Origin of the sequence: Candidatus Pantoea rara, assembly GCF_051136265.1 — a bacterium.
GTDB lineage: Bacteria > Pseudomonadota > Gammaproteobacteria > Enterobacterales > Enterobacteriaceae > Pantoea > Pantoea rara.
Map to the genome: position 1 here is coordinate 1,317,922 of NZ_CP194942.1, position 57,671 is coordinate 1,375,592.

The following is a 57,671-nucleotide window of genomic DNA, read 5'->3' on the forward strand; positions in this document are numbered from 1 at the left end:
TCCATACAGGTCACCACATCATATTTTCCGGCGTTCTGATCGGCATGCTCTTCAACGGTCTGCTGCACATAGTCCAGCGTTACGCCGCTCTCCATGGCATGCAGGCGCGCCACGGCCAGGGGTTCCGCTCCCATATCCAGACCGGTCACTACCGCGCCTTCACGCGCCATGCTTTCGGATAAAATACCGCCACCGCATCCGACGTCGAGCACGGTTTTACCGAACAGGCCATTACTGTGCTGCGCGATGTAGCCCAGGCGCAGCGGGTTAATACGGTGCAACGGTTTAAATTCACCCTCCAGATCCCACCAGCGCGAGGCAACGGCCTCAAACTTGGCAATTTCCTGCGCATCGACGTTATGCTGATGATTCTGCGGTTGTGCATTCATTGAATCGTAACTCCTGACAAAATGTGCCCATAGTATAAACGCTTAACCGCAGTTGGCACACCTTTCAGGGGCAATGAAAAGCGGGGGAAATCGGTGGTTAACGTTCACCAGAGCATTGCAGTGTGATATACTTTCGCACCTTTAAAATCCGGGATTAAGTAGAGGGATAGCGGCTCCATGAGCGACCTTGCGAGAGAAATTACACCGGTCAATATCGAAGAAGAATTAAAAAATTCTTACCTCGGTTACGCCATGTCGGTCATCGTTGGCCGAGCTTTACCCGATGTGCGTGATGGCCTGAAGCCGGTTCACCGTCGCGTTCTTTTTGCGATGAGTGTACTGGGTAACGACTGGAACAAACCCTATAAAAAATCTGCCCGCGTCGTCGGTGACGTTATCGGTAAATATCACCCGCATGGTGATTCTGCCGTTTACGACACCATTGTACGTATGGCCCAGCCTTTCTCCCTGCGTTACATGCTGGTGGACGGACAAGGCAACTTCGGTTCCATCGACGGCGACTCCGCCGCGGCGATGCGTTACACCGAAATTCGCATGTCGAAAATCGCCCACGACCTGTTAGCTGACCTGGAAAAAGAGACCGTCGATTTCGTCCCGAACTACGACGGCACTGAGCAGATCCCTGAAGTTCTGCCGACCAAAATTCCTAACCTGCTGGTGAACGGTTCTTCCGGTATCGCCGTAGGTATGGCAACCAATATTCCACCGCATAACCTGCGTGAAGTGATCAACGGCTGCCTGGCATACATCGAAAATGAAGACATCAGCATTGAAGAGCTGATGGAGCACATTCCGGGGCCTGATTTCCCGACCGCCGCCATCATCAATGGTCGCCGTGGCATTGAAGAAGCGTACCGCACCGGTCGCGGCAAGATTTATATTCGTGCACGTGGCGAAGTCGAAGCCGATGCGAAAACGGGCCGCGAGACCATCATTATTCATGAGCTTCCGTATCAGGTTAACAAAGCACGCCTGATTGAGAAGATTGCGGAGCTGGTGAAAGAGAAACGCGTCGAAGGCATCAGCGCACTGCGCGATGAGTCTGATAAAGACGGCATGCGTATCGTGATTGAGATAAAGCGCGATGCAGTCGGCGAAGTGGTCCTGAATAATCTCTATTCACTGACCCAGTTGCAGACTTCATTTGGTATCAACATGGTCGCGCTGCATCAGGGCCAGCCAAAGATTATGGCACTGAAGGAGATTCTGGACGCCTTCGTTCGCCATCGTCGTGAAGTCGTGACGCGTCGTACTATTTTCGAACTGCGTAAAGCCCGTGACCGTGCGCATATCCTGGAAGGTCTGGCGATTGCGCTGGCGAATATCGATCCGATTATTGAGCTGATTCGTCGTGCACCCAACCCGGCAGAAGCGAAAGCGGGTCTGATTGCGCAGGCGTGGGATCTGGGTAATGTGTCAGCGATGCTGGAACGTGCAGGCGATGACGCCGCCCGTCCGGAGTGGCTGGATCCGCAGTACGGCATCCGTGAAGGTCAGTACTATCTGACCGAGCAGCAGGCTCAGGCGATTCTGGATCTGCGTCTGCAGAAACTGACTGGCCTTGAGCACGAGAAACTGCTGGATGAGTATAAAGGTCTGCTGGAGCAGATCGCAGAGCTGTTACGCATTCTGTCTGACGCCGAGCGTCTGATGGAAGTGATCCGCGAAGAGCTGGAGCTGATGCGTGATCAGTTCGGCGATGAGCGTCGCACAGAGATTACTGCCAACACCGCTGATATTAATATCGAAGACCTGATCAATCAGGAAGATGTGGTGGTGACATTGTCGCATCAGGGCTATGTGAAGTATCAGCCACTGACCGACTATGAAGCGCAGCGTCGTGGTGGTAAAGGCAAGTCAGCCGCACGTATCAAAGAAGAGGACTTCATTGATCGTCTGCTGGTGGCCAATACCCATGACACGATTCTTTGCTTCTCAAGCCGCGGCCGTCTGTACTGGATGAAGGTTTATCAGTTACCGGAAGCGAGTCGTGGTGCGCGTGGACGTCCAATCGTCAACCTGCTGCCGCTGGAAGCCAACGAGCGTATTACCGCGATTCTGCCGGTACGTGAGTATACCGAAGGCTTCAATATCTTTATGGCGACCGCGTTGGGAACCGTGAAGAAGACCGCGCTGAAAGAGTTCAGCCGTCCGCGTAGCGCCGGCATTATTGCCGTGAATCTGCGTGACGACGATGAGCTGATCGGTGTGGCGCTGACCAACGGCAATGACGAAGCGATGCTGTTCTCAGCGGCCGGTAAAGTGGTCCGCTTCGCAGAAACCGCAGTCCGTGCGATGGGTCGTACCGCCTCTGGCGTTCGAGGCATCAGGCTGGCTGAAGGCGATCGCGTTGTCTCTCTGATTGTGCCGCGTGAAGAGGGTGCAATCATGACCGTGACGCAGAATGGTTACGGTAAGCGTACTGCCAACAGTGAATACCCGACCAAGTCGCGTGCGACGCAGGGTGTGATTTCAATTAAAGTGACCGAACGTAATGGTCCGGTGATTGGCGCTGTTCAGGTTGTCGATGGCGATCAGATTATGATGATCACCGATGCCGGTACGCTGGTGCGTACCCGCGTGTCAGAAGTCAGCATTGTGGGCCGTAATACCCAGGGTGTGATTCTGATTCGTACCGCAGAGGATGAGAACGTAGTCGGTCTGCAGCGTGTTGCCGAGCCGGTTGAAGAAGAAGAGCTGGATTCAATCGACGGTAGCGTGGCGGAAGGCGAGGATGATATCGCGCCAGAGGCAGAGATCGACGATGAAGAGAGTGCACCGGAAGCGGACGCAGAAGACGAAGACGACGCCGCTGAAGACGAAGAGTAATTTGTCTGACGTAAGCTGAGGTTCGTTGCAGAAACGGCAGGTCAGGGGAAACCCGGCCTGCCGTTTTTTTGTGCGCGAGGGGAGCCAGGAACGCGTTGCTGTGAGTCGGGAGCCGCCGACAGGCCCGTAATACCCGATCGCAAAGGATTCCCGCATCCCTGGCGTGGAGGCTTTGCTCTTCGGGCATTACGGGTCTTTCTGATTCTGAATGTTGTCTCGCTGTGCAGGAATGCAGGCGTGTATTTGTTTGAAGGACAGATGCGGCCACTTGATGTTGGGGTAAAGATGTCGCTTTCACTATCCTAAAAGATTCCCAAACCTTCCGCTAAGCCTGCGGCTGGCTGGCTTTTTTCGCCCGATAAAGCTAGTGTATGGGCATTAAAAATCGATGATGCGACTAACCTTGCCAACTGCGAGTTACCTTTGAAATATCCTGTCTCTTTCCGCACTACGCTTCGCATCTCGCGCTACCTTTTCCGCGCGCTGGCGCTGCTAATCTGGACGCTGGGCGCTGTTCTGACGGCGTTTTACATTATCAGCGTGCTGCACAATAAAGAGACGCAGGTTCGGCAGGAGTTTGCCAGCAACTACGGCACCATTCAGTGGTATGTGCGCCATTCGGCGGACATGATGCGTGAGCTGAAATATATCACCGAGAACCGCTTAACCAATGCCAGCAGTGGCCTGGATGTGCTGACTGGCGTGATGCCGGGTAAAGCCACCCAGCCGCAGTTTACGCCACTCTTTTCAGATGGCGACTGCACCTCAATGAGTAACACCTGGCGCAACTCGCTCGATTCACTCAGCTACTACATCAATTACTGGAAAAGTAACTTCGCCTCCTCGTATGAACTGAATCGGGTGTTCTTTATCGGGGGCGAGAGCCAGTGTCTGGCTGACTTCACTATTGGCAGCAACAATGCTGACCGTGACCGCAGCCTGAAATCGTTGCGCGAAAATGTGCTTCGCTATCGCAACAGCAGCGAAGAAGAGCGCCGCAATCCGATGTATTGGATCAACAGTAGTGCTCAGCCCGGCGTCGGAACCTTCTACATGGTGGTGCCGGTTTACGTAGCTAACAAATTACAGGCGCTGCTGGGTGTTGAGCAGAATATCCGCCTGGATGAGTTTATCCAGCCGGGCAGCCTGCCGATCGTCGCGTCCATTACCGATGAAAATTATCGTCCACTGCTTAACTCGCGGCGTGGTGGGCTGGGCTTCTCGCTCGACAATCTGCCGGATGATAAAACCTGGTTTGGTTATCTGAATGGTTATCGTCAGCTGGTCCTGAAAAAGCCGCTGCCACCTTCCGATCTTAACGTGGTGTGGTCGATACCCACCGACGTGATGATGGATCAGCTTAAGCTAATGATCATTAATGCGCTGCTGCTCAATATTTTTAGCGCCGTGATCCTGTTTACGCTCGCCTGGGTATTTGAACGGCGGATGTTCCTGCCGGCGGAGGAGAATGCGCACCGGCTGGAAGAGCATGAGCAGTTTAACCGTAAGATTGTCGCCTCTGCGCCGGTCGGAATCTGTATTTTACGCACCAGTGACGGCACCAATATTCTGAGTAACGAGCTGGCGCACAATTATCTGACGTTGCTGACGCAGGAAGATCGCCTGCGGCTGAATGAAATTATCGGCGGCCAGCAGGTTAACTTTGTCGATGTGCTGACCGGCAGCAACACTAACCTGCAAATCAGCTTTGTGCATTCGCGCTATCGTAATGAGAACGTGGCGATTTGCGTGCTGGTCGATGTCTCGGCACGTGTCCGGATGGAGCAGTCTCTGCAGGAAATGGCCCATGCGGCAGAGCAGGCGAGCCAGTCAAAATCGATGTTCCTCGCAACCGTCAGTCACGAACTGCGCACGCCGCTTTATGGGATTATCGGTAACCTCGATCTGCTACAGACTAAAGAGCTGCCCAGCGGTATCGACTCGCTGGTCACGGCGATGAACAACTCCTCCAGCCTGCTGCTGAAAATCATCAGCGATATTCTCGATTTCTCGAAAATTGAGTCCGAGCAGCTGAAAATTGAGCCGCGTCCGTTTGCCCCTCGTGAAATTGTGACGCACATCGTCGGCAACTATCTGTCGCTGGTGGTGAAAAAGCGACTCACGCTCTACTGCTTTATCGAAAACGACGTTCCGCAGGTGCTGGACGGCGATCCGCTGCGCCTGCAGCAGGTGATTTCGAACCTGCTGAATAACGCGATTAAATTTACCCATACCGGCTGTATTATCCTTCATGCCTATGTTGCTGAGGGGTATCTGGCCTTCCGCGTCCGGGATACCGGCGTCGGCATTCCGGCGAAAGAGCTGCCGCGCCTGTTCGATCCCTTCTTCCAGGTGGGAAATGGCGTTCAGCGTAATTTCCAGGGCACGGGGCTGGGACTGGCGATCTGTGAAAAGCTGATCAATATGATGGACGGTGACATCGAGGTGGACTCAGAGCCAGGCATGGGCAGTCAGTTCATTGTGCGAATCCCGATCTACAAAGGGCAGAAGCCGTCACTGATGCTGCTGGAGGATCTGCAGGATAAGAAAATCTGGCTGGCGATGCGCAACGCGTATCTTGCAGAGTTTATTACGCGCCAGATTCAGCAGCAGGGCATTCAGGTCGCGGAGTATAACGGTAAGCCAGGGCACGACGATGTGGTAATGACCGACTACGATCTGGAGACCGATTTACCGTTGCGCGCGCTGGTCACGTTTGACGGATCGCATGTGGATATGCCGCGTGAACGTCAGCCGGGACGCTGGATCCACTCCACCGCCACGCTGCACGAGGTGCCGGCGCTGCTGGCGCGCATCTATCGGATCGCGCTGGGCCATGACGCGGCAGATGCGCTGTTACTGACTGCACCGGTCGAAGAGAAAGTGCATAACGATGACATCATGGTGCTGATTGTTGATGACCATCCGATTAACCGCATGCTGCTGTCAGAACAGCTCGGCACGCTGGGCTATCAGGTGAAAACCGCGCAGGATGGCGTTGATGCGCTCAATGTCCTGAGCCGTAATGAGATCGATATTGTGCTTACCGATGTGAACATGCCGAACATGGATGGTTATCGCCTGACGCAGCGTTTACGTCAGCTGGGTCATCTCTTCCCGGTTGTCGGCGTGACGGCGAATGCGCTGGCGGAAGAGAAACAGCGTTGTATGGATGCGGGTATGGATAACTGCCTGTCGAAACCGGTGACGTTAGATGTACTGAAAGTGACGCTGGCGATCTATGCTGAGCGGGTGCGTAAAACGCGGAGAGGATAGGGCAGAGGTGAGGTGGTGCAGGCTGCACCACCTCAGAGGTCACTTAGTCTCTTTCGACCTGGCTCTGGCTGACAGAGGACAGGTAGTTCAGCAGTGCGATATCGTTATCCACGCCCAGTTTCATCATTGCTGATTTCTTCTGGCTACTGATGGTTTTGATGCTGCGGTTCAGCTTCTTGGCAATCTCAGTGACCAGGAAACCTTCTGCAAACAGACGCAGCACTTCGCTCTCTTTCGGTGACAGGCGTTTGTCGCCATAACCACCTGCACTGATCTTCTCCAGCAGTTTCGCAACGCTTTCCGGCGTGTACTTCTTGCCTTTCTGCAGTGCAGCCAGTGCTTTTGGTAAATCGGTAGGCGCGCCCTGTTTCAGGACAATCCCTTCGATGTCGAGATCAAGCACGGAACTCAGAATCGCGGGGTTATTGTTCATGGTCAGAACAATAATCGAGAGATCCGGATAGTGGCGTTTAATGTATTTAATCAGCGTAATACCATCGCCATACTTCTCACCTGGCATAGAGAGGTCGGTGATCAGGACGTTGGCGTCAAGCTTGGACAGATTATTGATCAGTGCTGTTGAGTCTTCGAACTCACCTACAACGTTGACCCATTCAATTTGTTCCAGAGACTTTCGGATACCGAAAAGGACAATTGGATGGTCATCGGCAATAATTACGTTTAAGTTATTCATCTTATTGGTTACCTTGCTGCAGCAGTTGATTGACGTAAGCGTCAATATCACTGGTGGTATTTGTAATGTTTGAATCGTCACACGCTTTAATGTGGTGTTCTAACTCTTCACAAAGCTGTTTGCCGGGAGTCAGATTGAGCATGGCAAACACGCCCTTAAGGCGATGCGCTGTCTGAGCAAGCGAAGCGTAGTCCTTTTCCGCTGACTCAGTATACAGTCTCTTCACATCAACCGGAACTGTCTCCGTAAACAGCTGGAAATAGCCGCCGCTCATCAATGGCGTGGCCGCGTCGTCTTCCATGTCGTTATCCATCACATCATGCGACAGTTGTTTCTCAATCAGGGCCAGCAATGCATCCAGCATTGCATTACTGAGATTGAAATTGACCCGATACTGCTGGTCGTTCAGTGCATGATGACCCAGTTCATCTTCAGCCAGCAGCAGTGCCCAGCCGCTGAGCTTTGATGGATCGTCGGTCACCATAACATCGTGATCCTGGCCGGAGATGCGCTCATCAGGCGTCAGACAACGCGCTCCCCAGTTTTCCAGATGGCGGCAGACGATTTTACGCACGTCCTCCACAGTGACCTCCACCAGCGCGGTCACACCATCCAGAATTTTTTCCTCTTCTTCTTCGCGCTTCTCTTCCAGCACCAGCGGCAGCTGCATGTTGTAGCGTGTGCCGATATCCACTTTTGCAACGATATCGAGGCTGCCACCCATCTGCTTGCAGAGCTGTTTACACAGGAAGAATGCCATGCCCGAAGCCTGTCCGTAGCGATCCTGACTGGTATCGCCCAGGAACGGGAAGTCGACATTGGCCAGTTCATCCACCGTCAGGCCCGCACCGGTATCCACCAGTTCGATGAACACTCTATCGGCCTGCTTTTCGGCAGCCTTAACTTCCAGGGTGATTTTGCCCCAGCGGGTGGTGGTCAGGGCATAATGCATCAGCGTGGTCAGCACTTTGCGCAGGGCACGACGGTCGCCGAAGCGCGTCTCGTCATTCGGCAGGTGATTATTCACCACCAGCGACAGCCCTTTGCGGCGCATCAGCGGCAGGCTTTCCAGTGCGATCTCATCCAGCAGTTCCTGCAGGTTAAAGACGACTGCATCCGGTGACCAGTCGTGCGCCTCAAGTCGGTTCAGCAGGACGATATCATCCACCAGTCGTGCCAGGCCCTGACTCTCATCAAGCAGGTCCAGCACGGTTTCATCGGCATCACGCTGGCTGAGCTGCACCAGCTGCGTCACCATCTTCTCCAGTGGCTGATTCAGCGCATGGCCCAGATTATGCAGCAACTGCTGACGCATCTGATGGTTACGATCCAGCACCTGCTGCGCTTTCTGCAGTTTTTTGTTCACCAGCAGCTCACGATCCTGGTCACGCATCATAAACAGCTGCGTATGCGGCGACAGCACGCTGCGGGCGTGGCGGATTTCATACACTTCGTTATTAATGGTGGCCTGCAATACGCCCTGATGCTGGTCGGACATATTAATGATCTTCTGCAGATTGAGGTGAGGCAAAAGGTGTTCAGCAATCTTATTGCTCAGCAGAGTACGGTTGCTGGCAAAGTCATACACCAGCAGGCCGACAGGCAGGCTGGCAACAATCTCTTCATTTAATACCCGAAGTGAATCGAGTTCAGCGCTCTGGTTTTCGCTGGGACGCAGTGACTGCTGGCGCAGCAGCACGATACCCGCCAGCGACAGCAGGAACAGCAGCAGGTTGATCAGCAGCGGCCAGAGCAGATTGTGCAGGGTGTCGATAATCAGGCGAGTAATCGGCACCTGATAGACCAGCTGCAGCGACGTACTGGGCAGCGTGGCCGCAATCTCGATATTGGGATTAACCAGTGAAACATGGGTGTTTTCGACCTCCTGCTGTTCACTGCTGCTGGCAGGCATCGAACTGTCCTGACGCAGCTGGAAGTTTTCCAGCGGCATATTCTGCGGAACGAGATCGTTAACCGGCAGATCAAAGGCCACGACCGTGGCCAGATGGCCCGGCTGGTTAAAGGTGGTGCGCAGCGTGAAATAGTGATCGTTCTGGAAGGCCAGGTGGCGCAGCGGCGAGAAGCTCTCGCGCTCATCCAGCGCATTGGCCTGCTGCAGCATCTCAGCACGGCGGCCATCCACCATCGAACTGATGGCACTCTCTTTATAGCGTGTCGCCATATCTTTCAGCGGCAGGGTCGAGATCATAATCAGGCTATTGTCCTGACCATTCAAAAAGTACATCGACCAGGTTGGATTTTCCGCGCCCCACAGCGTGTCGAGATAGTTTGACATTCGCATGGTCATGTCCAGCGTGCTGCTGTCATGGGAGCCGAAAATCAGCGCTTCGGTTTTACGGCGGGTTTTTTCCAGATAATAGACGTCAGGACGCAGCCGCGTCTCCTGCAGGTTACTGCCAGGCGTCGCACCGGCTGCGCTGGTAGAGAGGTTTTCATAGATCTGCCAGGTGGCAAACCGATAGGCGTCGATGCGCTTCTGCACGTCGCGCGCCAGATCGTCCATGGCATAGCGTTTCCCGGTCAGCCAGGCGTTGACCGAGTTGTGCACCATAAAGCCCAGCGCCAGCAGGAGCACCAGATTGAAAACCACAAAAAAGCGGGTGACATTGCCGGAGGTCAGTGGAAACTTATACAACATAGCGTGTCGGGTACCTGAATTATCGCGCAACTTTTCGCGCACTGACGGCTACCGCTAACAGCAGCAGGGCGATCACTAAAAATGCGCCGCTGAGGCTGATCCATTGCGAAATGAATCCGATTAAAGCCGGACCTGAGAGAATACCCGCATATCCCAGCGTTGTCATGGCAGAAATCGCCAGGTTCGCAGGCATATCCCGTTGATTCCCGGCAGCATTGAACAACATCGGCACCGTGTTGGATAAACCAAAGCCGACCAGCAGGAAAGCGAGCAGGGCGATCTCCGGCCACGGCAGCAAAACGGCCAGACTCATGCCCGCCGCAGCGGTCAGCGCGCCGGTGAGCATTACCGGGTAGCGGCCAAAACGCTGGATGATCTTATCGCCGCTAAAACGACCCAGCGTCATCGCCACGGAAAAGACCGCATAGCCGAGTCCGGCCCAGGCGGGTGTCATTTCCGGATTCTGCAACAGCAGCAGCGCGCCCCAGTCCAGCACGGCTCCTTCCGCCAGAAACAGGATAAAGCAGAGCAGGCCAAGAAACGCGACCCAGCCGCGTGGGATCACAAGCCAGGGCTGATCGGGCTGGTGCAGACGTTCATTCATCAACACCGGAAGTCGCCACAGCAACAATAAAAGCATCACCGCCATCACCACCAGCGTGGCCGTCAGCGGCGTCAATGACTGGCTCAGCAACAGGCTCACCGTCCCCGCGCCCATAATCCCGCCCAGGCTGAAGAACCCATGGAAGCCGGACATCATGGGTTTATCCGCAGCCTGCTCAACCTGAACTGCCTGATAATTCATCGCCACATCCAGCATGCCCAGCCCGGCACCAAAAATCATCAGTGCCGCCGCCATCACCAGGTGTGAGTCAGCCGTCGCCAGCAGCGGCATCATCATCAGAACTAACAGCGTAGAGAAGCACATTACCCGACGGCAGCCAAACTTCGCCACCAGCGTGCCGGTCACCGGCATCGCAGCCAGTGAACCGATACCCAGACAGAGCAGTAACGCGCCCAGTGATGCGCCGCTGAGCTGCAGACGATCGCGGGCAAAGGGCACCAGCGGTGCCCAGGCTGACATCCCTAATCCGTTGATTAAGAAAATGGTGCGCGTGCCCCAGTTCAGGCGGCTCTGATGTTTATGTTGTTGTGCAGCATCCAGTGCGGTCATAGGTCAGATTCATCAATGGTAAAGCGGAAAAGTGTAGCACTGGCCGCGAATCAGTGGCCGTTATGCCTCTTATCAGAAGGGTGCAGCAACATCATATAAATGACAAAACCGGGAGTTTACCGACTTTTATTGCGCCGCGAATTTTTTCCAGAACTTTCCTGGTATGACCACCGAAGGCGTGAAGTCACTTAACCCAAACATCACTGCCGCCTTTCAGCAGCGTGCTGCTGAAAAACAGGATCATGACTCCGTATAAATGCTGGCTGAGTCGCATAATGAATAAATTTTTTCTGCAGCCCTGAAGTTTATAAAATGGCGTTTTTTTAACCTGTCCGCATCATTTCTGGAAACAGTCAGCAATAAATTGACATGAAAAAACAAAGGCAAAGTGCATTTTCTAAAAACTTTGTTTCGTACATGGCTAATGTAATTAAAATAAAATCATAACTAAATCTGTTGATTGAAATTGATTTTTAACATGGTTACGCTAAAAATTAGTTCGTCAGAATCGTTACATTTTGCGTAATTCCGTACACGTTAAACTAACAATAATACCGTCATATCCCGCTTTTTTTGGGTTCGTGACGCGGCTTTGCTTTGCCGTTTCTGCCTGCACCAGGTTAAGACACCTTCTGAATGTCAGAAGGTGAAACTATGAATGAAGATCGTAATCATAAAATAAATTTATGTTTATGGATTCAGTGTATTAGCTAATCTGGTGGAATAGAGGTTGCAAATGGCAGAACTCACGCAAGGCCGTGTAGACATCATCTCGCGCGAAAACGGCACTCTCATCTCGCAGTCCGTTGGTAGTTCGTCACAAACCATTAACCTCACCGAGCCCAGCGTTGTCCGCATCAGCGGCACTCGCGATATGGTGACGCAGTATGAGCGTCAGGGTAACGATCTGGTGCTGCAGATGCGTGACGGTCAAACTGTCCGCTATCAAAAATTCTTCCTTGACGACGCCGAGGGTCAGCACAGCGAACTGGTGTTCGATGATGGCGTCAATCCACCGGAACATGCGCTCTTTCCCCAGACTGCAGAAGGGGCTGAACTCGCTTCCAGCTCGGTTACGCCAACCTATGAATCACTCGACAGTGTAGAGCCACTGCTGCTGGCGGATAACGCCAACACCTCAATGGGCGTCATCACCGCAGGCGGCCTGGGTGTGCTCGGCTTAGCCGGACTGGCGGTTGGCATTGGTGGCGGCGGCAGCGGCGGAGGAGGTAACGGCGGCGGCAACGCCGGTGGCACCGATCCGGGAACACCGGTCACTCCGGGGACGCCTGCCATTACCCTGAATGCTTTCGCTGGCGATAATGTACTGGATAATGCGGAAAAAACCACCGAACAGGTGCTGAGCGGCACGACCAGCAATGTCGAAGCCGGTCAGATTGTCACGGTTACGCTGGGCGGCCAGAGCTACAGCGGCAGCGTTGCCGGTGATGGCAGCTGGAGCATCACCGTGCCTGCGGATGCCTTGATAGCACTGGCTTCCGGCACCACCACGGCCACCGCAACCGTCACTAACCAGGCAGGCACCGCCGCCAGCGGCAACCTGACCTTTAACGTCGAGCCGCCCCTGACCGAGCCGGGTACGCCCGTTATCACCATCAATCAGTTTGCCGGTGATGATGTCCTCAGCAATGCGGAAAAAAGCAGCGACCAGCTGCTGAGCGGTTCCACCAGCAACGTGGAACCGGGTCAGGTTGTCACCATCACGCTGGGCGATCAGACCATCAGCGCAGTCGTGGATGCGCAGGGCAACTGGAGTGTCACGCTCTCGCCTGCGGCGCTGAATGCGCTCAATGCCGGTTCGCTTGCGATTTCTGCGGTCGTTACTAATCAGGCTGGCATCGAAGCCAGTGAAAACCGCGCGATCAGCGTCGATACGCCCGCTATTCCGGGCCCACCTGCGGTCACAGTGGATGCGTTTACCGGTGACAACCAGCTAAGTAACGCGGAGAAAACCACCGATCAGACAGTGACCGGCAGCACCAGCAGTATCGAGCCGGGTCAGGTAGTGACGGTCACGCTGGGCGGTCAGACGTACAGCGGCAGCGTAGACGCGCAGGGCAACTGGAGCGTGACGCTGCCCTTAGCGGCCCTGAGCGTCCTGGCGTCAGGTGAAACGACACTGACGGTTTCGGTCAGCAATGCGGCCGGTAACACCGTGACCGGCAGCCTGCCCATCAGCGTGGAAGCGCCGGTGACGCAACCCGGCGAACCGACCATCACCATCAATGAATTTGCCGGGGATGACATCCTCAGCAATGACGAAAAAGGCACTGCTCAGACGCTTTCTGGTACCACCACCAACGTCGAAGCGGGCCAGACGGTTACGATCACCTTCGGTGGCCAGACTTACGCTGGCATCGTGGATGGCAGTGGTAACTGGAGCGTGACTGTTCCGGCTGGTGCGCTGGGCAACCTGCCTGCGGGATCCAGCGCCATCAGTGCCACCGTCAGCAACGTCGATGGTGTGAGCGCAGGCGAAACACGGGATATCTCAGTTGAGACGCCGGTGACTGAGCCGGGCGTGCCAGCCCTGACCCTGAATGAATTTGCCAGCGATAACGACCTGAGCAACACCGAGAAAGCGTCCGATCAGCCTGTCAGCGGCACGACCACCAACGTTGAAGCCGGACAGATCGTCACCGTGACCCTCGGTGGTCAGACCTACAGCGCCAGCGTGCAGGGTGACGGCAGCTGGAGCGTCACCGTGCCATCCGCCGCGCTGAACGCACTGGCAGCTGGCACGACCACCCTGACCGCCTCGCTCAGCAATGCGGCGGGGGACACCGCGACAACCTCGCAGTCGATCACCGTCGAAGCCCCGGCGACGCAGCCGGGTGAAGCCACCGTAACCCTCAACGCCTTTGCCGGGGATGATATCCTCAGCAACAGCGAGAAAGCCAGCGACCAGCTACTGAGCGGCACCACCACCAATATCGCTGAGGGCCAGCAGGTCACTATCACCCTGAACGGGGAGATCTTTACCGCCGCGGTTGGCGCGGAAGGCAACTGGAGCGTCCTGATCCCAGCCAGCTCGCTGGCGGCGCTGGCCGCCGGTAGCGCGACCCTGAACGCGACAGTTACCGATGCGTCTGGCGCACCCGTCAGTGAAACCCGTGACTTCCTGGTGGCGTCAGCGGGCACTTCACCGAATGCCCCAACGTTAACCATCAATGCCTTCGCTGACGACAACATCCTGAGCAACGATGAGAAGCTGGAGGCGCAGGCGGTCTCCGGCAGCACCACCAACGTCGAAGCGGGCCAGATTGTGACCGTCACGCTGGGCGGAGAAAGTTACAGCGGCACGGTCAATCCCGACGGCAGCTGGAACATCGCGATTCCAGCCGATGCACTGAGCGCGCTGGCCGCAGGATCTGCCTCGCTGGTAGTGACGGCCAGCAACGCAGCGGGCACCAGCGTCAGCGACACGCTGCCGATCACCGTCGAGCCACTGGTGACTGAGCCGGGCCAGCCCACCATCACCATTAATCAGTTTGCCGGTGATGACGTTCTGAGCAACGATGAGAAAACCAGCGACCAGCTGCTGAGTGGCAGCTCCACCAACGTCGAGGCCGGTCAGCTCGTCACAGTCACGCTGGGGGACCAGACTTACAGCGCCACGGTTGGCGCGGATGGCAGCTGGAGCCTGAACGTTCCAGCCAGCGCGCTGGCGGCACTGGCGGCGGGCAATGCAACTATCGCGGCCACGGTTTCCAGTCAGGCGGGCATAACCGCCAGCGAAGATCGGGCGATTGTGGTGGATACCCCAGAAGAACCCGGTACACCCACAGTGGCTATCGCCCTGTTTGCCGGTGACGATCTGGTGGATAACAGCGAAAAAGCCCTGGATCAGACGCTCTCCGGCACCACCAGCAACGTGGAGGCGGGCCAGACGGTCACCATCACCCTGGGCGGTCAGAACTACAGCGCCACGGTTAATCCTGACGGCAGCTGGAGTACACCGATTCCGTCTGCGGCGCTCAGCGCACTGGCGGCGGGCAGTACCGCTATTGCGGTCAGCGTCACTACAGTAGCCGGTGCGTTAGCCACCGACACGCGCGATATCAACGTTGCTCCGGCGGCAGGTGAATCTGGCGTAGTCACTATCAGTGAACCGGTCAGCGTGGATGGTTTCCTCAACCAGCAGGAGCTGAACAGTGATCTGATCCTCAGCGGTTCGGCGGTAGGCGTAAATCCCGGCCAGGCGGTGCAGCTTAATTTTAACGGCAATAATTACAGCGGGGTGGTGGGCAGCAATGGCTTCTGGAGCATCACCGTTCCGGCAGCCGCGCTCACCGGTATCACTGACGGTGTGAAACAGATTTTAGTGACCGCCATCGACACCACGGGCGCGCTGCTGACCGACTCAGCCTCGCTGAACGTGGTCGCGTCTGCGCTGCCGCAAATCACGCTGAACGAGAGTGCGATCACCGGGGGTATTCTCAACCGGGCGGAGGCGGGCTCCGACCTGCTGATGACCGGCAGCACCGGCAAAGCCGTGGAGGGCCAGCGGGTTGAGGTCGAACTCAACGGCAAAACCTACAGCACCACGGTCAATGCCGACGGCAGCTGGAGCCTGCCGCTGCCGGCCAGCGATCTCGCTTTACTGGCGCAGGGCGCTAACAGCCTGATCATTACCGCAATTGACGAGGCGGGTAACCGCGCGGACCAGACGGTGAACTTCAGCGTCGACACGCTGCCACCGACGCTGATTGTGGCTGAGGTCGCAGGTGGCGATAGCATTCTCAACAGCAGTGAAGTGGCGGCGGGTGTGCCGGTCAGTGGTTCAGGTGCATTGCCGGGCGAGCGGGTTTCTGTTTCGCTGAACAACCAGAGTTACAGCGCCACCGTCGATGAGCAGGGCAACTGGACGATTGATCTGCCGCCAGCAGCACTGCAGGCCTTGTCTGATGGCAGCAGCTATGCGCTGACCGTCACGCTGACCGACGCCAGCGGGAACATCGCCACCCAGACGCAGACGCTGTTAGTCAACACGCAGCGCCCGGTTGCGGCCGTGACCGCACCGGGCGGTGATGGGGTTCTGACCAACAACGAACTGACTCAGCCGCTGCTGATCAGCGGCACCGGCACCACGGGCGACACTGTGACGGTAGAGTTAAACGGCAAGCCTTATACCGCCATTGTTGATGAAAACGGAGAATGGGTTGCTTCCGTTCCGGTTGCCGATCTGGGCTCGCTGACCAATCAGACCTATCCGGTAACGGTCACCGTGACCGATCCGGCCGGTAACAGCAGCACGCAGGATACGTCTTTGCAGGTTGCTATAGCGTTACCGGCTCTGACGCTGAACGATCTGAGCGATGATGGTGCAATTAACAACAGCGATGCGCAGCAGCCGCTGACCGTCAGCGGCACTGGCGACGAAGGTGACATTATTCGCGTCACGCTGAATGGCGTATCTTACAGCGCCGGGGTGGGACCGGATGGCAACTGGAGCGTCAATATTCCTGCTTCTGATCTGGCGAATGTACCTAATGGCACCCAGACCGTAACGGTGGTGGCGACTGATGCCGATGGCAACACCACAGAGACCGTCAGTTCATTGATTTTCGCCACCACGCCGCCGCTGCTGGACGTCTCCCCGCCGGGCAGCGATGGTTATATCAATATTGCGGAGCACACCCAGAATCTCATTCTCGACGGGCGCGGCGGTGCGCAGGGCGATAGCGTCACGGTGACGTTCAATAATGAAACCTACACCGCCACCGTGGATACCAGCGGCGCGTGGAGCGTGACGGTGCCCGCCGCGATCGTCAGCCAGCTGGGCGACGCGATCTATCCGATCAACGTGGCGATCAGCGATGCGTATGGCAACACCACCTCGCAATTGACCAGCGTCACCGTGCTGGCGGCCACGCCACCCGCACTGACCATTAATCCGGTGACCTCCGACAACCAGGTCGACAGCGCGGAACAGCTCACCGACATTGTGGTCACCGGTAATGTCACCGGCGTACCGGCCGGTTCGCCGGTATTACTGACCCTTAACGGGCAGTCTTACGACGGCGAGGTGCTGACGAACGGCAACTGGCGTGTGACGCTGCCCGCCGGATCGCTGGGTGGCGCAGGAAATAAAACCTTTACCGTGGCGATTACCGACGCGGCGGGTAACCCGGCACTGCCTGCTGAAGGGCAGTTCAGCGTGGTTACCTCACCCGTACCCTCGCTGTCGGTTGCCCCGATCAGTGACGATAATGCACTTAATGTGCTGGAGGCGCAGAGCGATCTCACCATGAGTGGCGGTTCTGCGAACCTGCCCGCTAACAGCCCGATTAGCGTGACGCTGGAACCCAACGGCACTGCCTACACCACCACAACCGATGAAAACGGCAGCTGGACCCTGACCGTGCCCGCTGCCGACCTGGCGAACCTGCCCCAGGGCACCACCACGGTTACCGTCTCCTCGGGTGATGTGCAGATCAATCAGCCGCTGCTGGTGGCGACCACGCCGCTGGCCGCTCCCCAAATCAACACGCCATTCACTGACGGCATCCTCAACACCGATGAAGCCAGCGTGGCGCAGACGCTGACCGGTACAGTTCTGCCTGGCCAGGCCGTCAGTGTGACCCTGGGCGGCACCAGTTATCCGGCTACGGTCGACGCTAATGGTCAATGGAGTGTCACACTGCCACCGGCTGCACTCCAGGCTCTGGCGCAGGGCAGTAATCCGATGACGGTGACGGTGAGGGATGAAGCAGGTAACAGTGCCACCCTCAGCGAACCGCTGACTGTTGATACCGGCATACCGGCGCTGACCGTTAACCCGATTGCCACCGATAACATGATTAATGCGGCTGAAACGGCCACGGATCTGATTCTGAGCGGCACCGCTGCGCCGGGCAGTAGCGTCAGCCTTGCGCTGAATAATCAGACCTACAACGCGGTGGTTGCCGCCGATGGCAGCTGGACCGCTACCGTGCCTGCGGCCAGTCTGCAACAGCTGACTGATGGACGTTACGATTTGAACGTGACCGTCACGACTGTGGGTGGCAATGTGGTCACCACACCATTCCCGGTTACCGTGGATACCACGCCACCCGACTTCAGCTTTGTTACGCCTGCTGGCGATGGCGTGCTGAACATCGCCGAACAGGCCAACGGCTTCAGTTTCAGCGGTGCAGGCACTGAAGGGGATCGCGTTAGTGTGACGCTGAATGGCGTGACGTACACGGGTACCGTTAATAGTGAAAACAACTGGGCGCTGACCGTACCGCCAGCGGCACTTGCCGGTCTGACCAATGGCAGCACCTATCCGGTGGTAGTCACCGTCACCGATGAGGCAGGGAACAGCAGCAGCCAGGACAGTGCGCTGACCATTGCCACCACGCCGCCTCCGCTGGTGGTCGCGCCGGTCAGCGGGGATAACGCGCTGAACGTCGGCGAACTGGCGCAGCCGCTGGTTATCAGTGGCAGCGGCCAGAACGGCGATATTGTTACGGTCCAGCTTAACAACCAGCCCTACAGCACCACCGTCGGCGTGAATGGTCAGTGGGCGCTGCAGATCGCCCCGGAAGCGCTGGCGGCACTGCCTTCAGGCACTAATCTGGTCACGGTCACGGAAACCAGTGCGAACGGCAATCAGACCAGCCAGGTGGTGGATCTGAATGTAGCCACCTCGCCTGACGATCTGCCTGTACTGATCCTCGACAGCAGCACCTTTGCCGGGGACGGCATTGTTACGGCAGCTGAGCAGCTGCAGCCGATTACGGTGCGTGGCAGCAGCAACAATGTCGAAGCGGGCCAGCAGGTGATCATCTCCCTGAGCGGCACGGAATACAGCGGTGTGGTCGCGGCCAGCGGTAGCTGGAGCATTATTCTGCCTGCGGGCGCCCTGGCTGAACTGGGAGAGGGCAATCAGACGCTCAACGTCAGCGTGATTAACGTTGTGGGTAATACGGCCATCAGCCCGGTTAACTTCAGCGTGGATAACACCCTGCCGTCGGTTGCGCTGGCACCGATCAGCGACGACAACTACCTGAATGCACAGGAAGTGAATGGGGCCATCGTCGTCAGCGGCAGTACCAGTGGTCTGCCTGACGGCAGCATTGTCACCGTCGTGGCGAATGGGACGCCGGTCAGTGCCACCGTGGCGGCAGATGGAAGCTGGAGCCTGACCTTACCGGCAGGCACGTTTACCGGGGCAGCAGACGGCCCGCAGACCCTCACCGCCACCGCCAGCGACGCAAACGGGGTACAGCTTGCGACCGGTGACACCACTCTGACGGTCGTTGCAAGCACGCTGCCTGTGGCGACCCCAGGCGTCGCCTTTGAAGATGGCATTCTTAATGGCGAGGAAGCGGCTGCGGGTAGCGTGATCACCGGCAGCACCGGCGTAACCGGTGACGGCCAGACGGTTGTCGTGACGCTGGGTGGTAACAACTACAGCGGCACGGTCGATGCACAGGGCAACTGGCAGGTTGCGGTTCCGGCCAATGTTCTGGCAGCGCTGCCACAGGGCAATGCATCTTACACCGTGCTCGTGAGTGATGTGGCGGGCAACACCAGCCAGGCGAATGGCAACGTCGTGGTGGATACTGCGCCTCCGGTGCTGAACTTCATCACACCATCCGATGGCATTATCAGCGCTGCTGAGAGCCAGCAGCCTCTGACACTGGCTGGTAGCAGCGAAGCGAATGCGCTGATTGTTGCCAGCTTCAACGGCACGACGCTGAGCACCAGCGCCGACGTCAACGGCACCTGGTCGCTGGAACTGCCTGCCACGGTTTACACCGGGCTGGGCAACGGCAGCTATCCACTGACCGTGACCGCCAGCGATGCGGCAGGTAACGCCACCACTACCAGCCGCGATCTGGCGCTGAAAGTGGATCCAGGCACGCTGCCAACCCTGACGCTGGATGCCTTTGCCGGTAACAACGTGGTCGATGGCGCGGAACGCCTCACCGATCAACGTCTCTCCGGCACGACCACTAACGTCGAGGCGGGCCAGCTCGTCACTGTAACCCTTGATGGCACAGTCTATAGCGCCGCCGTGCAGGCGAGCGGGGCATGGAGCCTGACCGTACCAGCCGGTGCGCTGGCGGCCATTAATGATGGTAGCGCCAGCTTTACCGTGGCGGTCAGCGACGTGGCGGGCAACACCACCACCAGTAACCTTAACGTTGAGGTCAACAGCACGGCCTCTGGCCTGGCGATGGATGCCATCAGCCAGGACAACTACCTGAATGCACAGGAACTGGGCCAGGCGTTAATCGTCACCGGCACCTCGGTGAATGTGCCTGAGGGCAGTACGGTTACGCTGCTGTTTAACACTATCAGCTATACCGCCCAGGTCTCGGCCACGGGCCGCTGGAGTGCGATCGTTCCGGCTGAGGCACTGACGGCGCTCGCCGATGGGCCTTACACCGTAACCGTCACCGCCACGGACAGCGGCGGGGCGACACTGAGCAGCGAGGCGACGCTCAGTGTGCTGGCGACCAGTCTGCCCGAGCCGCAGATTGTCTCTGCCTTCGGCGATGGTCTGCTCAACAGTAGCGAGATCACCTCGGCACAAACCCTGAGCGGTACCACCGGCGTGACCGGTGATGGCCAGACGGTGAGCGTGGTACTTAACGGCGCCACTTACAATGGCACGGTCGACAGCAACGGCAACTGGCAGATCAGCCTGCCTGCCACGGTGCTGTCCACCCTGCCGGAAGCTGTCCTGAACTATACCGTTACGGTGCAGGATGCGGCGGGTAACACCGGTAGCATCCCAGGCAGCGTCACGGTGGATCTGACACCGCCGGCCCTGACCCTGAACACGGTCGCGGGTGATGACAGCGTTAATATCGCCGAAAGCTTCGCACCGATTGTGCTCAGTGGCAGCAGCACTGCCGAAGCAGGGCAACAGGTCACCCTCAGCCTCAACAATCAAATCTGGACCACTACCGTTACTCAGGATGGGGACTGGAGCCTGACGCTGCCTGCGGGTTCGCTGGCAGGAATTCCAGCCGGCGCCTATATCCTGACTGTGACGGTCAGCGATGCGGCGGGCAATCCGGTCACCGAAACGCGTGAAATTACCGTATCGACAGCGGCATTGGCTGTCAGCATTGACACACCGTTTGGCGATGGCTATCTGAACCTGACAGAACAGGGTGTTGGTCAGACGCTGACCGGCAGCACCGGTGTGGCAGGGGACGGCCAGACCGTCACCGTGACGCTGGGCGGAAATGATTACACTGCCACTGTGGATGCGCAGGGCAACTGGACGCTGAACTTAACCCCGGCACAGGTGCAGACGCTGGGCGAGGGGATTAATACCCTGGTCGTCAATGCCAGTGATGCGGCCGGTAACACGGGCTCGCTGACCAGCGCCGTCACGGTTGATCTCACCGCGCCAGTGCTCAGCGTCAACCCCATCGGTGGCGACAACATCATCAATTCCCTGGAGGTGCTGGAAGCGGTCGCCATCAGTGGTACGGCAACGGTGTCGGATGCTGGCCAGACAGTGACAGTGAGTTTCCAGAATGTCGATTACACCAGCCTGGTGCTTTCTGACGGCACCTGGCAGGTAACGTTGCCTGCCAGCGTCGTGCAGGGGCTGCCGGATAACACCTACCCGGTTACAGTCTCCATGACCGATGCAGCGGGCAACCCGGCTGTTGCTGTTCAGACCACACTGACGCGTGATGCTGATAGCCTGAACCTGCCGACCCTGACCCTCGGGACACTCAGTGGCGATAACTTCCTTAACCAGGCAGATTCACAGCAGGATCTGAGCATCGGCGGCACCAGTACGAATCTGTCAGGTCAGCTGGTGACCGTGACGCTGAACGACGTTCAGTACAGTGGCACGGTGGCAGCCAACGGCAGCTGGACGGTGACTGTTCCGGCCGCCGCGCTGGGTAATCTGCCGGATGGCGATCAACTGGTGCAGGTGGTGGCAACGGATACGTCTGGCAATCCGGCCAGCAGCAGCGCCAGCCTGGTCGTGCTGGCCAGCGCGCAGGTTCAGCCAACGCTGAGCATGAACGTGGTGGCCGGCGATGATGTGATTAATATCATTGAGGCCACTGCCGATGTTGTCGTTAGCGGCAGCAGCACCCAACTGGCCGAAGGTACGGTGGTGACGGTGACATTCAGTACGGATTACGCCACCACGACCACACTCGACGCTAACGGCAACTGGACGGTGACGGTGCCGTCGACGGTCTTTACCGACGTGGCGCCAGGCAGCACCCAGACCTTTACCGTGACGGCCACGGATGTCGCGGGTAATCCGGCAACCGCCACTCAGGAGGTGAGTTTCAGTACGACACCGCCTGTGCTGACGGATATCACGGTCAGCGCGGGTGACACCCTTAACGTGGCGGAGTCGCTGGAGGATCTCACCGTCACCGGCACCACCACGGGCGCATTGCCAGTGACGGTGACGCTGAATAATGTTAATTACACCACCACGGCAGATGCTGACGGAAACTGGACGCTCACCATTCCGACGGCAGACGTGCAGCAGCTGGCGGATGGCCCTAACGCGATCACCGTTTCGGTCACCGATGCAGCCGGCAATATCATCACAGATACTGCCACCTCGCTGGATGTGGCGTTTAATACCCTGCCAGCGCTGACTCTGGATACGCCATTTGGCGATACGCTGCTCAATCTGGCAGAGACCGCAGGCCCGATAACGCTGAGTGGTGACAGTACTAATCTGCCGGAAGGCAGTGTGGTGAACATCGCTGTCGGCGGGCTGACTTTCAGCACCACGACGGATGCCAGCGGCAACTGGGCGCTGAACCTGGCACCGGGTGCGCTAACGACCCTGGACGATGGGCTGACCCAGGTGGTGGTCACCGCCGCAGATGCTGCCGGTAATCCGGCGCAGGCCACCGCAGGCGTTGAGATCCTGCAGACCCCACCGGTCTCAGCTGACTTCGCTGTCACGCAGTTCGGCGATAACGTCATTAACATCACCGAAGCCGCTTCGGTTCAGCTGGTGACCGGCACCTCCACCGTCGTGGCGGGCCAGACCCTGAGCGTCGCGGTGGGCGATGACAATATCCCGTTGTCAGTCACGGTCGATCCCAGTGGCAACTGGACGGCAAGCCTGACCCCCGCGGTGATTGCCAGTCTGGGGGCCGGGGAACAGACCCTGACGCTCACGACCACGGATCGGGCCGGTAACAGCATCGAAGCGACCCAGACGTTTGTCGCGGCGATTACGCCGATTGCTTTACCGACGCTGGATACGCCATTTACGGATGGCCGTCTTAACGCGGCGGAAGCGGCAGTGAACGGTACGCTGACCGGTGCAGTCAACAGTGATGATCCGGCCGCGGTTGCGGTGACCGTTAATGGCACCATCTATACCGCGACGCTCACGAATGGTGGGGCAAACTGGTCACTGGAATTGCCGCCTGCCGTATTGCAGTCACTGCCGGACGGCAATCTGCCGATTAATGTGACTGTCACCGACGTGAACGGCAACACCGGCACGACCAGCGGCGCCCTGCTGGTGGCGGTGAACACGCTGCCGGATGTCACCCTGAATCTGCCGTTTGGTGACGGTGCACTGAACGCCACTGAGGCGGGAACTGAACAGATCCTCACTGGCAACACCGGCATTACCGGTGCCGGACAGACGGTCTCAGTGCTGATCTCCGGCTTTAACAACGGCCAGCCGCTGGCCGCCACGGTGCAGACCGATGGCAGCTGGTCTCTGGCCCTGTCGCCAGCCCAGTTAGCCACTTTCACCAGCGGTACCCACACGATTACCGTCACGGCTGCCGATATCGCGGGTAACAGCGACGCGACGGCGCTGAGCGTGGTCACCGAAGTGGCCGTGCCGTTGCCAACCTTTAACCCTGGCGCGTTTGGCGGCGACAACCAGCTGAACATCAGTGAAGCCGCAGCAGGCGTGACCCTGACGGGCACCACCGGCAGCGTGGGAGCGAACCAGGCGGTCAGCATCACCGTAGAGGTTAACGGCAGCCTCTATTCTGGCTCGGTGGATGGCAACGGAAACTGGACCGTAAACATTCCACCGGATGCCCTGAGTTCGCTAAGCAGCGGCGATCAGACTCTGACGGTTAACGTGGTGGATGCGGCGGGCAACAGCGCGTCGGCACAGCTGCCATTCACGGCGGATCTCACCGCGCCGTTGCCAGCGTTCAATCCGGAATTCCTGGGCGGCTATGTAAATAGCGGCGATGTTGATGCAGGCATTACGCTGAGCGGCACCACTGGTGAAGCGGGTGCGAATCAGTCGGTGCAGCTTACGCTGGGCGGCACGGCTTACTCTGCAACCGTGGATGCCAATGGCAACTGGACAGTGCCACTGACAACCGCGCAACTTTCAGCGCTGCCGGATGCCACCTATCCGGTCACTGTTACGGTCACCGATGCAGCGGGCAACAGCACCACAATTAACAGTTCGCTGGTGCTCGACAAAACCCCACCGGTACTGAATGCAGCAGCCTTCGCCGGGGACAACGCACTGAACTACGCCGAGAGCATTCAGCCGCAGATCCTCAGCGGCACCGCGACAGGCGCAGAGACGGGCGCCGTCGTCACGGTTTCGCTGAATACCACGACCCTCGGCACCGCCGTCGTTGACGGTAACGGCAACTGGAGCATGACGCTGACGCCAGAGCAGATGGCCACCTTTACGGCATCAACCACGCTGACGCTGGCAGTGACCGATCTGGCCGGCAATACCGCAACCGCGCCGGTCGCGCTGACGGTGGATCTGACGCCACCGCCAGGCCCGCTGGTGACGCTGGGCACCGTCTCGGGCGACAACATCATCAGCACCCAGGATGTTGCGGGTGGGGTGGTGGTAAGGGGTACCTCTGCTAACCTCGGCGCGAACGGGTCAGTGGAGGTGGTGATCAAGGGTGTGACCTATGCCACCACGCTGGATGCGTCGGGCAACTGGTCGACCGGGACGCTGCCGGTCGGCGCCTTTGGCAACGCGGACGGCAGCGTCGGCATAACAGTGACGGCCACTGATGGCACGACGCCGGTGACTACCAGCGGCAACGTCCTGATTGACCTCACGCCACCCACGTTGTCGATCAATACCTTTGCGGGTGATAACCAGGTTAATGGCAATGAAAGCATCATCAGCCAGGCGATTACCGGCACCGCCGATGTCGCTGAGGCAGGCCGCACGGTCGTTGTGACCTTGAATAGTCAGACCTACAGCGCCGTGGTGCAGAGCAACGGCACCTGGTCCACAACCGTTCCTGCCAGCGCGATGCAGGCACTGCCCGATGGCAGTGCACCAGTAATTACCGCGCAGCTGACGGATGCCGCCGGGAACGTGGGAACGGCTACTCAGACAGTAACCGTAGACACCATCGCGCCACTGGTCGAAGTTGACGCATTCCTTGGCGACAACCTGATCAACGCTGCTGATCTGGCCATCAGTCAGGTGCTGACCGGCAGCGCACAGGGCGCAGAAGGCCAGACCATCGGCCTCTACCTGGGTGATGCCTCGCCGATTGCCACCGCGACGGTGGGAGCTGACGGACGCTGGAGCATCGATCTGGCGCCGAACGTCCTGTCGAGCCTCACTGACGGTGCGCTGGTGTTTGGCGTGCGGGTGAATGACCTTGCAGGCAACCAGACTGACGCCACGCTGACGGTCAATAAAGTGGTCAACAGTGCGCTGACGCTGGTAGTCGATTCTGTGTTCGGCGACGGTACGCTCAGCGCGCTGGATACCACCGTCGCGCAGACGATCTCCGGAACCGCACTCTCCGCGGGCGTCGGTGCAACAGTTTCAGTGGTACTGGGCGGGACCACGCTCTCTGCCTCAGTGGGTCAGGATGGTAAATGGGCCATCGTGGTGCCACCCGCGGTGCTGGGTCTGGTCCCCGACGGCCAGCTGGCGTTTAACGTCACCCTGACGGATGCGGCAGGCAACACCCGCACGGTGGGTGAAACCGCTACGGCGATTGTCGATGCGGTGCCGGTGGTTGGCCCGCTCACCGGCTTGTTTGGCGGCGATAACCTGCTGAACGTTGCGGAAGCGGCAGCCGGACAACTGGTCGGGGGCGTGATCAGCAATGCAGCTGCAGGTTCACAGGTGACAGTGACCTTTGGCAGCAAGACGTACAGTACAACGGTACAGGCGGGTGGCGTGTGGAACGTTAGCCTGCCAGGCAGCGATCTCACCTCACTGCTGGATGGTAATCTGACGCTGGGCGTCAGCGTCAGGGATGCAGCGGGTAACGTCGCTTCCAATAGTGCGTCAATCGGCATCTTTACCCAGACGCCATCCATCTCGCTGACTTCACTGTTTGGCGATGGCGTGCTGAATCTGGCTGATATCGCTACCGGACAGGCGATCAGCGGCGTGGTGAACAACATTGCACAGGACAGTGTGGTCACCCTCTCGGTGGGCAACAGCAAGGTGACCGCGACAGTGGGTGCAGGCGGGGCGTTCAGCGCCACGGTGACGCCGGATATTCTGGGCACCCTGGCGCAGGGCAACGTGACGGTGAGCGCCTCGGTAACGGATGCGGCGGGTAATACCGCCAGCACCAGCGCCGGTGTCCGCGTCGACACGCTGCTGCCGACCCTCACGGTGAATCCGCTGTTCGGCGACGGTCTGCTTAACGTGGCGGATGCGCTGGTGACGCAGGTCATTAGCGGCGTCGTGGGCGGTGCCGAAGCGGGGTCGCGCGTGGTGGTGTCGGTGGGTGCACAGCAGTTAGTGACGGCGACCGATGCGAATGGCAACTTTAACGTCTCGCTGACGCCAGCCCTGCTGCAGGGGATTGCCGATGGCAACCTGACGGTGGGTGTCAGCGTCACCGACAGCGCCGGTAACACGACCAGCACCACCGCCGGGGCGCTGGTGGGTATTCACAATCTGCCAAAAGTGACGCTTAATCCGCTGTTTGGTGACGGTGTGCTTAACCTGGCGGAATCGCTGGTTACGCAGACCATCAGCGGCACCGTCTCCGGTCTGGCCGCGGGCAGCAGCGTCAGGCTGGCGATTGGCAATACCAACGTCAGTGCGCAGGTCAATCCCGATGGCTCCTTCTCAACCACCGTCTCCCCAGCCGTGCTCTCGACGCTGCTGAGCGGTAACTTCACCGTTAGCGCGGCGGTCACAGACCCGGTCGGTAACGTCAGCAGCACCAGCGCGGGCGTATCACTGGGGCTGATCCCGCCAACCCTGACAGTGAATACGGTGTTTGGCGACGGCATTCTGAGCGCCTTTGATCTGGCCTCAAACCAGACCCTGAGCGGCACCTCCAGCCTGTCCACGGGGTCTGCCGTCAGCGCGACGCTGAATGGCCAGACCTACACCACCAAAGTGGTAAGTGGCGGCAACTGGAGCATCAGCGTGCCAAAAGCGGATCTTGCCGCGATAACTGACGGCACGAAAACCGTGGCGGTTACCGGCACCGATACTTACGGTAATACGGTGAACAGCAGCGGCACGCTGAGTGTCATCAGTCAGTCGACGCCTGTCGTCGCCATTACTTCGCTGTTTGGCGATAACGCCCTGAGTGCGGTGGATGTGAAAAGCGCACAGACCATCAGCGGTACTGCCAGCAACGCCGAGGGATCGGTGGTGCGGGTGGCGTTGGGCGGTCAGACTTACAGCACTACCGTGAGCAGCAACGGTAACTGGAGTCTCTCTGTTCCGGCGGCTAACCTTGCCGCCATTGCGGATGGACTGCAGACTGTCACCGCCAGCGTCATCAACGGTGCAGGTACCAGCGGCTCCACCTCGGCGTCACTGGGTGTAGTGAGTCACACCACGCCGACGGTCAGCGTTAACAGCTTCTTCGGTGGGGATGGTTATCTCAATATCTCAGAAGCCAATGCGCCTGAGACCATTAGAGGAACCAGCACTAACGCGGCGGGCGGCACAGTAACGGTGAACGTGTCGGGCAACATCCTTACCACTACCATCGGTGCGAACGGCGCATGGAGTCTCAGCGTGCCGTCAGCGACGCTGAAAGGGATCCCGGATGGCAGCCATCCGTTAACCGTAACGGTGGCGGACATCGGTGGCAACACCGCGACCAGCACCAGCAGCTTTACCGCGCTGTCGCATAGTCAGCCGCTGGTAGGCGTCGATCCGGTGCTTAGCATCGTCGGTTCTTTGTTTGCCGGTCTGGTAGTGCAGGGCGGATCGCTGAATGCTGCACAGGGATCGAAAGTCAGCGTCACGCTGCTGCTGGCCAACGGTAACAATGGACCGACGCTGAATACCACGACCGATGCGCTGGGGCGTTATGCGGTTAACTTCACACCGTCACTGCTGTCGGTGGGGGGCCTGCTGCTGTCGCTGGGGACGCTGGCAAAAGTCTCGATCACCGATGTAGCCGGTAACAGTTACACCACCACAAACACGCTGTTGTTGGGTGCGGTACTTCCGGTCACGCTGGCGGCATCCGAGTCACTTGCGTTGTTCTCAGTGGCGGATGACAGCGTCACAGTCGCCAGTGCCAGCGCCGGGACGCAGCACACCAGCAGCACCAGCACCGACGATAACAGCGCCCATGTAGCCGTGGCCTCGACGCTGATTACCGAAGCGGATACCGTAACGCCGGTCAGCAGCAGAGAAACTGCGGTGGCTGATAACGCCGCAGTGTCGGCACCCCCGGCAGAGGAGTCTGGCTACACCATCGGCGGCGTCGTGATTACGCTGGCCGATGGCACCAAAGCAGAGGGCGCCATGGTCACTGGCAGCAGCGGCGCAGATACCGTGACGGTCAGTGACCTTAACTTTACGCATATTGATGGCGGCGCAGGCACCGATACACTGGTGCTTAACGGGGAGCATCTCAACCTGGATCTCACCACGCTGGGCCTGAAAGTCGAACACATTGAAGTGCTCGATTTGGGTAAAACCGGCACCAACTCCGTGAAGCTCAATCTCAATGAAGCACTCAGTATTACGGATAAACAGAGTGATGATTTGATGATCAAAGGCGCGGAGGGCAGCCAGGTGACGCTGGCGAACAGCAACGGCGGTATCTGGGAAGTGGCCGGTGAGCGCACGGTAGAAGGAAGAGTGTTTGAGATCTACCACAACTCGGCGCTGACCAGCGAAAACACCCTGGGCGATGTGCTGGTGCAGCAGAACCTGCAGGTGCATGTTGTGTAGCCACGATAACCGCCGTCAGGTTGATCTGAGAAGCGGATGCGAAAGCACCCGCTTTTTTTTGTTCATGTCACGTGATAAGTGCATTTTCCAGATTATCGCCACTATTCATTAGCAGGATGAAAGATTAGGGTAGGCGCAGCAAACGGCGTCACGCCGTAATACACGATTCTGGCTCCATTTGGCGCTTTTACTGGCGTCTTCTTTCTTCATCCTTGTTACCTGCGGGTAATCAGTTCCGACCAGCGGAAACGGGCAGCATTGGCTGACCCATTATCACGTCGTCAGACTTCACGATCGGTTTATCCGAAGATTTTAGTCTGCGTTTCTGTTCTGAACTGAGGTTACCTATGTCAACACGCGATACGCTTCGTCCCATCCGGCTTGAATCCATTTTCCAGACGGCAGTGAGCGACTTTGCCGTAACCGACAGCGCGCTGCCCGCCATTGCGCCTGTCGCCACGGAGAGCCTGAGCCTGCCGATCACCACATTCTCCACCGAAACAGTGCATAGCAGCCCGCTCAACTACAGCGCCCTGGCCGTCAGCGCAGCGGCGAGTACACCACCCGCTGCACTACAGCCTTACGAACCGCTTGCCATGGACGGAATCATTGCCGGCTGGGAAGCGCAGCAGCCAATCCATCTGCGCGGTCATGCTGAAGGCGAAGCGGGTTCTACCGTCACGCTGGCCTTCAATGACCAGAGCTGGCAAAGCACGGTTAATCAGTGGGGCTACTGGAACGCTTCCATGCCCGCTGACGCGCTAAAGGGCGTGCCAGATGGCAATCACAGCCTGGTGCTGACCATTACCGATAAAGCCGGACAAAGCACCGCAACCACCGTTGATTTTGGTCTTTATGTCGATCGCACCATCAAACCGATCCTGACGGTGGACACGATCAGTGGTGATAACGCGGTGAATATCGCCGAGAGCATTTATGGTGTCGAGATCAGCGGCAGCGCAACGCATTTGCCGGTGGGGACGGAGCTGCTGCTGACCCTGGGCGACCGAACGACCACCGCCAGCATGGGCAGCGATGGCAAGTGGTATGGCACTTTTCATGAGAGTGATATGCAGGCACTCAAGGATGGCGTTTACAGCCTGAAAGTCACGGCAACCGATCCCAATGGAAATACCGCCACTGAATATCATGATCTGACGTTGATCACCCACCTGAGCAGCCTGCCAATCATCGCCTTCGATAAGGTTACGGCGGATGATGTGATTAACCTGGCAGAAACCCGGCAGGATCTGTTGCTCAGCGGCACGCTTTCTACCGTTATGCCAGGTCATCGGTTGGTGATAACCGGGGCCAATGAGAAAGATTATGCCGCCACGCTGGACGAGGGTGGACACTGGCAGGTGGTTATTCCGGCAACGGACGTACACGCTTTTATTAACATGGGTGAAATCCGCGCCTGGTCGATCGACGGGGCGAATAACTACACGGATGCCACGCATGAACTGAATATCAAAACCGGCTTTATCCCGATCTACACCGAAATGAATATCGGTGGTGATATGACACTCAATTATCAGGAGGCGCAGCACGATCTGAGTTTCTACGTTGAGGGGGCCAATACCGTAGAGATCAATGGTAAAACCTACCAGCCCGACGCCAAAGGCATGGTGACGCTCACCTCCAGCGAGCTGCTGGCGCTGCCGGATGGTCCGGTTTCCGCCACGTTTCATCGCTGGGATCAGTATGGCAACAGCGACAGCGAAACCTATGATGAATTCTTTACTGTCGCTGTGCATCAGCGGCCAACGCTGACTCTGGACACCCCCTTTGGCGATAACGTTATTGATGCTGCCGATGTGAACAGCTGGCATCTGATTCAGGGTACCTCCAGCCATCTGCAACCGGGCAGCCTGGTCGAGTTAACGCTGGGTGATCAACACTATAGCGCCAGTGTAAAAGCGGATGGTGGCTGGGCGCTGACCATTCTGGCCGGGCAGCTGGCTCCGCTGGACGACGGGGAATACCCGATGACGGTCAGTGGCAAAGACAGCGCCGGTAATGTGGCCACAGCCAGCCAGACGGTGCAGGTGTCATCACATACCGAAACCGCCAGCCTGATGGAGGGTCAGACGGTGGATCAACTGCTTGAAACGGTCAGTCTGACCCAGCAGGCAGAGACCGCGCACGTGGCGCAGGCTTCCACTGCTGCTGTTCCACAGGAGAGCCATCTCTTCTCTGATGTGTCTTACACCCTTGCCGATCACCTGCTGCTGCATCCTGCGGCACAGCCAATAGTCTGACGCTAAAACATTAGTGAAATCACTCCTTTCCGGACGGGTCTGTTAAGTCTGTCTGGATTGGCGTGAAAGTATCTGGTGGTTACTTTTCAATCGGTCGGTAGAAATATCAGATATTTCATCTGCTTTAAGCAGGAATAAGTAACGGATATGATCTAATAATGTTAAGGGCGGTTTATCGTCTGGCTGGCTAACCATAAATAAAATAATGCAATAAATCTGTAAGGCCCTTAGTGACGCACCTTTTTGCATGCTTTGTTCACCGGGAAAAAACCATGAAGATAAGACCCCCTGTTGGTAGAGATAATGAACAAAGCACGATTAACTTTTTTGTTGTGCGCCCTGAGTGGCGTGGCAGTGCATGCGGCCTGTGCCGCACCGTTACCTAAAGCCGAATTTAACTGGCGCGCCGCGCCCAGCGAAGAGCAGATTGCCAGTTTAACGCTGCGCGACGCCATTCTCCGGGCCTTCGCCCGTAATCCGAAAATCTCAGAATCCGCGGCACAGATCCATGTCGGTCAGGGCGATCTTGATGCCGCCCGCAGCGCCTGGTATCCGCAAATCTCACTACAGGGTGCGGCGGGCCGCTCCCATCAGACCGACTCCGCCGGGAGCCTCAGCAACAATGGCTCCGGTGGCATCACGCTCAGTCAGCTGCTTTACGACTTTGGTCGCACCGGCAGCGCCATCGATGAGCAGCATGCGCTGTCAGATGCTTATCGTTACAGCCTGTTCGACGCCATGACCACCGTGGCGGAAGATACGCTGCAGGCCTACCTCGAAGTCAAACGTTACCAGGCGCTGGCAGAAACGGCGCACACCAATATCGCCTCGCTGCAGCGGGTGCGGGATATCGCGAAACTGCGCGCCGATGCGGGGCTCAATTCCCAGTCAGACGTGCTGCAGGCGGAAACCCGCATTGCCGCAATGCAGGCCACGCTGGAGCAATATCGTGCCCAGCACCGTTCCGCCACCGCGCAACTGACCGTGCTGACCGGCGTGGTCCCCGCCACGCTGCCTGAACTGCCACAGGCGCTGCTGAAACAGCAGATCACCCTCGACAAAATCGCCTATGAAAGCAGCGCGGCGGTGCGTAGCGCGCAGTCGAAACAGGAGGCCGCCCGGGAACGGGTGCGCCAGGCAGAGTCCGGTCACTGGCCGACGATTAAAGTCCAGGCAGGCCGGACCCGCTATGAAAACGATCGTCAATCTTACTGGGATGATGAAGTGCAGCTGCAGGTAGAAGCGCCGCTTTACCAGGGCGGCCTGGTGAATGCGAAAACTCAGTCAGCGGAGGGCGATCGTGAAGCGGCGCAGGCCGCGATTCAGCAGGCCAAGCTCGCCATCAATCAAAATGCCTCTACCGCCTATGCCGACATGATTGGCGCGCAGCAACGGCAGGCGGCCGGGGAAGTGCAGCTGGCCAGCGCCGACCATACCCGTAATGTCTACGCCGATGAATATCGCCTGAGCAAGCGCAGCCTGAACGATCTGCTTAGCGTTGAACAGGATGTGTTTCAGGCTGACAGCTCACGTATCACCGCGCTCTACGATGGCTGGGATGCCACCGTGCGTTATGCCGCCGCGGTAGACAATCTGCTCGATATCATGGGTATCGATCGCCAGCAAAGCAGCGGCGATCTCCTTCCTTCGCTGCAATAGCGATAAGGCATAAATAATGAGTACTTCAACCCTGAATACCGATAACTGGATTGCCGCCATGCTGCGTGTCGCCGCGCGATTCGGTAAACCTGCCGATGGCAAAACCCTGCGTCAGCAGATGCGCTGGTTTGAACATCTGCCGGTGTCACAGCAGCTGGAGCGGCTCTCCGGGCTGCTGGGACTGCATCTGACCATGGTGCCGCAGAACAAACTGCGCTGGCGTCAGGAGATCACCCCGGTGGTGCTGGTGCTGGAAAATGCCAGCGTGGCGGTGCTGGAGAATATCGATTCGGACGGCAGCGCGCGTTACTGGCTCAGTGAAGGCGGCGATGTGGTGCGTGAAAGCGCCTTATCGGACTTGCTGACCCGCGCTCAGGGCGATGTCGGTGTGATAGGGGTAGCGGCGCGTGGCCGTGATGCGCGTATCGACGAATTCATCCAGCCCTATGAGCCACACTGGTTCTGGAAAAATTTTCACGGTATGGGGCGTCGTATCACCGAGATTTCACTGGCCTCGGTCGTCAGCAATGTGCTGGCGCTGGCCGGTATTCTCTTTTCGATGCAGGTCTACGACCGGGTTATTCCGGCGCAGTCGCAGTCCACGCTGTGGGTGCTGTTTGTCGGGGTGCTGATCGCTGCGGCCATTGAGTATCTGATTCGGCTGATGCGAACCCAGGTGTCAGACTTAATGGGCAAACGCATCGACCTGAAAGTCTCCGCCATGCTGTTTGCACGGGCGATGAGCATCCGTAACGAAGCACGGCCGAAATCGACCGGCTCATTTATCTCGCAGCTGCGTGAGATCGACCAGGTGCGTGAGCTGCTGACCTCGACCACGGTCGGCGCAGCGGCCGATCTGCCGTTTGTTATTCTTTTCCTGTTTATTATGTCGTTTGTGGGTGGCTGGCTGGTGCTGATCCCGCTGGCGGCGATCCCGCTGATCGTCATTCCCGGCCTGCTGGTGCAGATCCCGATGGCGCGGCTGGCCAAAGAAGGGCTGCGCGAGGGCGCGCTGCGTAATGCGGTGCTGGTGGAGACTATCGAAGGCATTGAGGATATCAAGGCGCTGCAGGCGGAACCCTATTTCCAGCGTCAGTGGGAGCAGACGCACGAAGTCAGCGCCGCCATCAGCAATCAGCAGCGGTTGTGGGGCGCGCGCCTGACCGGCTGGGCGTCAACGGTTCAGCAGCTCACCTATGCGGGCATGCTGGTGTTTGGGGTCTATCTGGTGCTCGATTCACAAATCACCACCGGTACGCTGGTCGCCTGTAGCCTGCTCTCATCCCGCACCATCGCCCCGCTGATGCAGCTGACCATGGTCTTCTCACGCTGGCAGCACGCTAAAATGGCGATGAAAGGCCTGGATGAGTTGCTGAAAAAGCCCCTTGATCAACCTGAAGCGGCCACGCTGGCGCACTGTCCGACACTCACCGGCCAGTATGATCTGCGCAATGTGCATTACAGCTATGACGAAGAGAATGAAAAGAATGTGCTCAACGTTCAGCAACTGCAGATTAAACCCGGCGAGAAGATTGCCATTCTGGGCAAAGTCGGGGCAGGGAAGTCGACGCTGCTGAAGATCCTCGCCGGTCAGGCCCAGGCCAGCCAGGGCAAGGTGATTGTCGATGGCGTCGATATTGAGCGTATCGATCCTACCGATTTACGCCGTCAGCTCGGCTGGCTGTCGCACGACTCCCGACTTTTCTTTGGCACGCTGCGACAGAACCTGATGCTGGGCAATCCCCATGCCAGCGAACAGGAGATGCTGCAGGCACTGCGCATCAGCGGCGCACTGTCGCTGGTCCAGCAGGATGCCGCCAGCCTGGATCGTATTATCAATGAAGGTGGGCGTGGGCTTTCGGGTGGGCAACGTCAGATGGTGATGCTGAGCCGGTTGATCCTGCGTCAGCCGCAGGTGGTGCTGCTGGATGAACCCACTGCGGCAATGGATGAACAGCTGGAGGAGCATGTGATCCGTCAGCTGCAGGGCTGGATTAGCGGCCGGACGCTGGTGCTGGTGACGCACCGTCCGGCACTGCTGAAAATGGTCGATCGTATTGTGGTGATGGATAACGGCCGGATTGTAGCGGATGGCCCACGTGACGAGATCCTGCGCCGCGCGAATCCGCCCGCGACGCCAGGTAAAGGAGGTGCCGCATGAGTCTGGTGATTGTTGATAAAGATCTTGCCCGTCATGAGCGCCGGACCTCGGCGATTATCTGGCTCTGCACCGCCGCGCTGGCCATATTTCTGATCTGGGCGCACTTCGCCATTCTGGATGAGGTGACGGTTGGCACGGGCAAAGTCACCCCTTCCAGCCGCGCGCAGGTGATCGACAGCCTGGATGGCGGCATCGTCAAACAGCTTAACGTGCATGAAGGCGATATTGTGGAGAAAGGGCAGGTGCTGGCAACCCTCGATCCGACACGCTTCCAGTCGAACTTTGGTGAGGCGCAGGCCAAAGTGCGCACGCTTCGCGCCTCATCCGAGCGACTGGAGGCGGAGCTGTCAGGTACGCCGCTGGCGTTCAGCGCAGAAACGCTGAAGGAGCCGAACCTGGTCACGCGAGAACGGCAACTCTATGAGTCACGTCGTCGTAATCTCACCGAAACTATCAGTAATCTGCAGCAGTCGCTGAAACTGGTGCAGGATGAGCTGCGGCTGACTGAACCGCTGGTGGCGAAAGGTGCGGCAGGCCAGGTTGAGGTGATTCGTCTGCGTCGCCAGGTCAGCGATCTGCGCGGCAAAATCGACGAGGCGCGCAACGACTATCTGGTGCGCGCGCACGAAGAGCAGGTGAAAAACAATGCCGAACTGGATGCGCAGTTGCAGGTTGCCGCAGGCAAAGAGGATCAGCTGACGCGCGCCACGCTCTACTCGCCGGTGCGCGGTATCGTCAAAGATATTCAGGTTACTACGGTCGGTGGCGTACTGGAGCCGGGCGGCAAACTGATGGAAATCGTGCCGCTGGAGGATCAGTTGCTGATTGAGACGCGTATCAATCCACGCGATATCGCCTGGATCCGACCCGGCCTGGCTGCCACCGTAAAAGTCACCGCCTATGACTCCTCAATCTATGGCGATCTGCACGGCGAAGTGGAAACGGTCTCGCCAGACACCCTGCAGGATGAGGTAAAACGTGATCAATATTACTATCGTGTCTACGTGCGTACCCAGAAAGCCGAGCTGACCAATCGCGCTGGCCGGAAATTCCCGATTGTGCCCGGAATGGTGGCCAATGTAGAGATTAAAACCGGTCAGAAATCTGTCATGGATTATCTGGTTAAGCCGCTGAATAAAGTCAAAGAATCGCTGCGCGAGCGCTGAGGATCGGCACCAGCTCATCTATCCGTCTTCTTAATTACGGTGATAAATTAACATGGCGGATATTTGGGCAGTTATGGGGCAAAGCGTGCGCAATTTAACAATCTGTGCGGAAGCAGATTGGCATTAATTTAACGCGATTAAGAAAGTTTACAGAGATATAACGCGACGGTAAATTGAAGGCAAAAAAATGCCGGACAATTTGTCCGGCGGGAAATAATAAGTTGTACATCTCATTCGGGGAGAATGAAGGTAATAATGGAATAAATGATGATAGCGGGGTCTATTCTATTACCGGATGCCGTAAAAGTTTTATCATTCAGTGCTTCAGAATAATCCTATGTAACTTGTTGATAACAATGAAATCAAAATGAGATTGTCAATTTGTGCGCCATTTTTTACCGATCCGTGCTGCTTATAAGTTCCCCGTTATTTACATTATGAAATAACTGTTTCGATGTATGAAACAGTTTTGGAAATTTAGTAGCATTTTCCTGGTGGATTATTACCCGTTATAAAACAACAATGGCCTGCCGGCTGAATTTTTAATCGTTCAGTTAGCAGTGGCAAATAATAAAGGCACATAACAGAGGGTAATAAAATGAAACGTCGCGTTCTCTCCCTGATGATCCCTGCGTTGCTGGTTGCAGCAGGATCAGCAAACGCAGCTGAAATCTATAACAAAGACGGCAACAAATTAGATCTCTTCGGTAAAGTTGACGGTCTGCACTACTTCTCTGACAACAGCAATTCTGACGGCGACCAGTCATATGTTCGCTTCGGCTTCAAAGGTGAAACTGAAATCAGCAATCAGCTGACCGGTTATGGCCAGTGGGAATACCAGGCCGCACTGAACAACTCTGAAGCTCAGGGGACGGCTGACAGCTTTACGCGTGTTGGCTTTGCCGGTGTGAAATTTGGTGATGCGGGATCGTTCGACTACGGTCGTAACTACGGCGTCGCCTACGATATTGGCGCATGGACCGACGTCCTGCCGGAGTTCGGCGGCGATACCTATGGCGCGGATAACTTCATGTATCAGCGCGGTAACGGCATGGCAACCTACCGTAACAATAACTTCTTCGGCCTGGTGGATGGCTGGAACTTTGCCGTCCAGTATCAGGGCAAGAATGGCAACAGCAGCGAATCATCTAATGGCCGCGACGTACTGGGCCAGAACGGCGACGGCTGGGGTCTGAGCACCACGTATGATCTGGGTTCAGGTTTCGGCATTGGTGCGGCAACCTTCCAGTCTGACCGTACCAACGACCAGAACAGCGCAACATCAGGTATCCTTGGCCGTGGTGATAAAGCGGAAGTGTATACGGGCGGTCTGAAATATGACGCGAACAATGTCTATCTGGCAGCGATGTACTCACGTTCGTTCAATGCGACCCGCTTCGGTGATAGCAGCAATACCTCTTCAGCTTATGGCTATGCGGATAAAGCGGACAACTGGGAACTGGTTGCGCAGTATCAGTTCGACTTTGGCCTGCGTCCATCCCTGGCGTACGTCACCTCACGCGGCACCGATATTCAGAACTGGGGTAAACAGAATCTGAAAAAATATATCGATGTAGGCGCGACGTATTACTTCAACAAAAACATGTCCACCTATGTTGATTACCAGATCAACCTGCTGGACGACAACGCCTTCACCGACGCAGCCGGTATCAATACCGACGACGTGGTGGGTGTCGGTCTGGTTTACCAGTTCTGAGTTATCAGGGAGCGCAGTTACGGCTGCGCTCCTGCGTTATTTTCCGGGCTTAGCACTTCAGCCTTTGGCCACTTCGTTGCTTCCGGTGCCGTTGTCACTGACGACATGACACTGCCGAATCGTGCCCCTTCAAACGCCACGCCTGCCAGAGTGAAGGCTGAAAAGCTCAGCCAGTGATGCCATGCTGACTGCCACTTCTGCGAATTTTTCATTCTGCACCTCTCAGAGATAAACACTGTTTCAACAGTGCAGAATTCATGCCAGCTTTACCGCTCTCACAGCCACAGACAATACGGCCGTTTTGATACACTTGCCGCGCGCGTCAGGGACAAGTTGCCCCAAACCGGTGCAGCTAAGCCTGTTACTGGCGCGGCCGTGAAGGGGTCATGTGACGATGACGGCGCTGTTCGACAACTTTATAGCTGCCGTAAACAAACAGGCCCAGGGCAACGGCGAGAATCATATAAATCATCTGTAGCTCCTTACTTTCATTAATGTTAATCGCCTCATCAGAGGCGGAATCAGGATAGATGACCGATGAATGCTCTCCTGGTTCACTAAAATATTCAACTTTATTTAAGTTAATTTACTGGGATTTTATGCTTCGTAGTGGCTATTAATAAAGTGTTACAAGCGAGGAATGATGCGTTATAAGATTAATCTGCTCTTTATGTCTGTTTTAATTCTGGTGGTGGCGGGCTGTAATGAATCTGCCCCGACAACCCCGATGGTGCTGGAAGGAAAAACCATGGGCACCGTCTGGCGGGTCAGCCTGGCGGGGGTGGAAAAGGAGCGCAAACCGATGCTGCAGCAGCGGATTCAGCAGCTGCTGGACGCGGATGATGCTGAGCTTTCAACCTGGAAGCCAGACTCCGTGTTATCGCGCTTCAACCAAAGCCGTGACCTGTCACCGCAGCCGGTGAGTGAAAACATGGCGGATATTGTCACGACCTCACTGCGGATTGGCCGTAAAACCGGCGGGGCGATGGATATCACCGTCGGGCCACTGGTCAATTTATGGGGCTTTGGCCCGACGAAACAGCCGGTCCACACGCCGGATGCGACACAGATTGCTGCCGCCCGTGCGCAGACCGGGTTGCAGCATTTGCGGGTGTTGCAGGGCGCAGACGGAGAGTGGCTGCAGAAAGATCTGCCGGACCTCTATGTCGACCTCTCGACGGTGGGTGAGGGCTTCGCCACCGATCATCTGGCACGACTGATGGAGCAGCTCGGCATCAACAACTATCTGGTGTCGGTGGGGGGCGCCGTGCTGAGCCGTGGTCTTAATGCGCAGCAGCAGCCATGGCGGGTGGCGATCCAGAAACCCACCGATCGCGAAAATGCGGTTCAGGCTCGCGTCAGTCTGCAGGGACACGGTATCAGTACCTCTGGCAGCTATCGCAACTATTATGAACTGGACGGCAAACGCATTTCCCATGTGATCGATCCCGTTACCGGACGGCCCATTGAGCATAAACTGGTTTCCGCTACGGTGATCGCCACCACGGCGCTGGAAGCGGATGGCTGGGATACCGGACTGATGGTCCTCGGCACTGAGAAAGCCAAAGCGCTGGCGACACAACAGCATCTGGCTGTCTATCTGATCAGCAAGCAAGGCGATAAATTTGTCGGCTGGATGTCGCCGCAGTTTGCTGCTTTCCTGATCCCCACTGAATCCGGAGAACCCTGATGTTAGATCTTTTTAGTGAAGAGCAGCCCTGGCAGGAGCCGCTGGCTGAAGGTGCCGTAATCCTGCGGCGTCGCGCACGTGAGGATGCAGAGATGCTGTATCAGCAGATACTGGCGATTGCCGATCAGAACCCGTTTGCCCATCGCATTACGCCCGGCGGCCATCGCATGTCGGTGGCGATGACCAACTGCGGCGATTTTGGCTGGTCGGTGGATTCACGCGGTTACAATTATCAGCAGCAGGACAACCTCAATGGCCGCAAATGGCCGCCAATGCCGCCGCTGTTTCGGACTCTGGCGCAGCAGGCCGCGGCGGAGGCGGGATTCCCTGGCTTTAATCCGGATGCCTGCCTGCTTAACCGCTATGAGCCGGGTGCGAAGCTGACGCTGCATCAGGATAAAGATGAGAAAGATCTGCACCAGCCTATCGTTTCGGTGTCGCTGGGTTTACCGGCGGTGTTTCAGTTTGGCGGCTTCGAACGTGGCGACAGCACCCAGCGTGTGCTGCTGGAACATGGCGATATTGTGGTGTGGGGCGGGCCGTCGCGCCTGCGTTACCATGGCATCCTGCCGCTTAAGCCAGGCATTCATCCGCTGGCCGGAGCCTGGCGTTATAACCTGACATTTCGTCGCGCCTTTTAACTCACCACGCCAGCAAAGGCGAGGTGAGAATAACTATTGCTATCATTTGGCATCCCATTACACTGCAGGCTGTTTTTTAGCTGATGGATGCCTGCATGACGTTGTTAAGCGTTGTTTTTCGCCAGTTCCGCTGGCCTTTTATCGGGGTGATTGCGCTGACGTTGTTAAGTGCCGTGCTGGGTATTGGCATGATCGCCTTTATCAACCGCGAAATGATTGTCGCCATCAACACCTCTTTTGCGGTCCTGCCGCAGTTCCTGTTGCAGCTGGTGGTGTTGATGGCCGTGACACTGGCCTCTCAGCTGGCGCTGACGATGCTTGGCCATCAATTTGTCTGGCGACTGCGCGGCGAATTTATCAAGCGTATCCTCGATAGCCGGGTCGAACGCATCGAGCAGCTTGGCAGTGCGCAACTGCTGGCGGGACTGACCAGCGACGTGCGGGCGATTACGCTGGCCTTTGTCCGCCTGCCGGAGCTGTTTCAGGGCGTTATCATTACAATCGGCTCAGCCATCTATCTTGCCTGGCTGTCGCCAAAAATGCTGCTGGTGACCAGTGTCTGGCTGGGTGTCACGCTGGTGGGCGGCTGGATGCTGGTCTCGCGGGTTTATCAGCACATGGCAAAGCTGCGTGAAATCGAAGATAACCTCTATCGCGATTACCAGACGGTGATTGAAGGACGCAAAGAGCTGCAGCTTAACCGCTCGCGCGCGCAGCAGGTTTACGACACGGTTTATCAGGAAGATGCCCGTGCCTGGCGTCACCATATTGTGCGTGCCGATACTTATCATCTGAGTGCGGTCAACTGGTCAAATATCATGACCCTGGGCGCTATCGGCATGGTCTTTTTTATGGCTAACAGCCTGGGCTGGGCCAATACCGCTGTCGCCGCGACCTTCTCTCTGACGCTGCTGTTCTTACGTACGCCTCTGCTCTCTGCGGTGGGCGCATTACCCACGTTGCTCAGCGCCCAGGTCGCCTTCCGTAAGCTCAATGCCTTTGATCTTGCGCCTTATCAGGCAGGGTTCCACACGCCATCGGTGTCGTCAGACTGGCAAACCCTGGAGTTGCGCGACGTCTCTTTTCACTATGGTGACAACGGCTTTCAGGTCGGCCCGATTAACCTGACGCTGCGCCGGGGCGAACTGGTGTTTCTGATTGGCGGCAACGGCAGCGGGAAATCGACGCTGGCGATGCTGCTGACCGGGCTTTATCAGCCTCAGTCCGGCACGCTGCTGTTGGATGGCAAGCCGATAACGGCTGACGCGCTTGATGTCTGGCGCAGCCAGTTCTCGGCGGTCTTTACCGACCTGCATCTGTTTGACCGGTTAATCGGGCGGGAAGGGATTGCGGCCAATCCGGCGCTGGTGCAGCAGTGGCTGGAAAGACTGAAGATGCAGGATAAGCTGAAGATTGAAGGCAATAAAGTGCTGAATCTGCGGCTCTCTAAAGGACAGAGTAAGCGACTGGCGCTGCTGCTGGCAGTGGCAGAAGAGCGCGATGTGTTGCTACTGGATGAGTGGGCGGCGGATCAGGACCCGCATTTCCGGCGTATCTTCTATCGTGAGCTGCTGCCATGGTTACAGCAGGCGGGTAAAACGGTATTTGCTATCAGCCATGACGATCACTACTTCATCCATGCCGATCGGCTGCTGGAGATGCGTGAAGGCCAGTTAACGGAGCTGACCGGTAATGAACGCGACCTTGCCACGCTCGACTCAGTTAAACGCACGGAGACCGGGCTTTGACGGCAGATGGCAAAACGCAGCAGCTACCGTGTTAAGTTCCGTGCAGGTCGCTGAGCACTGTGTCTAAGCGTCAGCTGCAAGCTGCCGTGCTGCATACGCAGTACATCACGCATAACAGTCATGGATGGCAGGTCATCTACAGTGCGGTCGATGAGTGAAAATTGGCCTCCTGCCAACGCAGGAGGCCGCGGATTAGCGGGCGAAATGTTGATCAAGCGGTGCGCTGAACCAGCGATTGTTCAGTACGTCTTTGATAACACTCTTTTTGTCTGCAGCTGACAGGGCGTTGTCCTGCTCAATACGGGTGAGAATATCTTTATAGCTATAAGTCTTATTGCTCATGTAGATAATGGCTTTCTGCTTGTTAGCATCCATCACCAGCAGTGATTGCCCCGCCGCGGCATTTTCCGGCGTCCATTTCTTCCATTCCGGAAGGGTCTGATCGTTTGGTGACCCTGTTGCCAGGAAGTTTTTAATGTAGGAATTAAAAGATTCACCTAATGCCTGAGAGCCTTTTAGCTTCAGCGCATCCTGTGTAAATTCAGCATACTTATTTTTATCCCAGAAAGGCATAAATACGCCGTGAAAAGAACCGATGGCGGATAATTTATCACCCGTGACAAACGCATCCGTGCCATATCGGAACTCCATGCCATACAGCGGCGCGTGATAATTTTTATACATCACCTCAGCAGACTGATTAACATTAAACAGGCTGTATAGCAGTCCGCCATAATGATTCGCAAAGGTGTATTTATTCAGCAACGGGGTGTTGTTTACAAGCGCACCTTCTTTTACTTGTGTTGCAAACATAGGGTCGTTACGGGCGAAGAAAGAAAACTCCTGTTGTCCTGTGGCCATGATGGCAGGGACGGCATTATAGTTTTTTGTCTCAAAGCCATCCTTCGGGATCACCACACCATCGCGGTAGAGATGCGGAAATTGATTCATGCGAATCCCCGCATCGCCAAAAAGCATGGCCAGATCTGCTGCCGGTAGCTGATAAAGAAAATGACGTACCTCTGGTGAGCCTGACAGGAGCCAGGTTTTCGCCGCGTCGGCATCCGGTTTAATCCCCTGTTTGACGACCAGAGGTGCCAGTCTTTGTGCGAAAATGCTTTCCGCTTCATGTTTGTCAGAGGTGGTCATGCCACCACTGAAAACAATGGCTTTGTTGAAAGTGTTTTTAAAATAGGGCGATATAAGCATCGCCATCACGTCTCTGCCACCCGCTGAAAATCCGGAAACGGTAATATTATTGCTGTCACCACCAAAAGCCGGAATATTGTCTTTGATCCACGCCAGCGATTGTTTGATGTCGAGTAAGCTGTAATTCCCGGAATCATCCAGTGGGTTGCCATCGTTCAGGGCTTTCAATGGATTAAAGCCGAGTGCGCCAAGACGGTAGTTTACGGTGACAATCACGGCATTGTATTTTTCAGCGATAAACGCCGGCGCGAACTCAGTGGAACTGCCCAGCTGATTATTGCCACCATGAATATAAACCAGCACCGGAAGCGGTTTGCTGCTCTCTGTCGGGCGATAGATATTGAGATTCAGGCAATCCTCTTGACCTTTGGCTCCGTCCGGAGAAACCTGGATACAGTTTGTGGCGGGCCGGGTCGCATCGAAAACAGTTTGCCATGCGTCAGGGGAAATCGGTTTTTTCCAGCGCAGTTCTCCGACCGGTGCTTTTGCATAAGGAATACCGGTCCAGGACAGCGTATTTTGATGCTCTGCGCCTTTGACTTTGCCAGAGTGCGTCGTAATTTCAGGGGAGATATTTTGCGCAGTGGCTGATGAGGCAAGCAAAAAGAGTAAAAATGCCGGGGACAATCTGAACAGAGAATTTTTCATGCGAATCGTGTTCCAGGGAAATATTTCTTATACATGAAGTGTCGCAATACCCACGCATGTCTGGCTCACAAAACAGGATAAATCGAGCCATTATCGCGTGTTACTGTTTTTTGGCGGTGAAATATGCCTGTCGCTGGCAGAACGCATCGACCCTGTTGTGCCTCTGCTTATTGTGAATTCTGTTTTAGTGGTGGTCGCTAATCACCACGCAGTGTCAGACCCAGAAAAAACAGACTGGCGTCCTGTTTAGCCGCTTTTTAAAGCCGATGGGTGATCTGCGTAATCACCTGATTATCCCGCCACATAAACTTCCCCTTCAGTAACGTTCCCGGCGTAAAACGCCCACCGAACTCCTGAGTCAGTCGCAGTGTCGCGCACTGCTGCACGAAATCTACCGACACCAGTGCTGCATCCAGGAAGTCCATCGGTTGATGCAGCTGTGGCCACAGCGCTTTGAAAAGGCTCTCTTTAAGGGAGAAGAGCAGGGTAGCGGCTTCATGGAAGGAAACGGGCAGCGTCCGCAACAACTGCTGTTCCTGCTCATTCATCAACAGCTCAGCCGTTTCCTGTGCCGTCGTCTCCGACATGAACCGCTCGACATCGACGCCGACAGCGCAGGGCTGCCGGGTTGCCGCCACCACGACAATGCCTGCACTGTGTGACAGTGACGCCTGAATACCAGCGGGCCAGCAGGGGGAACGATCGGGCGCGTTGGTCAGTGTGAAATCAGCAATCCCCAGCTCTGCCATTACTGACCGGACCAGCAAACGGCTGGCGAGATATTCAGCGCGTCGTTTACTGACAGCCTGCTGCAGTCGGGCGGGTAATGGAATACCCCATTCGACAGCCAGCGCATCATGGTAATTTTGCGGATCAAAGTGACTCACCGCGAGTAAAGGATCGCTGCGGTTAAGGTGAGCGGAAAGGATAAAGCCGCCTGTGAGAGGCGGCAGCGGCAGGTCGGGATAGCGCATGCGAAACCATTTAAGCCAAAAAGGCATTAAATCAGGCGCAATGGATCAGGGCAAGCAGCCCGCCGGAATCAGTCGTTGGGAGGAATGGCAAAACTCTTTAGAGAAACAACGAAATGGTGGTGACCCCTGCTGATGCGTGCACCCCGGTCGCACCAGTGGCTTGCCAGACGAAAGAAGTCGTCGCTGCCAATGTCATACGCCAGTTCCACTTTGCTAATGCCTGAATGCAGTAACGCTTCCGCATCTTTCAGGCTTTTCGCTTTGATCGCCATAAAAATTATCCGTCAATTTGTGGGGATTTCAGGGTAGGCATTTTCTGTGACATTTTTGTTTCAGTTTGATGAATAAGCGCAGCCGGTAGCCAGTTTTGTGAGGCAGATCAGATTATGATGCAAGGGTTAACCTGCTGATTGTAAAAGAAATGTTAATGGGCGCGCAGGACTAATCTGAATGTTAAACGGAGGGGGTAAGCTGACATAGAAAGGCCGCGTCAGACGCGGCCCCGTGGGTTACTTCTGGTCTGGCGGGGAAGGTTGCTTATCGCCGGACTCGGGTGCTTCGGTTGGATCGTCTTTTTCAATAACTGTCATAAACTCTCCTCTTGTTACCCACACATTTTCAAGTATAGATCGGATTGCGGGAGGTGCGAGGAAAGTTAAGATTTGATGACAGAAACGAAAAAAGCAGCCATTCAGGCTGCTTTTCAGGGAATTTGGTCGGCACGAGAGGATTTGAACCTCCGACCCCGGACACCCCATGACCGTGCGCTACCAGGCTGCGCTACGTGCCGAACACTGGAGGATTAGTCTACTGGTTATCTTCATTAATGCAAGATACCTGCCGACTATTTGCCTGATAATTAATCAGTTAGCGATGAATCGCTTCTCCTCCGTTAATACCTGCAACAGCAGTGCCAGTTCGGGCTTGTGATCTTTCAGCGCGTTGCCCTGCGCATCATAGGCGCGATAGCTGCCGTTGTTGTTGAGCACCAGCGTCACCTGCGGTGTGGTAATCACCAGTTTGTTATCTTCGCTGCTGGCGACCCAGTCATGGCGACGACGCGCAGCAAACAGATCTTCACCCTGCGAGTAGTTCACCGGATTGGTGCGCACATGCAGCAGGCGCTGCATCAGCGTTGCCATCACATCCTGATGATCAGAAAGGCGATCAACGGTCTGTGCCGGGGTATCAGGCCAGTGAATCACTAAGGGTACCTGCAATGTCTGGCGGTTTCCGGCGCTGTCAGGATCGCCATCCAGTGCCAGTCCACGCTGCGCGGTAATAACTACCACGGTATTCTTCAGTAAATCACGAGCCTGCAGGCTGTTGAGCACGGCATGAATCTGCTCATCAACGCCTGGCGCCTGGCGCAGATAACTGCGCTGACGCGCTTTAGCATTGTCGCCGGTAACATCAGGACCGTTCAGGGCAATCCAGGAGAACCACGGAGCCTGTGAACCCTTCTGTTTCTCCAGCCAGTTCTGCCATTGCGCCACGGTGCTGGCGTTGGGCTGGCTGGTTGTCGGCGGCAGTGAATAGTCGGTCAGCAGCGCCTGGCGGTACAGCGGCGGATTAAAGCCTTCAGAGGAGAACAGGCCAAACTGATAACCCTGAGTGCTCAGCGCGCCCAGCAGGGCTGACGGCGTTCGGGAGGCAAGAATACCGTTCATGTAGCTGGAGGAGATACCATAGAACAGGCCAAACAACCCTTTCTCTGGCGTATCCCCCGCGCTGTAGTGCTGGGTAAAACGCACATTCTCGCTGGCGAACTGATTCAGTTCCGGCAGCGCTTTGGCGAGCGTCGCGTTGTTCAGACCATCGACTGTCAGTACCAGCAGGTTATTGCGGGTACCGGTATCGCGGAAAGTAATGTCGCTCAGTGGATACTCTACGGCCACCGCTTCCGGGTCGCCCTGCTGAATCAGCCGACGCTGATACTCCTGCGCATCCAGCAGACCGTGACGCTCAAGGAAGCGGCGGGCAGTCATCGGATAGGAAAGCGGCAGATTGGCGCGCTGCATGGTAATCGGGCGATAGAAGTTGGCATCAGCCCAGATATACATCACGTGGCTGGCAAAGAAGGCACTGATAAACAGGGCGGCAACAGGCTTACCAAACGAGCGGCGATTCAGGCTGCGCAGCTTCTGCCAGCTCCAGGTCGCAAACAGCATTTCGACCAGAAAAATCAGCGGCACGCTGATAAACATCAGCTGCCAGTCGCGCGCCATCTCGCTCTGATCGGGGTTAATCACCAGCTCCCACACCACCGGGTTAAGGTGCAGGTGGAAGCGGCTGAACACCGCACTGTCGACCATCACCAGCGTCAGCCCGGAGGTCGCAATAACGGCGGATAACACCCGCATCAGCCGTTGCGACATCACCACAAAGGTCAGCGGGAAGATAATCAGCAGATAGGCAGCAAAAACGACAAAACTGAAGTGGCCAACCCAACTGGTATAGGCGTAGATACGCCCCGCCAGCGAAGAAGGCCAGTCGGCAACCAACAGGTAGCGACTGCCTAAAATCAGCGCGAATAAGATGTTAAACAGAGCAAACCAGTGCCCCCAGCTAATCATCTGGGAAACTTTTTCGCGGTAGCGCTGCCGGTTGGTTACCATATTATGAAGTCAAATCAGCCAATTAATGGGCGTTATCGTCACGCACTGATGCCTGAAGGGCATCGGCGAAAGATCGTGCCAGAGAACGACGTTGTGCCGGGGCGACATCGCTGTTAATTAAGTTGGTCACCATATTTCCCAGAACCATCAGAGAGAGATCGGTGGGGGCCTTATCCTTGTGCAGGATTTGGGCCATTTCCGCGAGGAGTTGTTCCACGCGTTCGTCACTGTAACGGGATGATTGTGCCATATCGTCGTCTAAGCTCATTTCAAAAGGCGATATATTACCGGAATAGCGCACTTTTTACCGCAATTTTATCGAAAGCAGCACGTTCGCTTCACGCATAGAGTTGAAAGCCGATGCTGGCGGTGTTTGAATACGCGCCTGTGCTAAAAGGAGAGTCTACCATGAGTCTGGATATCGACCAGATTGCCCTGCATCAGTTAATCAAACGCGATGAAAACCAGCTTGAACTGGCGCTGCGCGATTCGCTGCTGCCTGCCACCAACACGGTTAACGCGATGGTGGAGGAGTTACACCGGGTTTACAGCGCAAAAAGCAAAGCCTATGGCCTGTTCAATGCCGGGAGTGAACTGGCAGAAGCGCTGCGTAATTGTCGTAAGGGCAACGATGATTTTCTCGCTTTTAGCCGTGCTGCGACCGGCCGTCTGCGCGACGAGCTGGCAAAATATCCGTTCGCTGAAGGCGGCGTGGTGCTGTTTATACACTACCGCTATCTGGCGGTGGAATATCTGCTGATTGCAGTGCTGAACAGCCAGTCCAGCATGCGCGTCAATGAGCAGATGGATATCAGCAGCACCCACTATCTCGACATCAATCATGCCGACATCGTGGCGCGTATCGATTTAACCGAGTGGGAAACCAATCCGGAATCGACCCGTTACCTGACCTTCCTGCGCGGCCGCGTCGGACGTAAAGTGGCTGACTTCTTTATGGACTTCCTCGGTGCCGAAGTGGGATTAGACACCAAGGCGCAGAACCGCGGTCTGTTGCAGGCTGTCGATGACTACTGCAACGAATCCGAACTGGATAAGCAGGAACGGCAGAACTATCGCCAGCAGGTCTATAGCTACTGCAACGAGCAGTTGCAGGCGGGCGAGGAGATTGCGCTGGAAGATCTGTCGAGCGAACTGCCACCGCTGGGCGAAAAAACCTTCCAGGCTTTTACTCAGGAGCAGGGCTACGAGCTGGAAGAGAGCTTCCCGGCAGATCGTGGTACGCTGCGCCAGCTGACGAAGTTTGCCGGAAGCGGCGGGGGACTGACCCTGAATTTCGATGCGATGTTGCTGGGCGAACGCATTTTCTGGGATCCAGCCACGGACACCCTGACGATTAAGGGCACTCCCCCTAATCTGCGGGATCAGCTCCAGCGCCGTACCAGCAGCAAATAAAAAAGCCGGGATTAGCCCGGCTATTGTTCCCTGACACGTCGGTTAATGTCGTCTGTCAGGGACAAAATAAAAGGGCCGGTTTCGCAACCGGCCCTTTTACCTTTCAACGTAATTCGCGATTAAGCGCGAACGAAGTCGATGTGGAACAGTTTTGGCTTGAACGGGTGACGCTGAACAGCCTGAACTTTCACTTTAGTTTCTTTACCGTCAACTGACAGGGTCAGCACTTCGTCGTAGAAACCTGGCTTAGATTGCAGGTTCATTACGGAGTCGTGATCCAGGTCGATGGCAACAGCCGCTTCAGAACCACCGTAGATGATGGCCGGGAAACGGTTTGCTAAACGCAGGCGGCGGCTCGCACCCTTACCCTGCTCTTTACGTTCTACTGCATTGATAGTGAGCATTAATATATCTCTTCATTTAAATCCTGCTACAGGCGACCCAGTAACAGGCAGGTTATTCAATACCGCTGATGCACATGCAAAAGCGGGCGGCAGTATAGCCCTTATGCAAGGTCGTAGCAAACGATATACCCGCTGGCGGGATTCAGCATCCGGTCAGACCTGCCTCACATCACCGATCAGCGCAGCTCATTGGCACGGCGATAGCGGCCCTGATAATCGAACATTTTCTCACGGATCTGCCAGAACTGGCCTTTAGCACGCGCGACGACAAAGTCGGGATGACGCAGTAGCGGCTGCAGTGCCAGGACGTCAGCGGCGGTCTGCCAGCCCAGCGGTACGCCCGGCGCGCGCTGATGCGGCCGCATAAAGAGCTGTTCAAACGCCTTACGCTGGGCTGGCGTCTGCAGACGAAAGCGTTCGCTGACGCTGGTGCCTTCCTCGTCGTAATAGGTCGCCTTCAGCCATTCGCCTTTAGCGTCGCTGCCCTGTTCAAGTGTCATGCCGCCACAGCGCAGCACCAGTGCATCTTTCAGTTTCAGCGCCGCTTTAAGCATATCGTCGGGATCGACCAGGATTTTGTCGCACTGGTGACAGCGCCGGGCAGCAATATCATTCTCAGCACCGCAGTCAGGGCAGCTTTTAAAGCGGAAGCGAAAATCACACTGTTCGCGCTCGCCCTCATCATCTTCCAGTACGCCCTGACAGCGTCGGCCAAAATGCTCGATCACCATGCCATCTTCGGTCGCCTTGCCCCAGAAGGTGTTGGCGAAACCGCAGGCGGGACAGAAAACCTGAACGGGCTGATTGTCGCTGGCCCCTTTGGGGGCGCCGACTTCGGGGGTAAAGAGATCGTGCGGATTACCCGCGTAATCGAGGATCAGGCAGTCGGTTTTACCAGGCGAAAGCCGCAGGCCGCGTCCGACGATCTGCTGATAGAGGCTGACCGACTCTGTCGGGCGCAGGATCGCAATCAGATCCACGTGCGGAGCATCAAACCCGGTGGTCAGTACCGCCACGTTTACCAGGAATTTCAGCTGCTGCGCTTTAAACGCCAGTATCAGTGCATCACGCTCTTTGGCTGGCGTGTCGGCGGAGACCAGCGCGCTGTTTTCTGGCAGCAGTCGCAGGATTTCACGCGCATGCTCCACCGTCGAGGCGAAAATCATCACGCCCAGTCTATCTTCGGCGAACGCCACAATCTGCCGGATAATATGGGGCGTGACGCGCTGCTGCTGTTTCAGTTCACGGTTAAGATCGGCTTCGCTGAACAGGCCGTTTGACTGTGCCGTCAGGCGGCTGAAGTCATACTGCACCACTGGCATATCCAGCCGCTCCGGGGGCACCAGAAACTGATGCTTGATCATGTAGCGCAGCGGCAGTTCATAGATACAGTCGCGGAACAGCGATTTTTCGTCGCCGCGCACCATGCCGTGATAGTGGAACTGGTAAATCCAGCCCTTACCCAGCCGGAACGGCGTGGCAGTCAGGCCCAGTAAACGCAATTGAGGATTGTGCTGACGCAGATGATGAAAGATCTGTTGATACTGACTCTCTTTATCATCGCCGATACGGTGACACTCATCGACAATCACCAGCGAGAAGGCACTGTCGAACAGGTCCAGATTACGTGCAACCGACTGCACGCTGCCAAACACGACTTTGCGTTGACTCTCTTTGCGCTGAAGTCCGGCGGCAAAGATATCCGCCTCCAGCCCGTAGGCCTGATATTTACTGTGGTTCTGCGCCACCAGCTCTTTGACGTGCGCCAGCACCAGTACCCGGCCACGCGCCAGCCGTGCCAGCTCGGCAATCACCAGACTCTTTCCGGCACCGGTCGGCAGCACAATAACGGCAGGTTCCTGATGACGACGGAAATGCGCCACGGTGGCATTCACCGCATCCTGTTGATAGGGGCGTAAGGTAAAAGACATGTTGCTCACTTTTGTATAACTGGGGGTAATTATGCCATGAAAGTGCGGTAAACGCGCTGTCAGGCTGGCGCGGATCACGTTATACTTCCCGCACATTTTCAACGGTTAACCAGGCCGTTTCAGATTCCCTCCGCAGTAACAGGCAAAACGAATTCATGCGACTCGACAAATTCATCTCTCAGCAACTGGAAATCAGCCGCGCCATCGCTCATCGCGAGATCCGTGGCCAGCGTGTCACCGTTAACGGGGAAGTTGTACGCGATACTGCGTTCAAACTGCTGCCCGACCACGAAGTGGTCTATGACGGCAACGTGCTGCAGATGCAGACCGGTCCACGCTACTTTATGCTGAACAAACCGCAGGGTTACGTCTGCTCAACCGACGATCCCGATCATCCCACCATCATCTATTTCATTGAAGAGCCGATGTCATTCAAACTGCACGCAGCAGGACGTCTGGATATCGACACCACCGGACTGGTGCTGCTGACAGATGATGGCCAGTGGTCACACCGTATTACTTCGCCACGTCATCACTGCGAGAAAACCTATCGGGTTACGCTGGAATCGCCGATCAGTGACGATACGGCCGCGCAGTTTACAGCGGGCGTGCAGCTGCACAATGAGAAGAGCCTGACGAAACCGGCACAGCTGGAGGTGATTACCCCCACAGATGTGCGGCTGACACTGAGCGAAGGTCGCTACCACCAGGTGAAACGGATGTTTGCAGCCGTCGGCAATCGTGTCATTGAGCTGCATCGTGAACGCATTGGTGACATCGTGCTGGACGAGGATCTGGAACCGGGCGAATATCGTCCGCTGACAGAAGACGAGATCGCCAGTATCGGTCTGCCGAAAGAACTGCAGACCAAATAACCGGGCGGGCCAGGCGGCCCGACTCAGACTCATTCGTGCAGGAGATGGTGTGCGTAAGGAAAAGAACTCGCCAACAGGACTGGTGGTTATCCTCGGTCTGTTAGCCATGCTGATGCCGTTGTCGATCGACATGTATCTGCCTGCCATGCCGCAGATTGCGCGTGAGTTCGGGGTGTCAGCCGGTAGCGTGCAGATGTCGCTTAACCTCTACATTCTTGGTTTCGCAATTGGCCAGCTTATCTATGGGCCGCTGGCAGACAGCTATGGGCGTAAGCCGGTGATAGCCCTCGGCACCCTGATCTTCGCCTGTGCTGCTGCGGCCTGTGCGCTGTCGCAGACCATCGATCAGCTGATTCTGATGCGCTTCCTGCATGGACTGTCGGCAGCAGCAGCCAGTGTGGTGATCAATGCGCTTATGCGTGACAGTTACTCGAAAGAGGACTTCTCGCGCATGATGTCCTTTGTGATGCTGATTACCACCATCGCGCCGCTTCTGGCCCCCATTATCGGTGGCTGGCTGCTGGTGCTCTGGAGCTGGCACGCGATCTTCTGGGCGCTTGCGGGCGCGGCACTGGTGACCACCGTGCTGGTGACCACGCAAATCCGCGAAACCCTGAAGCCGGAGCAGCGACAGCGTTTTCATCTGCGCACTACGCTCGGCAATTTCGTGACGCTGTTTCGCCACAAACGCGCGTTCAGTTACATGCTGTCGAGCGGTTTCTCGTTTGCCGGACTCTTTACCTTTCTTAATGCGGGTCCCTTTGTTTACATCGAACTGAATCACGTCTCACCGCAAAACTTTGGCTACTACTTTGGCCTCAATGTGGTGTTTCTGTTTGTACTGACGCTGATTAACAGCCGCGCCGTGCGACGCTTCGGCCCGGTGGCGATGTTCCGGCTGGGCCTGCTGATACAGTTCTGTATGGGAATCTGGTTGCTGATTGTCAGCGCCTTCAGTCTCGGCTTTGTGCCGCTGGTGATGGGGATCGCGATGTTTATCGGTTGCGTATCGATAGTCTCATCGAATGCGATGGCGGTGATCCTGGATGAGTTTCCGCATATGGCCGGAACGGCATCCTCTCTGGCGGGCACGCTGCGTTTTGGCGTGGGTGCTTTTGTCGGTGCGTTGCTGTCGCTGGTGAGTTTCAACAGCGCCTGGCCCATGGTCGGCACCATTGCGCTGTGCGCGACGATCTCTCTGCTGCTCTTTCTCTACGCTTCACGTCCCCGCACTGCGACCCGTTAATCGGGCGCAGTGGTTTCTCTCCCGATTGCCCGCCGCGATGAAGATTCCGCCGCTTTTGTTTCGTTATTGTGAAAATTTTTAGTTAAAAAAGTAATCACAATGCGTCTAAAATGATTGTTAACGGCGTTTGAACGCGGTACATATAGGCTGAAGTGCGATGTAAGTCGCAAAAATGCGCTTCTGGCCTCCGCAGGGCCAGGCCTGTAAACGCTGTCCGCACTCAACGGTGATCAACCCGCTTTCAGCCAGGCAGGTCGGTGTTGCGACATAAACTCATCCGGGGAAGTAAACTATGCTGCAACTTTCAATTGTGCATCGTCTGCCACAGCATTTTCGCTGGGCCAGCGATCGCCACAGTGCCATCGAATCCGATGACCTGACGCTGGATGAGCAGGATTTCGTTGCGCTGCGATTAATCAGCCATGATGGCATGCCGGCGTGGGAGATTCTGCAGCAGTTAAAAGAGGTCCTGGCGGGTATTCAGGTCGATTGCAAAGTGGCCGAGTGCGAAGGGCAGCCCTGTCTGTTCATTCAGCGTCGTGATGAAAGTGCCACCAACTGCTGCCTGAAAAATCAGGGCGTAGCGATTGCCGAAACCTTTATTGCAGGCTGATGTGCGCCGACTGCAGTAGCTCGCGGGTATACGCCGCTCCGGGTGAAGTAAACAATCTTTCACACTCTCCCTGTTCCACCACTTCTCCCTGACGCAGCACGATGAGCTGATGACACAGGGCGCGAACCACATCCAGATCGTGACTGATAAACAGATAACTGAGCTGCCGTTGCTGCTGCAAGCGACGTAACAGCGTCAGGATCTGCTTCTGCACCGTGCGATCCAGCGATGAAGTCGGCTCATCCAGCACCAGTAACTCCGGTTCCAGAATCAGTGCCCGTGCGATAGCAATACGCTGGCGCTGACCGCCAGAAAATTCTGCCGGATAACGATGGCGACTTTCCGCTTCAAGCCCGACTTCCTCCATCACCGCGATGACCCGCTGTGCCTGCTGCGCACTGTTCAGTTCTGGCTGATGCACCGCGAGACCTTCAGCAATGATTTGCTGCACCGTCATACGCGGATTAAGCGAAGAATTCGGGTCCTGAAACACCACCTGAATGCGCTGACGCAGAGGCAATAACTGACGGCGCGACAGCTGATGCAGCGGCTGGTCATCAAACCAGACCTCGCCGCGTGAGCTAATCAGCCGCAGCAGCGCCAGGCCGGTGGTGCTTTTACCCGAGCCGGACTCACCCACCAGCCCCAGACTTTCACCGCGCCGTAGGCTAAAACTCAGTCCGGAGAGCACCTGTTTTTCACGAGGCTGTCGGCCGAACAACCCGCGCCGTAGTGGAAAACTCACCTGAAGCTGCTCAACTCTGAGAATGACCGGCGCGTCTGCGGGCAGCGGCAACGCTTTTCCTTCCGGCTCGGCGGCCAGCAACTGCTGGCTGTAGGGGTGTTGCGGCTGGTTCAGCAGCGTCTGGCAGCGGTTCTGCTCCACAATGTGGCCATTGCGCATCACGCTGACGTTATCCGCCAGCTGACGCACGATATTCAGGTTATGGGTGATAAACAGCATGCCCATGTCCAGCTCCCGCTGCAGTTCGCGCAGCAGCGTCAGGATCTGTGCCTGTACGGTCACATCCAGCGCCGTTGTCGGCTCATCGGCAATCAGCAGCTGCGGCTCAGTCAGCAGCGCCATGGCGATCATCACCCGCTGGCGTTCTCCGCCGGAAAGCTGATGGGGAAAATCATTGAGCCGGGCCGCGGGCTGCCGGATGCCGACCCGATCGAGCACGCTGAGAATCTCACCGCGTGCCGCCGGACGACGCATTCCGCGGTGCAGCGATAACACTTCATACAGCTGCTTCTCCACGGTGTGCAGCGGATTAAGCGACACCATCGGCTCCTGAAAAATCATCGCGATCTGGTTGCCACGAATCCCTCGCAGTCGCTGCTCGCGGGCGCGCAGCAGATCTTCACCGTTAAACAGAATCTCGCCGCTGGGATAAACCACCGCAGCCTCATGCAGCAGTCGCATCACCGACAGCGCTGTAACGCTCTTGCCGGACCCCGATTCGCCCACCAGCGCCAGCGTTTCGCCCGCGTCGATGCGCAGTGATACCTCATTCACAACCTGGCGAAGCTGCTCGCCCTGACGAAAGGCGATCGAGAGATTGTTAATGGCAAGCAGTGGTATCGTCATTCAGGCTCCTTTGCCCGGATCAAAGGCGTCGCGTACCGCTTCGCCGATAAAAATCAGCAGCGAAAGCAGGATCGCCAGCGTGAAAAAGCCCGCCAGACCTAACCAGGGAGCCTGCAGGTTATTTTTACCCTGCAGCAATAATTCACCCAGCGAGGGCGAGCCCAGCGGCAGACCAAAGCCAAGAAAGTCGAGCGAGGTCAGCGTGGTAATCGATCCGCACAAAATAAACGGCAGAAAAGTCAGGGTAGCCACCATCGCATTGGGCAGCATGTGGCGCAGCATAATGCGGCCATCGCTGACGCCCAGCGCCTGCGCCGCGCGGATGTAATCAAAGTTTCGGGTGCGCAGAAACTCTGCCCGGACCACACTCACCAGGCTCATCCAGCCGAAAGCCACGGTGACCAGCAGCAGCCACCAGAAGCCTGGCTGGATGACACTGGAGAGAAGGATTAACAGAAACAACGACGGCATACCGGACCAGACTTCAATCATCCGCTGCCCAATCAGATCAATTCGTCCGCCGAAATAGCCCTGCACCGCGCCGACCACAATCCCGATGACGCTGGAAAGGAGTGTCAGCAGCACCCCGAACAGCAGCGAGATGCGCGTGCCGTAGAGCAACCGTGCCAGTACGTCGCCACCGTTTGCATCTGTGCCGAGCCAGTTCTGCGCAGAGGGCGGAGAGGGGAAGGGCACCTGAGTAGCAAAATTGAGGGTACTGTCGCTGAAACGAATCGGTGCCCAGAGAGCCCAGCCATTCTGTTCGATGCGCTGCCGCAGCCAGGGATCCTGATAATCCGCCGCTGTCGCCAGTACACCGCCATAGTCGGTTTCGCTGTAGTCAAACAGCAGCGGCACCGTCCAGCGCTGCTGGTAATGGACCAGCAGCGGCTTGTCATTGGCGATCAGTTCAGCACCCAGTGACAGGATAAAAATGATCAGAAAGATCCACAGCGACCAGTAGCCGCGCCGGTTATGACGAAAGCGCTGCCAGCGCTGTTGATTAAGCGGAGAGAGCGTCATGAGCGGCTCCCGAAATCGATGCGGGGATCGACCAGTGTATAGGTCAGATCGCTGAGGATATTCATCAGCAGTCCGATCAGCGTAAAAATATAGAGCGTGCCGAACATCACCGGATAGTCACGTTGCAGCGTCGCGTCATAGCCGAGCAGTCCAAGCCCGTTAAGCGAGAACATCACTTCGATCAGTACCGAACTGGTAAAGAACATGCTGATAAAGGTGGCAGGGAAGCTGGCAATCACCAGCAGCATCGCGTTGCGAAACACATGGTGATAGAGAATACGGCGCTCCGGTACCCCTTTGGCGCGCGCGGTCACTACATAGAGCTTGCGGATCTCATCCAGAAAGGCGTTTTTCGTCAGCATCGTCAGCGTGGCGAAGCCACCGATCACCGTCGCCAGTACCGGCAGGGCGATATGCCAGAAGTAGTCCAGCACTTTGCCATACCAGGGCAGCGTGTCGTGCTGCGCAGAGGTGAGCCCGCGCAGCGGGAACCAGTCGAGATAGCTGCCACCAGCAAACAGCACGATCAACATGATGCCGAACAGAAAGGCCGGAATGGAATAGCCAATAATGATAAAGGCGCTGCTCCAGACATCAAAGGCGCTGCCATCGCGCACCGCCTTGCGGATCCCCAGCGGGATCGACACCAGATAGATAATCAGCGTGCTCCATAGTCCCAGACTGATCGAGACCGGCAGGCTTTCCTTAATCAGCCCGATCACCGGGGCGCTGCGAAACAGGCTGTCGCCAAAATCGAAACGCAGGTAATTCCACAGCATCTCGCCGTAGCGCTGCCAGAGCGGTTTATCGAAGCCGTAACGCTTTTTAATCTCAGCAATCACTTCCGGATCCAGCCCGCGTGCGCCACGGTACTGATTATCGCCAGGAGTGAGATGACTGACGCTGGCGCGTGAACTGGCGCT

The 57,671-nt window shown here is 56.8% G+C and carries 31 protein-coding genes and 1 tRNA gene (2 of these 32 only partly in view); 15 read left to right on the forward strand and 17 right to left on the reverse strand.

The features are described 5' to 3' along the window. Positions 1-389, reverse strand: partial view of a bifunctional 2-polyprenyl-6-hydroxyphenol methylase/3-demethylubiquinol 3-O-methyltransferase UbiG gene (ubiG, locus tag ACR8BF_RS06390; RefSeq protein WP_179895224.1) — the 5' portion only. It extends 337 nt beyond the left edge of the window; only the first 389 of its 726 coding nucleotides appear in the window; its start codon is at positions 387-389; the stop codon falls past the left edge of the window. Positions 390-566: 177 nt separating this feature from the next. Here ubiG and gyrA point away from each other — a divergent pair, with 177 nt between their 5' ends. Together gyrA and rcsC are read left to right on the forward strand one after the other, a co-directional pair. Further along, positions 567-3,239 (forward strand): DNA topoisomerase (ATP-hydrolyzing) subunit A, encoded by a 2,673-nt coding sequence (gyrA, locus tag ACR8BF_RS06395; protein WP_313697951.1) that lies wholly within the window; start codon positions 567-569, stop codon positions 3,237-3,239. A 423-nt stretch (positions 3,240-3,662) separates the two neighbouring features. Then, the gene (rcsC, locus tag ACR8BF_RS06400) at positions 3,663-6,515 is read left to right on the forward strand and encodes a two-component system sensor histidine kinase RcsC (RefSeq protein ID WP_434745733.1); all 2,853 of its coding nucleotides are present in this window, start codon (positions 3,663-3,665) and stop codon (positions 6,513-6,515) included. A 43-nt stretch (positions 6,516-6,558) separates the two neighbouring features. On the opposite strand, the gene rcsB is transcribed toward rcsC, so the two are convergent. The 3 genes from rcsB to ACR8BF_RS06415 are packed head-to-tail and all read right to left on the reverse strand — an operon-like array spanning position 6,559 to position 11,042. Then, positions 6,559-7,209, reverse strand: a complete 651-nt coding sequence (rcsB, locus tag ACR8BF_RS06405; RefSeq protein WP_003854204.1) for a response regulator transcription factor RcsB — start codon at positions 7,207-7,209, stop codon at positions 6,559-6,561. A gap of 1 nt (position 7,210) precedes the next feature. After that, positions 7,211-9,868: a phosphotransferase RcsD gene (rcsD, locus tag ACR8BF_RS06410; RefSeq protein WP_434745734.1), complete on the reverse strand. Its 2,658-nt coding sequence runs from the start codon at positions 9,866-9,868 to the stop codon at positions 7,211-7,213. A gap of 19 nt (positions 9,869-9,887) precedes the next feature. After that, complete coding sequence (locus ACR8BF_RS06415; RefSeq protein ID WP_434745735.1) at positions 9,888-11,042, reverse strand: MFS transporter; 1,155 nt, start codon at positions 11,040-11,042, stop codon at positions 9,888-9,890. Between the two features lie 736 nt (positions 11,043-11,778). Between ACR8BF_RS06415 and ACR8BF_RS06420 the strand changes: the two genes are divergently transcribed. From ACR8BF_RS06420 to ompC, 6 genes are all read left to right on the forward strand, one after another. Further along, on the forward strand, positions 11,779-29,160 hold the full coding sequence (locus ACR8BF_RS06420; protein WP_434745736.1) for an Ig-like domain-containing protein: 17,382 nt from the start codon (positions 11,779-11,781) through the stop codon (positions 29,158-29,160). A gap of 347 nt (positions 29,161-29,507) precedes the next feature. After that, positions 29,508-31,421, forward strand: a complete 1,914-nt coding sequence (locus tag ACR8BF_RS06425; protein ID WP_434745737.1) for an Ig-like domain-containing protein — start codon at positions 29,508-29,510, stop codon at positions 31,419-31,421. A 303-nt stretch (positions 31,422-31,724) separates the two neighbouring features. Continuing rightward, a complete protein-coding gene (locus ACR8BF_RS06430) occupies positions 31,725-33,080 on the forward strand; it encodes a TolC family outer membrane protein (protein WP_313697940.1) in 1,356 nt (451 codons plus the stop codon). A gap of 16 nt (positions 33,081-33,096) precedes the next feature. Next, on the forward strand, positions 33,097-35,241 hold the full coding sequence (locus ACR8BF_RS06435; RefSeq protein WP_434745738.1) for a type I secretion system permease/ATPase: 2,145 nt from the start codon (positions 33,097-33,099) through the stop codon (positions 35,239-35,241). Next, positions 35,238-36,407, forward strand: coding sequence for an HlyD family efflux transporter periplasmic adaptor subunit (locus tag ACR8BF_RS06440; RefSeq protein WP_179895233.1), 1,170 nt, complete (start codon positions 35,238-35,240; stop codon positions 36,405-36,407). Before ACR8BF_RS06435 ends, ACR8BF_RS06440 begins: the two co-directional genes overlap by 4 nt. 598 nt (positions 36,408-37,005) lie before the next feature. Continuing rightward, on the forward strand, positions 37,006-38,124 hold the full coding sequence (gene ompC / locus ACR8BF_RS06445; RefSeq protein WP_179895234.1) for a porin OmpC: 1,119 nt from the start codon (positions 37,006-37,008) through the stop codon (positions 38,122-38,124). Positions 38,125-38,141: 17 nt separating this feature from the next. On the opposite strand, the gene ACR8BF_RS06450 is transcribed toward ompC, so the two are convergent. Together ACR8BF_RS06450 and ACR8BF_RS06455 are read right to left on the reverse strand one after the other, a co-directional pair. Continuing rightward, positions 38,142-38,336, reverse strand: coding sequence for a hypothetical protein (locus ACR8BF_RS06450; protein ID WP_313697937.1), 195 nt, complete (start codon positions 38,334-38,336; stop codon positions 38,142-38,144). Positions 38,337-38,485: 149 nt separating this feature from the next. Then, entirely contained in the window at positions 38,486-38,596 is a 111-nt protein-coding gene (locus tag ACR8BF_RS06455) for a response regulator (protein WP_218928044.1), read from the reverse strand. Between the two features lie 168 nt (positions 38,597-38,764). Between ACR8BF_RS06455 and apbE the strand changes: the two genes are divergently transcribed. The 3 genes from apbE to ACR8BF_RS06470 all read left to right on the forward strand — a co-directional run bounded on the left by apbE (position 38,765) and on the right by ACR8BF_RS06470 (position 42,203). Next, the gene (gene apbE, locus ACR8BF_RS06460; RefSeq protein WP_434745739.1) at positions 38,765-39,814 is read left to right on the forward strand and encodes an FAD:protein FMN transferase ApbE; all 1,050 of its coding nucleotides are present in this window, start codon (positions 38,765-38,767) and stop codon (positions 39,812-39,814) included. Next, positions 39,814-40,455 (forward strand): DNA oxidative demethylase AlkB, encoded by a 642-nt coding sequence (gene alkB / locus ACR8BF_RS06465; protein WP_292992121.1) that lies wholly within the window; start codon positions 39,814-39,816, stop codon positions 40,453-40,455. Before apbE ends, alkB begins: the two co-directional genes overlap by 1 nt. A gap of 95 nt (positions 40,456-40,550) precedes the next feature. After that, positions 40,551-42,203: a multidrug ABC transporter permease/ATP-binding protein gene (locus ACR8BF_RS06470; protein WP_179895238.1), complete on the forward strand. Its 1,653-nt coding sequence runs from the start codon at positions 40,551-40,553 to the stop codon at positions 42,201-42,203. Positions 42,204-42,395: 192 nt separating this feature from the next. On the opposite strand, the gene ACR8BF_RS06475 is transcribed toward ACR8BF_RS06470, so the two are convergent. From ACR8BF_RS06475 to ACR8BF_RS06500, 6 genes are all read right to left on the reverse strand, one after another. Beyond that, positions 42,396-44,060 (reverse strand): carboxylesterase family protein, encoded by a 1,665-nt coding sequence (locus tag ACR8BF_RS06475; RefSeq protein ID WP_434745740.1) that lies wholly within the window; start codon positions 44,058-44,060, stop codon positions 42,396-42,398. Between the two features lie 257 nt (positions 44,061-44,317). Then, positions 44,318-45,034 (reverse strand): 4'-phosphopantetheinyl transferase family protein, encoded by a 717-nt coding sequence (locus ACR8BF_RS06480; protein WP_434745741.1) that lies wholly within the window; start codon positions 45,032-45,034, stop codon positions 44,318-44,320. A gap of 68 nt (positions 45,035-45,102) precedes the next feature. After that, a complete protein-coding gene (locus ACR8BF_RS06485) occupies positions 45,103-45,306 on the reverse strand; it encodes a hypothetical protein (RefSeq protein WP_003854174.1) in 204 nt (67 codons plus the stop codon). Between the two features lie 441 nt (positions 45,307-45,747). Beyond that, positions 45,748-45,824 (reverse strand) — tRNA-Pro (locus tag ACR8BF_RS06490). A gap of 73 nt (positions 45,825-45,897) precedes the next feature. Beyond that, the gene (gene yejM / locus ACR8BF_RS06495) at positions 45,898-47,652 is read right to left on the reverse strand and encodes an LPS biosynthesis-modulating metalloenzyme YejM (protein WP_434745742.1); all 1,755 of its coding nucleotides are present in this window, start codon (positions 47,650-47,652) and stop codon (positions 45,898-45,900) included. Between the two features lie 22 nt (positions 47,653-47,674). Continuing rightward, on the reverse strand, positions 47,675-47,902 hold the full coding sequence (locus ACR8BF_RS06500) for a YejL family protein (RefSeq protein WP_010248348.1): 228 nt from the start codon (positions 47,900-47,902) through the stop codon (positions 47,675-47,677). A gap of 158 nt (positions 47,903-48,060) precedes the next feature. Here ACR8BF_RS06500 and yejK point away from each other — a divergent pair, with 158 nt between their 5' ends. Beyond that, positions 48,061-49,065, forward strand: coding sequence for a nucleoid-associated protein YejK (gene yejK, locus ACR8BF_RS06505; RefSeq protein ID WP_179895242.1), 1,005 nt, complete (start codon positions 48,061-48,063; stop codon positions 49,063-49,065). 119 nt (positions 49,066-49,184) lie between these two features. Here yejK and rplY read toward each other — a convergent pair whose 3' ends face one another. Both rplY and ACR8BF_RS06515 read right to left on the reverse strand, forming a co-directional pair. After that, the gene (rplY, locus tag ACR8BF_RS06510; RefSeq protein ID WP_179895243.1) at positions 49,185-49,469 is read right to left on the reverse strand and encodes a 50S ribosomal protein L25; all 285 of its coding nucleotides are present in this window, start codon (positions 49,467-49,469) and stop codon (positions 49,185-49,187) included. 176 nt (positions 49,470-49,645) lie between these two features. After that, positions 49,646-51,400 (reverse strand): DEAD/DEAH box helicase, encoded by a 1,755-nt coding sequence (locus tag ACR8BF_RS06515; RefSeq protein WP_179895244.1) that lies wholly within the window; start codon positions 51,398-51,400, stop codon positions 49,646-49,648. A 155-nt stretch (positions 51,401-51,555) separates the two neighbouring features. Between ACR8BF_RS06515 and rsuA the strand changes: the two genes are divergently transcribed. The 3 genes from rsuA to ACR8BF_RS06530 all read left to right on the forward strand — a co-directional run bounded on the left by rsuA (position 51,556) and on the right by ACR8BF_RS06530 (position 54,134). After that, the gene (gene rsuA, locus ACR8BF_RS06520; protein ID WP_314984485.1) at positions 51,556-52,275 is read left to right on the forward strand and encodes a 16S rRNA pseudouridine(516) synthase RsuA; all 720 of its coding nucleotides are present in this window, start codon (positions 51,556-51,558) and stop codon (positions 52,273-52,275) included. A gap of 49 nt (positions 52,276-52,324) precedes the next feature. Next, entirely contained in the window at positions 52,325-53,521 is a 1,197-nt protein-coding gene (locus ACR8BF_RS06525) for a Bcr/CflA family multidrug efflux MFS transporter (RefSeq protein ID WP_292992127.1), read from the forward strand. A gap of 292 nt (positions 53,522-53,813) precedes the next feature. Then, positions 53,814-54,134, forward strand: coding sequence for a hypothetical protein (locus tag ACR8BF_RS06530; RefSeq protein WP_179895247.1), 321 nt, complete (start codon positions 53,814-53,816; stop codon positions 54,132-54,134). Here the strand turns inward: ACR8BF_RS06530 and yejF are convergent. The 3 genes in view from yejF to ACR8BF_RS06545 are tightly spaced (each overlapping or abutting the next) and all read right to left on the reverse strand, a layout consistent with a single transcriptional unit that may run on beyond the window. Further along, positions 54,121-55,725 carry a microcin C ABC transporter ATP-binding protein YejF gene (gene yejF, locus ACR8BF_RS06535; protein WP_292992128.1) on the reverse strand — a complete coding sequence of 535 codons (1,605 nt, stop codon included), beginning with the start codon at positions 55,723-55,725 and terminating at the stop codon, positions 54,121-54,123. The genes ACR8BF_RS06530 and yejF overlap by 14 nt on opposite strands. Next, on the reverse strand, positions 55,726-56,748 hold the full coding sequence (locus tag ACR8BF_RS06540) for an ABC transporter permease (RefSeq protein ID WP_313697916.1): 1,023 nt from the start codon (positions 56,746-56,748) through the stop codon (positions 55,726-55,728). Beyond that, positions 56,745-57,671, reverse strand: partial view of a microcin C ABC transporter permease YejB gene (locus ACR8BF_RS06545; RefSeq protein WP_434745743.1) — the 3' portion only. 168 nt of this gene lie beyond the right edge of the window; the window shows 927 of its 1,095 coding nt (coding positions 169-1,095); its start codon lies beyond the right edge, outside the window; its stop codon occupies positions 56,745-56,747. Before ACR8BF_RS06545 ends, ACR8BF_RS06540 begins: the two co-directional genes overlap by 4 nt.

Bases quoted from the DNA above. Each gene is read 5' to 3' on its own strand.
- gyrA (WP_313697951.1), top strand. From the start codon at position 567: ATGAGCGACCTTGCGAGAGAAATTACACCGGTCAATATCGAAGAAGAA.
- rcsB (WP_003854204.1), bottom strand. From the start codon at position 7,209: ATGAATAACTTAAACGTAATTATTGCCGATGACCATCCAATTGTCCTT.
- rcsD (WP_434745734.1), bottom strand. From the start codon at position 9,868: ATGTTGTATAAGTTTCCACTGACCTCCGGCAATGTCACCCGCTTTTTT.
- ACR8BF_RS06415 (WP_434745735.1), bottom strand. From the start codon at position 11,042: ATGACCGCACTGGATGCTGCACAACAACATAAACATCAGAGCCGCCTG.
- ACR8BF_RS06420 (WP_434745736.1), top strand. From the start codon at position 11,779: ATGGCAGAACTCACGCAAGGCCGTGTAGACATCATCTCGCGCGAAAAC.
- ACR8BF_RS06425 (WP_434745737.1), top strand. From the start codon at position 29,508: ATGTCAACACGCGATACGCTTCGTCCCATCCGGCTTGAATCCATTTTC.
- ACR8BF_RS06430 (WP_313697940.1), top strand. From the start codon at position 31,725: ATGAACAAAGCACGATTAACTTTTTTGTTGTGCGCCCTGAGTGGCGTG.
- ACR8BF_RS06435 (WP_434745738.1), top strand. From the start codon at position 33,097: ATGAGTACTTCAACCCTGAATACCGATAACTGGATTGCCGCCATGCTG.
- ACR8BF_RS06440 (WP_179895233.1), top strand. From the start codon at position 35,238: ATGAGTCTGGTGATTGTTGATAAAGATCTTGCCCGTCATGAGCGCCGG.
- ompC (WP_179895234.1), top strand. From the start codon at position 37,006: ATGAAACGTCGCGTTCTCTCCCTGATGATCCCTGCGTTGCTGGTTGCA.
- ACR8BF_RS06450 (WP_313697937.1), bottom strand. From the start codon at position 38,336: ATGAAAAATTCGCAGAAGTGGCAGTCAGCATGGCATCACTGGCTGAGC.
- ACR8BF_RS06455 (WP_218928044.1), bottom strand. From the start codon at position 38,596: ATGATTTATATGATTCTCGCCGTTGCCCTGGGCCTGTTTGTTTACGGC.
- apbE (WP_434745739.1), top strand. From the start codon at position 38,765: ATGATGCGTTATAAGATTAATCTGCTCTTTATGTCTGTTTTAATTCTG.
- alkB (WP_292992121.1), top strand. From the start codon at position 39,814: ATGTTAGATCTTTTTAGTGAAGAGCAGCCCTGGCAGGAGCCGCTGGCT.
- ACR8BF_RS06470 (WP_179895238.1), top strand. From the start codon at position 40,551: ATGACGTTGTTAAGCGTTGTTTTTCGCCAGTTCCGCTGGCCTTTTATC.
- ACR8BF_RS06475 (WP_434745740.1), bottom strand. From the start codon at position 44,060: ATGAAAAATTCTCTGTTCAGATTGTCCCCGGCATTTTTACTCTTTTTG.
- ACR8BF_RS06480 (WP_434745741.1), bottom strand. From the start codon at position 45,034: ATGCGCTATCCCGACCTGCCGCTGCCGCCTCTCACAGGCGGCTTTATC.
- ACR8BF_RS06485 (WP_003854174.1), bottom strand. From the start codon at position 45,306: ATGGCGATCAAAGCGAAAAGCCTGAAAGATGCGGAAGCGTTACTGCAT.
- yejM (WP_434745742.1), bottom strand. From the start codon at position 47,652: ATGGTAACCAACCGGCAGCGCTACCGCGAAAAAGTTTCCCAGATGATT.
- ACR8BF_RS06500 (WP_010248348.1), bottom strand. From the start codon at position 47,902: ATGGCACAATCATCCCGTTACAGTGACGAACGCGTGGAACAACTCCTC.
- yejK (WP_179895242.1), top strand. From the start codon at position 48,061: ATGAGTCTGGATATCGACCAGATTGCCCTGCATCAGTTAATCAAACGC.
- rplY (WP_179895243.1), bottom strand. From the start codon at position 49,469: ATGCTCACTATCAATGCAGTAGAACGTAAAGAGCAGGGTAAGGGTGCG.
- ACR8BF_RS06515 (WP_179895244.1), bottom strand. From the start codon at position 51,400: ATGTCTTTTACCTTACGCCCCTATCAACAGGATGCGGTGAATGCCACC.
- rsuA (WP_314984485.1), top strand. From the start codon at position 51,556: ATGCGACTCGACAAATTCATCTCTCAGCAACTGGAAATCAGCCGCGCC.
- ACR8BF_RS06530 (WP_179895247.1), top strand. From the start codon at position 53,814: ATGCTGCAACTTTCAATTGTGCATCGTCTGCCACAGCATTTTCGCTGG.
- yejF (WP_292992128.1), bottom strand. From the start codon at position 55,725: ATGACGATACCACTGCTTGCCATTAACAATCTCTCGATCGCCTTTCGT.
- ACR8BF_RS06540 (WP_313697916.1), bottom strand. From the start codon at position 56,748: ATGACGCTCTCTCCGCTTAATCAACAGCGCTGGCAGCGCTTTCGTCAT.